The organism is Meiothermus cerbereus DSM 11376, from assembly GCF_000620065.1.
Taxonomy (GTDB): Bacteria; Deinococcota; Deinococci; order Deinococcales; family Thermaceae; genus Meiothermus; species Meiothermus cerbereus.
In genome coordinates, this window is record NZ_JHVI01000010.1 from 55,689 (window position 1) to 111,482 (window position 55,794).

Annotated in this window: 45 protein-coding genes (1 of these 45 cut by a window edge); 21 read left to right on the top strand and 24 right to left on the bottom strand. The window is 60.3% G+C overall.

Features of this window, described 5'->3' with window-relative positions; genetic code table 11:
• The 4 genes in view from coaBC to Q355_RS15365 are tightly spaced (at most 56 nt apart) and all read right to left on the bottom strand, a layout consistent with a single transcriptional unit that may run on beyond the window.
• Positions 1–178: the 5' end (the start) of a bifunctional phosphopantothenoylcysteine decarboxylase/phosphopantothenate--cysteine ligase CoaBC gene (gene coaBC, locus Q355_RS0104375; RefSeq protein ID WP_027876670.1), read on the bottom strand. 1,037 nt of this gene lie to the left of the window's left edge; 178 of the gene's 1,215 nt are visible here — the first part of the coding sequence; its start codon is at positions 176–178; the stop codon falls past the left edge of the window.
• A complete protein-coding gene (locus tag Q355_RS0104380) occupies positions 175–939 on the bottom strand; it encodes a type III pantothenate kinase (protein WP_027876671.1) in 765 nt (254 codons plus the stop codon). Before Q355_RS0104380 ends, coaBC begins: the two co-directional genes overlap by 4 nt.
• A 56-nt stretch (positions 940–995) precedes the next feature.
• A complete protein-coding gene (locus tag Q355_RS0104385; RefSeq protein ID WP_027876672.1) occupies positions 996–1,709 on the bottom strand; it encodes an aminotransferase class IV in 714 nt (237 codons plus the stop codon).
• Positions 1,696–3,606: a chorismate-binding protein gene (locus Q355_RS15365; protein ID WP_051529303.1), complete on the bottom strand. Its 1,911-nt coding sequence runs from the start codon at positions 3,604–3,606 to the stop codon at positions 1,696–1,698. Before Q355_RS15365 ends, Q355_RS0104385 begins: the two co-directional genes overlap by 14 nt.
• A gap of 41 nt (positions 3,607–3,647) precedes the next feature.
• On the opposite strand from Q355_RS15365, the gene folK reads away from it, so the two are divergent.
• A complete protein-coding gene (gene folK / locus Q355_RS0104395; RefSeq protein WP_027876673.1) occupies positions 3,648–4,139 on the top strand; it encodes a 2-amino-4-hydroxy-6-hydroxymethyldihydropteridine diphosphokinase in 492 nt (163 codons plus the stop codon).
• A gap of 3 nt (positions 4,140–4,142) precedes the next feature.
• Here the strand turns inward: folK and Q355_RS0104400 are convergent, their stop codons facing one another.
• From Q355_RS0104400 to Q355_RS0104430, 7 genes are all read right to left on the bottom strand, one after another.
• Positions 4,143–5,456, bottom strand: coding sequence for a bifunctional folylpolyglutamate synthase/dihydrofolate synthase (locus Q355_RS0104400; protein ID WP_027876674.1), 1,314 nt, complete (start codon positions 5,454–5,456; stop codon positions 4,143–4,145).
• Entirely contained in the window at positions 5,453–5,806 is a 354-nt protein-coding gene (gene folB, locus Q355_RS0104405) for a dihydroneopterin aldolase (protein ID WP_027876675.1), read from the bottom strand. Before folB ends, Q355_RS0104400 begins: the two co-directional genes overlap by 4 nt.
• A 1-nt stretch (position 5,807) precedes the next feature.
• A complete protein-coding gene (folP, locus tag Q355_RS0104410; protein WP_245597489.1) occupies positions 5,808–6,605 on the bottom strand; it encodes a dihydropteroate synthase in 798 nt (265 codons plus the stop codon).
• A gap of 68 nt (positions 6,606–6,673) precedes the next feature.
• Positions 6,674–7,459, bottom strand: a complete 786-nt coding sequence (locus Q355_RS0104415) for an HAD family hydrolase (protein WP_027876677.1) — start codon at positions 7,457–7,459, stop codon at positions 6,674–6,676.
• 90 nt (positions 7,460–7,549) lie between these two features.
• Positions 7,550–8,101 (bottom strand): protoglobin domain-containing protein, encoded by a 552-nt coding sequence (locus Q355_RS0104420; RefSeq protein WP_027876678.1) that lies wholly within the window; start codon positions 8,099–8,101, stop codon positions 7,550–7,552.
• A gap of 261 nt (positions 8,102–8,362) precedes the next feature.
• On the bottom strand, positions 8,363–8,920 hold the full coding sequence (locus Q355_RS0104425) for a protoglobin domain-containing protein (protein ID WP_027876679.1): 558 nt from the start codon (positions 8,918–8,920) through the stop codon (positions 8,363–8,365).
• Positions 8,921–9,110: 190 nt separating this feature from the next.
• Positions 9,111–13,607 carry a glutamate synthase-related protein gene (locus tag Q355_RS0104430; RefSeq protein WP_027876680.1) on the bottom strand — a complete coding sequence of 1,499 codons (4,497 nt, stop codon included), beginning with the start codon at positions 13,605–13,607 and terminating at the stop codon, positions 9,111–9,113.
• A 391-nt stretch (positions 13,608–13,998) separates the two neighbouring features.
• Between Q355_RS0104430 and Q355_RS0104440 the strand changes: the two genes are divergently transcribed.
• Both Q355_RS0104440 and Q355_RS0104445 read left to right on the top strand, forming a co-directional pair.
• Complete coding sequence (locus tag Q355_RS0104440) at positions 13,999–14,271, top strand: stage V sporulation protein S (RefSeq protein WP_027876681.1); 273 nt, start codon at positions 13,999–14,001, stop codon at positions 14,269–14,271.
• Positions 14,272–14,403: 132 nt separating this feature from the next.
• Positions 14,404–15,081, top strand: a complete 678-nt coding sequence (locus tag Q355_RS0104445) for a zinc metallopeptidase (protein WP_027876682.1) — start codon at positions 14,404–14,406, stop codon at positions 15,079–15,081.
• A gap of 51 nt (positions 15,082–15,132) precedes the next feature.
• Here the strand turns inward: Q355_RS0104445 and cysS are convergent, their stop codons facing one another.
• Together cysS and Q355_RS0104455 are read right to left on the bottom strand one after the other, a co-directional pair.
• Positions 15,133–16,578 (bottom strand): cysteine--tRNA ligase, encoded by a 1,446-nt coding sequence (gene cysS / locus Q355_RS0104450; RefSeq protein WP_027876683.1) that lies wholly within the window; start codon positions 16,576–16,578, stop codon positions 15,133–15,135.
• 251 nt (positions 16,579–16,829) lie between these two features.
• Positions 16,830–17,267 (bottom strand): type II toxin-antitoxin system RatA family toxin, encoded by a 438-nt coding sequence (locus Q355_RS0104455; RefSeq protein WP_027876684.1) that lies wholly within the window; start codon positions 17,265–17,267, stop codon positions 16,830–16,832.
• A gap of 72 nt (positions 17,268–17,339) precedes the next feature.
• Here Q355_RS0104455 and Q355_RS0104460 point away from each other — a divergent pair, with 72 nt between their 5' ends.
• Both Q355_RS0104460 and Q355_RS0104465 read left to right on the top strand, forming a co-directional pair.
• Complete coding sequence (locus tag Q355_RS0104460) at positions 17,340–18,572, top strand: aminopeptidase (protein WP_027876685.1); 1,233 nt, start codon at positions 17,340–17,342, stop codon at positions 18,570–18,572.
• 98 nt (positions 18,573–18,670) lie between these two features.
• Positions 18,671–22,492: an alpha-amylase family glycosyl hydrolase gene (locus tag Q355_RS0104465; protein ID WP_027876686.1), complete on the top strand. Its 3,822-nt coding sequence runs from the start codon at positions 18,671–18,673 to the stop codon at positions 22,490–22,492.
• A gap of 8 nt (positions 22,493–22,500) precedes the next feature.
• Here Q355_RS0104465 and Q355_RS0104470 read toward each other — a convergent pair whose 3' ends face one another.
• From Q355_RS0104470 to tkt, 3 genes are read right to left on the bottom strand one after another with little or no spacing between them, the layout of a single operon-like run.
• The gene (locus tag Q355_RS0104470; protein ID WP_027876687.1) at positions 22,501–23,415 is read right to left on the bottom strand and encodes a hypothetical protein; all 915 of its coding nucleotides are present in this window, start codon (positions 23,413–23,415) and stop codon (positions 22,501–22,503) included.
• 41 nt (positions 23,416–23,456) lie between these two features.
• Positions 23,457–23,648, bottom strand: a complete 192-nt coding sequence (locus tag Q355_RS0104475) for a hypothetical protein (protein WP_027876688.1) — start codon at positions 23,646–23,648, stop codon at positions 23,457–23,459.
• A complete protein-coding gene (gene tkt, locus Q355_RS0104480; protein ID WP_027876689.1) occupies positions 23,649–25,610 on the bottom strand; it encodes a transketolase in 1,962 nt (653 codons plus the stop codon).
• Positions 25,611–25,855: 245 nt separating this feature from the next.
• Here tkt and Q355_RS0104485 point away from each other — a divergent pair, with 245 nt between their 5' ends.
• From Q355_RS0104485 to Q355_RS0104515, 7 genes are all read left to right on the top strand, one after another.
• Positions 25,856–25,969 carry a cytochrome c oxidase subunit 2A gene (locus tag Q355_RS0104485; protein WP_027876690.1) on the top strand — a complete coding sequence of 38 codons (114 nt, stop codon included), beginning with the start codon at positions 25,856–25,858 and terminating at the stop codon, positions 25,967–25,969.
• Between the two features lie 3 nt (positions 25,970–25,972).
• Entirely contained in the window at positions 25,973–26,455 is a 483-nt protein-coding gene (locus Q355_RS0104490) for a cytochrome c oxidase subunit II (RefSeq protein WP_027876691.1), read from the top strand.
• 13 nt (positions 26,456–26,468) lie between these two features.
• Positions 26,469–28,151 carry a cbb3-type cytochrome c oxidase subunit I gene (locus tag Q355_RS0104495; RefSeq protein WP_027876692.1) on the top strand — a complete coding sequence of 561 codons (1,683 nt, stop codon included), beginning with the start codon at positions 26,469–26,471 and terminating at the stop codon, positions 28,149–28,151.
• 77 nt (positions 28,152–28,228) lie between these two features.
• Complete coding sequence (locus Q355_RS0104500) at positions 28,229–29,386, top strand: MFS transporter (protein ID WP_027876693.1); 1,158 nt, start codon at positions 28,229–28,231, stop codon at positions 29,384–29,386.
• A 70-nt stretch (positions 29,387–29,456) separates the two neighbouring features.
• Positions 29,457–29,726 carry a 30S ribosomal protein S15 gene (gene rpsO / locus Q355_RS0104505; RefSeq protein WP_027876694.1) on the top strand — a complete coding sequence of 90 codons (270 nt, stop codon included), beginning with the start codon at positions 29,457–29,459 and terminating at the stop codon, positions 29,724–29,726.
• 448 nt (positions 29,727–30,174) lie between these two features.
• Positions 30,175–32,319 (top strand): polyribonucleotide nucleotidyltransferase, encoded by a 2,145-nt coding sequence (pnp, locus tag Q355_RS0104510; protein WP_027876695.1) that lies wholly within the window; start codon positions 30,175–30,177, stop codon positions 32,317–32,319.
• Positions 32,320–32,429: 110 nt separating this feature from the next.
• Positions 32,430–34,160 (top strand): ribonuclease J, encoded by a 1,731-nt coding sequence (locus Q355_RS0104515; RefSeq protein ID WP_027876696.1) that lies wholly within the window; start codon positions 32,430–32,432, stop codon positions 34,158–34,160.
• Positions 34,161–34,326: 166 nt separating this feature from the next.
• On the opposite strand, the gene Q355_RS0104520 is transcribed toward Q355_RS0104515, so the two are convergent.
• Positions 34,327–34,917, bottom strand: a complete 591-nt coding sequence (locus Q355_RS0104520; RefSeq protein ID WP_027876697.1) for an IMPACT family protein — start codon at positions 34,915–34,917, stop codon at positions 34,327–34,329.
• Positions 34,918–34,922: 5 nt separating this feature from the next.
• On the bottom strand, positions 34,923–35,735 hold the full coding sequence (locus Q355_RS0104525) for a shikimate dehydrogenase (RefSeq protein ID WP_027876698.1): 813 nt from the start codon (positions 35,733–35,735) through the stop codon (positions 34,923–34,925).
• Positions 35,736–35,948: 213 nt separating this feature from the next.
• Here Q355_RS0104525 and Q355_RS0104530 point away from each other — a divergent pair, with 213 nt between their 5' ends.
• The 7 genes from Q355_RS0104530 (at position 35,949) to cdd (ending at position 42,957) form a co-directional block, all read left to right on the top strand.
• On the top strand, positions 35,949–37,223 hold the full coding sequence (locus Q355_RS0104530) for an NfeD family protein (RefSeq protein WP_027876699.1): 1,275 nt from the start codon (positions 35,949–35,951) through the stop codon (positions 37,221–37,223).
• A gap of 205 nt (positions 37,224–37,428) precedes the next feature.
• Complete coding sequence (floA, locus tag Q355_RS0104535; protein ID WP_027876700.1) at positions 37,429–38,427, top strand: flotillin-like protein FloA; 999 nt, start codon at positions 37,429–37,431, stop codon at positions 38,425–38,427.
• A 785-nt stretch (positions 38,428–39,212) separates the two neighbouring features.
• Positions 39,213–40,190 (top strand): PhoH family protein, encoded by a 978-nt coding sequence (locus Q355_RS0104540; protein WP_027876701.1) that lies wholly within the window; start codon positions 39,213–39,215, stop codon positions 40,188–40,190.
• Positions 40,191–40,199: 9 nt separating this feature from the next.
• On the top strand, positions 40,200–40,625 hold the full coding sequence (ybeY, locus tag Q355_RS0104545; RefSeq protein WP_027876702.1) for an rRNA maturation RNase YbeY: 426 nt from the start codon (positions 40,200–40,202) through the stop codon (positions 40,623–40,625).
• Between the two features lie 4 nt (positions 40,626–40,629).
• Positions 40,630–41,034, top strand: coding sequence for a diacylglycerol kinase (locus Q355_RS0104550; protein ID WP_027876703.1), 405 nt, complete (start codon positions 40,630–40,632; stop codon positions 41,032–41,034).
• 105 nt (positions 41,035–41,139) lie between these two features.
• On the top strand, positions 41,140–42,516 hold the full coding sequence (locus tag Q355_RS0104555; RefSeq protein ID WP_027876704.1) for a hemolysin family protein: 1,377 nt from the start codon (positions 41,140–41,142) through the stop codon (positions 42,514–42,516).
• 24 nt (positions 42,517–42,540) lie between these two features.
• On the top strand, positions 42,541–42,957 hold the full coding sequence (gene cdd, locus Q355_RS0104560) for a cytidine deaminase (RefSeq protein WP_027876705.1): 417 nt from the start codon (positions 42,541–42,543) through the stop codon (positions 42,955–42,957).
• Between the two features lie 41 nt (positions 42,958–42,998).
• On the opposite strand, the gene Q355_RS0104565 is transcribed toward cdd, so the two are convergent.
• The 5 genes from Q355_RS0104565 to Q355_RS0104585 form a co-directional block, all read right to left on the bottom strand.
• Positions 42,999–43,703, bottom strand: a complete 705-nt coding sequence (locus tag Q355_RS0104565) for a hypothetical protein (protein WP_245597485.1) — start codon at positions 43,701–43,703, stop codon at positions 42,999–43,001.
• A gap of 1 nt (position 43,704) precedes the next feature.
• The gene (locus tag Q355_RS0104570; RefSeq protein ID WP_027876707.1) at positions 43,705–45,135 is read right to left on the bottom strand and encodes a hypothetical protein; all 1,431 of its coding nucleotides are present in this window, start codon (positions 45,133–45,135) and stop codon (positions 43,705–43,707) included.
• 215 nt (positions 45,136–45,350) lie between these two features.
• Positions 45,351–46,841 (bottom strand): GT4 family glycosyltransferase PelF, encoded by a 1,491-nt coding sequence (gene pelF / locus Q355_RS15370; protein ID WP_051529307.1) that lies wholly within the window; start codon positions 46,839–46,841, stop codon positions 45,351–45,353.
• A 32-nt stretch (positions 46,842–46,873) separates the two neighbouring features.
• Positions 46,874–49,162: an Agd3-related carbohydrate-binding protein gene (locus tag Q355_RS0104580; protein ID WP_245597486.1), complete on the bottom strand. Its 2,289-nt coding sequence runs from the start codon at positions 49,160–49,162 to the stop codon at positions 46,874–46,876.
• A 339-nt stretch (positions 49,163–49,501) separates the two neighbouring features.
• The gene (locus Q355_RS0104585) at positions 49,502–50,314 is read right to left on the bottom strand and encodes an endo alpha-1,4 polygalactosaminidase (RefSeq protein ID WP_245597487.1); all 813 of its coding nucleotides are present in this window, start codon (positions 50,312–50,314) and stop codon (positions 49,502–49,504) included.
• A 271-nt stretch (positions 50,315–50,585) separates the two neighbouring features.
• On the opposite strand from Q355_RS0104585, the gene Q355_RS0104590 reads away from it, so the two are divergent.
• Positions 50,586–52,880: a COG1470 family protein gene (locus Q355_RS0104590; RefSeq protein ID WP_169735534.1), complete on the top strand. Its 2,295-nt coding sequence runs from the start codon at positions 50,586–50,588 to the stop codon at positions 52,878–52,880.
• A 155-nt stretch (positions 52,881–53,035) separates the two neighbouring features.
• On the opposite strand, the gene Q355_RS15375 is transcribed toward Q355_RS0104590, so the two are convergent.
• Complete coding sequence (locus tag Q355_RS15375; protein WP_245597488.1) at positions 53,036–55,423, bottom strand: RCC1 domain-containing protein; 2,388 nt, start codon at positions 55,421–55,423, stop codon at positions 53,036–53,038.
• A 112-nt stretch (positions 55,424–55,535) separates the two neighbouring features.
• Between Q355_RS15375 and Q355_RS16370 the strand changes: the two genes are divergently transcribed.
• Positions 55,536–55,794, top strand: a 259-nt coding sequence (locus Q355_RS16370) for a transposase (RefSeq protein WP_156941867.1), incomplete at its 3' end; no start/stop codon positions are given.

Sequence of the window (55,794 nt, forward strand, 5' to 3'; positions counted from 1 at the left end):
TGCGGCCGGTAAGCGAGGCGAAGGTCAGGGGCGAAATAAAGCGCTCGGCCCCCTCACTCAAAACCACATCCACCTGGGCTTTGGCCTGGGTCAGCTTGCTGGCCAGCTCAGCCGCTTTGTAGGCCGCTACCGAGCCGCTAACCCCCAGCACGATGCGCTTGTCCTGCAGAGGGTTCACTGGTTCATCTCCCAGATAATGCGCAAACCATCCAGGGTTAGCCAGGGGGCAATAATCTCGATGACCGGTGTTTCCCGCGCGATGAGTTCGGCCAGACCACCGGTAGCAATGACCTTCATCTGGGGGCCCAGCTCTCTGCGAAAGCGGGCCACCATACCCTCCACCAGGCCCACATAGCCAAACAGCAGCCCCGACTGCATCGAATGCACGGTGTTGCGCCCAATGGCCGTCGGCGGGGCCTTTAGCTCCACCTTTGGCAGTTTTGCCGCCCTTTGAAACAAAGCCTCGGCAGCAATTCCAATTCCTGGGGCAATAGCGCCCCCAAGGTAATCCCCTTCAGCGGTAATGGCATCGAAAGTGGTCGCGGTGCCAAAATCCACCACACAAGCAGGGCCGCCATAGAGCCGGTGTACGGCTGCAGCGTCCACAATCCGATCCGCGCCTACCTGCGAAGGGTCGTCGTAGCGTACCCGCACCCCGGTCTGAACGCTGGCATCCACCACCAGCGGCTTGTGACCCAGGTAATCCTGCACAGCCTGCACCAGGGTGCTGGTCAGGGGTGGAACCACCGAGGCCATGACCACCGCCTTGACCTCGGCGGCTGAGTGGCCGCGGTAGGCCAGCAGGCTGAGAATTCCGACGCCGTACTCGTCGGGCATCCGTTGCAGGTCGGTGGAAATGCGCCAGCTCGAGCTCAAGGTCTCTCCCCGGTACAACCCCAGGGTGATGTTGGTGTTGCCAATGTCAATCGCTAGAAGCATGGTCACCCTTTAGTTTATCCTGACCCGATAACCCCACCACAGGCCTTCTGGCAGCACTACGGTCGAAAACGCGCGATAAGCTCTTGCAGTGCAGCATCGGTAGGCTGGCCCACCGGCAGCAGGCCGACGCCGGTTCCAGCCAGCAGCAGATGGCCTGTAAGCTCATCTGGCCTCAGGCGCACCTTTCCCACCCGAAAGCCCATGCCAGCCGCACATTCAAGCACTTTCTGGCGGGTGATCCCCTCGAGCCCACCTAAAAGCGCGCTCAACTCCCCCTCGCGGTACAGCAGCAAGCTGGTACGGCTGCCATCGGCCAGGTACCCGTCCTTATCGAGCAGCAGCCCTTCAAAGCAGCCATGGCGCTCGGCCTCGAGGCGGGCCAGGCGGTACGCAAGGTAGCTGCCAGTCTTATACATACCCAGATCGGGATGAATCTGTCGGGCCGTCAGCCAGACCCGAACCCCAGAGCTATAGGCCGCCGCCGGGGGTGGAACGAATGGGCGAGCGCTCGAGGCATACCCCTCGGGAAATACCACCAGCCGCAGCAGCAGGTCGGCTTTTGCCAGGCTATAGTGCATGACTTCCTGCTCGAGCGCAGCAAACCCAGGAAAAGCCAGGCCCAAAGCCGCTGCATGCCGGCGTAAGCGCTCCAGGTGCGCTGGCAGCCAGAGCGGCTGCCCCTGCAGCAGACGCAGGGTGGTATACACAAAAAAACCGTGCCAGAAAGCCTCGGGCAGTGGGTGGGTAGGCCTGCCGTTAATGCGCAACATGGTCGGTTTCCACGGCTTTCACCCGGGGTTCGCCCAAGGAAAGAAAGTTGCTGAGCAGGACCATGCCATACTCCGAGAGCATGCTTTCGGGATGAAACTGCACCCCCCAGGCCGGGCAGTCCCGGTGGGAGACCGCCATGCACAACTCCGAAGCAGTCCAGGCTTCCAGGCGAAGGGAAGAAGGCAGGTTATCGATGAGCAAGGAGTGGTAGCGGGTGAAACGGGCGGGGCTGGGCAGGCCCCTAAAAATCCCCTCCTGCAGGTGATTAACCGGACATGCCTCGCCGTGCACCGGTTCAGGGGCCCGCTTCAGGCGGGCGCCCAGGGCCATCCCAAGGGCCTGGTGACCCAGACAGATTCCCAGGAAGGGCAGCCCGACTGCCAGCGCTGCCCGCGTCCACTCGAGGCAGCGTCCTGCGCTGCTCGGATCACCCGGCCCCGGCCCCACCACCAGGTGCGTCGGCCAGGAGAGGTCGGGGGGTTCTTGGTGGTCCACCACCCGCACCTCCGCCCCCAGGGCACGGAGGTAATCAACAAGGTTGTAGCTAAAGGAGTCGTGGTTTTCCAGAAAAACCACCCGGGCCGCCTGGCGCTTGGCGGGTCTGGGGGGTCTCCAGGCGCTATCCAGGCGCGGTAAAGCTGGAGGCCTCCCCTGCTGGCCCTGCCCCAGGGCAAAAAGCAAGGCCTCTGCTTTGGCCTGGGTCTCGAGATACTCCCGCTCAGGATCGCTGGCAATCACCACACCAGCCCCCGCCGAAAAATAACCGGTGCCCTTGGCAAAGCCAAAACTTCGGATGAGGATGTTGAAATCACAGCCTTTACCCGACACATAGCCCATTGAACCGGTGTAAACCCCGCGAGGCACCGGCTCCAGTTCGGCAATGGTGCGCATCACGCTTTCCTTGGGGGCACCGGTGATGGTTCCGCCGGGAAAAATGCTGGCGAAAACCTCCTGCAAAGGGGCACGGCTTAGGCCGCGCACCTCCGAGACCAGGTGCATCACATGGGAGTAGCGCTCGAGGGTAAAAGCTTCGCTTACCTCCACGCTACCTGGCGCACAGACCCTTGCCAGGTCGTTGCGCAAAAGATCGACCAGCATGACGTGCTCGGCCCGCTCCTTGCTGCTATTGCGCAGCTCTTCCTCCCGGGCTAGATCCTCGGCTTCGCTCAGACCTCGAGGCCGGGTTCCGGCGATGGGCCGGGCTGTAATAATTCCTTCTCGGTAGCTAAAAAGCCGCTCAGGGCTGCCCGAGAGCACCGCGTAGGTCTCCCGCTCGAGCAAGCCCATAAAAGGGCTGGGGTTGTGGTCGCGCAAGGCCTGGTACAGTTGCAGGGGATCTACCCCTTGGGCGCTGAAGCGGAAGCGACGGGACAGGTTAACCTGATAAACCCAGCCCGCCCGAATACGTTCTTTTACCTCTGCCACGCTTTGCAAAAAAGCCTCTTGGGAATAGTCGCTTTCCAGCTTTAAGCCGGTTAGCGTCTTTCGCGGCAACCTCTCCAGCGGGCCCATCACCGGGCCCTCCAGCAAAACCCCCTCGAGCCAGGCATAGCCCCGGGGGTAAAAGAAAAAAGCTGCTTCTGGCAGGCCAGGCAGGGCGGCTCGCACAGGTAACCCCAGGTAGCGGGCATACTCGTAGGTAAAAAAACCTATCCAGGCTGGAAAGTAACCCTCCCCAAGCCCCTCCTCTAAGAAACTGAACACCTTTAGCGCATCACCTACCGGCCTTCCATCCAGGTAGGTACGACCCTCCCAGACCTCCAGCCGTCGCGTGGCCCCCATCCCCAACAGGGTCAGGCGTCCGAAAGGGGTAGTTTCCCCCGCCGACTCGAGCAAGGCCGGGTACAGCCCCTGGGCCCGGGCGCTGGCATAAAGGGCAGTAGCACCCTCAAACATCGCCCACCAATACTACCAGCCGCGGGTGGTACCTTGTTGGCGTGTATCGTTACGCAGTGGCTTTAGGCTCCAATCTGGGTGACCGCCTCCAACACCTGCGGCGGGGTGTAGCCCGCCTGAGGCATGGCGCTAATGTACAGGGGCTGGTTTTGAGCCGTATATACGAGACCGAACCGGTGGGTGGCCCCCTCGAGCAGGAAGCCTACCTCAACGCCGCAGCAGTGTTCTTTTGCTCGCTCGAGCCCGCCGCACTGCTGGCGCTTCTGCTACACATCGAACAGCAGGAAGGGCGGGTACGGCTCTACCCCAACAGCCCCCGCACCCTGGACCTCGATCTGCTTCTGTGCGATGGGCTAGAGCTAGAGCTGCCTGGCCTGACCCTTCCGCATCCCCGCATGCACCTGCGGGCTTTCGTGCTGGCCCCCCTGGCCGAAATCGCCCCCGACTGGGTAGTTCCAGGACGAGGGCCTGTGGCGGATTTGCTGGCTAGGGTTGGCCGCGCAGGGGTACGCCCAACAGATCTGCGTTGGTAATCCCTAACCAGCCATCGCCAGGCTGCGGTAAGGCTCGGGAAGCTCCCCCACCGTTAGCAGCGAGCCGGTCAGCACAACCGGCTGTTCTGGCTCAGCCTGGGCCAGGGCCCGGGCCAAGGCCTGAGGGATATCCGGCAGCGCCTCGACCTCGAGCCCCAGACCACGCGCTACTGCCAGCAGTTCCTCAACCGGACGGGGGCTGTGGCGCGGCTGACTTACCCATAGGCGGTCTATCCGGTCGCGCAAGGGCGGTAGGAACTCCACGGGGTCGTGGTTGGCTTTCATCCCCACCACAAAAAGACCCTTCCGCTCGGGAAAGGTGGCCTTTAGCGCCTCAGCCAGGGCCCGGGCTCCATCCTGGTTGTGGGCCACATCGAGCACCAGCACACGGGGGGGAGGCCCAAGGCGCAGCACCTGAAAACGGCCCGGCAGACGGGCCTGCTCCAGACCCCGGCGCAAGACCTCCTCAGGAATCGCCAACCCCTGCTCCGCCAGTATCCGCAGGGCTGTGGCGGCCACGGCCGCGTTGGCCTGCTGGAAAGGGCCCCGCAGGGCCAGGCGCAGCCCGCGTAGTGGCCGCCCCGGCCACCAGAGTGAAAGCCCGCTGGCATCGGTGGTGTATCGCGCATAGGCAGGGGCTGCCTTTGCGACGGTGTGCAGGGTACAGCCCAGGCCATGGGCGGTCTCCTCGATGGCCTGCAGGGCCTCCGGCTGGGTCACACCGGTCACCACCGGCACACCCGGCTTCAGGATGCCGGCTTTCTCCCGGGCAATCTGGCGCAGGCTGTGGCCCAGCACCTCCTGATGATCGAAGCCGATGCTGGTGATGACTGCGACCAAGGGCGGTGGAATGACGTTGGTCGCATCCAGCCGCCCCCCCAGACCCACCTCGAGCACCGCCACATCCACCTTTTGTTCGGCAAAGTAGCCAAAGGCGGCTGCGGTAATCAGCTCAAACTCGGTGGTCTGGCCATAGCGCGGGTCCTGGGCCAGCGCCTCTATCTCGGGCTTGAGCCTGGCAACCTGTCGGGCAAAAGCCTCAGGGGGAATGGGCACACCATCGATCTGGATGCGCTCACGAAAGTCGAAAAGGTGCGGAGAAAGGTAACAAGCGGTGCGGTAACCCGCCTCACGCAGCACCGCTGCGATAAGGGTGGTGGTAGAACCTTTGCCGTTGGTTCCCGCCACATGCACCGCACGGAAGGCAGTGTGGGGACTGCCCACCCGCCGCAAAAGCTCTTGGAAGCGCTCCAGACCAAGCTGGATGCCAAATTTGACCAGCGAGGTGGTATAGCCCAGCGCCTCGGTGTAGTTCATCGCTGCCTCGAGGTTTGCACAAACACATCCCGAACCACCCCCGGCAACGGTGCATGGGGCTTGTGTACCCGCAACAACAACTCACGCACCTCGGGGAAGTTTCTCATGATCTCCTCGGCCAGATGCTCGGCCAGGGCCTCTATCAAGTAAAAGCGTTGCTCGGTCGCCTCCTTATGGATGAGGCGAAAAACTGCGCTGTAGTCCACGGTAGAGCCAAGGGCATCGGGCTTTCCCTCGAAGGCCACCTCCATCTCCACATCTACCACAAACCGCGCACCCAGCTTTTCTTCTTCAGCATGTAGGCCGTGACGGGCGTACAGCTCGATACCAGCAAGCACAACCTTGCCCATTCTAAGCTTCTCCAGAAAGCCTGTTTTGGTGGGCCTCAATGGCGTTCCAGACCGCAAGCGCCTCCCGGTGGGCCCGCACATCGTGTACCCGCAGAATACAGGCCCCCTGGCTTACCCCAAAGAGGTGCGCCGCCAGCGTGCCCATGATTCGCCCTTCCGCCTGCTCCACCCCGCTTAGCATCCCGATAAAGCGCTTACGGCTAGCCCCCAGCAGCACCGGATGACCCAGGGCGACCAGCCTGTCCAGCCGGGCAATAAGCTGCAGGTTGTGCTCCAGGGTCTTACCAAAACCAATGCCGGGGTCGAGCACCACCTGAGGCACCCCGGCCATAAGGGCTTTGTGGGCTTGCGTCTGCAAAAAGGCCCGCACCTCCCCTACCACGTCCGCATAGCAGGCGTGTTGCTGCATGGTAGCGGGGTCGGGATGGGGCATGTGCATGATCACGGCAGGCACCCCGTAGCGGGCTGCCAGGGCTACCATTCGTTCATCGCGCAAACCGCTTACATCGTTCAGCAGGTGTACCCCCAAGGCCAGCGCCTCGGCAGCCACCTCCGGTTTACGGGTATCTATGCTGATGGGCACCTCGAGCGAGAGGAGCGCCTCCAGCACCGGCAGCACCCGGCGTTTTTCCTCCTCTACGCTTACGGGCGCTGCACCGGGACGGGTAGACTCACCCCCCACATCGATGAGGTCTGCCCCCTCAGCGACCATCTGGCGCGCACGCTTTAGGGCTGCTTCAGGTTGTTGATACCGCCCCCCATCGGAGAATGAGTCTGGGGTTAGGTTAAGCACCCCCATCAGGCGGGGGCGCGAGAGGTCTAAGGTGTACCCACGAAGCCACAACTTCACAGACCCCATGCTACCGCTTAGGAGCCCAAAGCCTCCAGCCAGGGTAGCATCTGCAAAAGGTTGGTGACCTCGAGGTCAGCGGGGTGTGCGGGGTTTTTGTCCTTGAAGCCCCGCGCCACCCAGACCGATTTCATACCTGCGTTTGCTGCACCCGCAATATCGCGCTCGGGGTTGTCCCCCACCATCACACAGACCTGGGGCTCTACGCCCAGCGTCTGGCAGATGTACTCGAAGATGCCACGCTCAGGCTTGCCCACGTCAAGTTCGCCCGACACCACCACAGCCTGAAAACGGTCTTGCAGTCCAAAGCCCTCGAGCTTCTCGCGCTGCAAATCGGGCACCCCGTTGGTCACGATGCCCAGCTTGTAGCCCGCAAGGGCCTGTAGCAGTGCGTCTATCTCGGGGTAGCGGGGGTATAGCCGCCGCTCAGCAAAGTAGCGGTGCGCCAGGGCCTCGCAGAGGGCGTCGTCGTGTATGCCCTGCTGGGCCAGGGCCTCGCCCCAGACGGCCACCCGAAAGGCAGGGGCCCAGTCGTAGAGCGTCTTCAGAGCAGGATGGGTCTGGGTTTCGTAGCGGGCCCACAGCCCCTCCCCTGCACTGTGGCCGATGCGCTGGGCATAGTCAAACACCGGCGAAGCCTTCCACAGCCGCACCGCGCTTTCCTCGGCATCCTGGATCAAACGGGGAATGTCCAGGCTGTACCAGGAAGCCGCATAAAACGCACAACTGCGCAGGGCGTGGAGCGATACTGGATGGTCTAGGATTAGGGTTTCGTCTAGGTCGAACAAAATCGCTTGAATCACCCCACAATCTTATTACCCCGTCAGCACATGAGGGGCACTGAAAACACCCCACGCTTGTTTGTTGTACAAGCGCTGCCCTTATTCATATGTTTAGCGGGCTTTTTCCAACAACACCCGCGCCCCCTCGACCAGGGCTTTTTGCTCGTCGCGGGTATATTTCAGCCCCTCCCACAGCGCGCTAAAGTAACTCTCTTGCATGAGGGCAATCTCGATGGCCATTATCTTTTCGAAAGCAGAAATGGCAGCCAGGATGTCGGGCCCGCGCAGGGCGTTGCGGAGGTGCTCGAGGGTCAACTCCTGCACAATCCCTGCCGCCGGAATGTAGTGAGCAGGACGCACCCCCACCCGGGCATGAACCAGCCCGATATACATCCGCCGCCTGGCGTATTGGGCATCGTACTGGCCGGAAAAAAGCTCACGGTACCAGGCCGCAAACGACTGGTACAGCCGCTCCACCCGGCCCGGCACGCTCCATAGAATTTCATGCATCTCGGGGTCGCGCCCCAGGTAGTCGTAAAAAGCCAGGGCCACCTCGGGTGCCAGCGGGCCTGCGATGGGCTCGAGGCTCCGCAAGGTGTGGGCATGCTGCTCGGTCAGGCCGGTGCGGTGCATAAGGGTTTGCAGCAGCTCTCCAGCCTTCATCCCTGCGATTGTACTGTACGCATCCGAGTGGCTCATACCAGGTTTGGGTGAGCAGTCTCCTACAGCGGTGGTTGTTCACCCTGACCAAGGGGACGATCCCCTTCGGTACGGAGTGTACTCCGCATACCAACGGGCGACGCGCTTTTCGCCGAACGGAGTGAGGGGTGCGTACTGAGCTTCACAAAGGCATGCCTCAGCGGTGAGTATCTCTGTAAAGCCGACATCATAACCAACCGCCCGTCACAAAGCCCCCTGCCAGGCTCAGTTAATTTTCCCCAGAATGGCCCTCGCCCCTGCTATCAGGGCTTTTTCCTGGTCGGCGGCCACGCCCAGGCGGTAGCCATACTCCATGGCCTGCATGTAGCTGTCCTGCATGAGAGCGGCCTCGATGGACATGATTTTTTCGAAGGCTTCCACCGCACTGAAAACTTCGGGCGAACGCAGGGTGTTACGCAGGTGCTCGAGCGACAGCTCTTGCACAATGCCAAAAGCGGGCATGATGAAGCTGGGCTTAACCCCTACCGCAGCGTGTACCAGCCCGATGCGGGCCCGCTTCTCCGCATATTCCGCGTTGTATTTTCCACAAAAAAGCTCCCGGTACCAGTCGGAAAAGCTTTGATACAGCCGCTCGACCCTCCCGGGAACCTCCCACAAAATGGCCCGCATCTCCTCGTCCCGTCCCAGGTAGTCGTAAAAGGCCAGGGCAATTTCCGAAGCCATGGGGGCCATCAGGGGCTCGAGCCTGCACAGTGTTTGGACGTGCTGCTCGAGCAGGCCCGTGCGGCTAATCAATTTATTCAACAACTGCCCTGCATCCATGCGGGACAATTGTACCTTGATACAAAAATCTTGAATAGGCACGAACCTCTCGCGCCAGAACAGATTGGCAAAACCATCAGAATGAGCCCGTACCTGACGCAATTCCCCAGCTATCTTTCCAAAAAGCATCGTGCATTTCAACTATGGAAACACTTATTGGGTAAGGGGCTCGGTGATTGTGCAGGGTGCTCTACTCGGTGCTGACTTCCTGCACCACCTGCTGGTTGATGGGCAGCACCATGCGGAAGTGGGACGCAGGGTCGGCCAGCAGCCGCAGGAGGCGCTCGGCCTTGTCTTCACGCTCGGCAGCCCGCAGGGCGTCAAGGTAGGCGCTCATCAGTTCGCGCACATCGGCAATGCCCCGCTCGTCCAGCTTTTGGATGGCCACTTTGGCCCCCTTGGCCAGCCGCCGGTGCATGGCTTCTTCGTTCAGGCCCATCTCGGGCCAGTAGCGCAGATAGACCCGCCCACCGGTCATGCCCGAGCAAATCCAGGGGCCGGGGTCGCCCAGTACCACCGCACGCCCACGGGTCATGTATTCGAAGGCAAAGCCCTTGGCCTGAGCGCGGGCCGCAATGTTGCCGAGTTCGTCTTGCACCGGGCGGTCAGGCTCACCGGCCAGCACCACATCGGCTCCCGAAAGACGGATGCAGAAACGGCTGTCGGCCTGCCCTTCCACAATCAACAAGCCCCCAATGGCCCCATAGGCGAACGACTTCCCCACCGAACCGTCCACATACTGGCCAAAGGGGTTGCGGCCTTTTAGAATGGCCACCTTGCCACCATAGGCGTTCTTGGCGATGCCATCCTGGGCGCCGCCCTCCACCACGATGTCCAGCCCCTCCACGTTGAAGGCAGCTACGCCGTTGCCAGCCACGCTCCCAGCATCGAAGCGGATTTCTACTTTGGCATCCCAGCCCTTGCCGTACAGGCGGCGGCGGGCAATTTCGCCGGCAAGGTGCGTTCCCAGGGCTCGGTCGGTGGAGCCCACCGGCCCATCCTGGAACAAGAGTTCACGTCCACCCTCAGCATAAGCCTGGGTCACCACCTCGGTGATTGAACGGGTAAGCTGGTTCAAGGGCTTGCGCAGCACATGCGCCGAGCGTTCACCCAGCCACTCCGGGGCCGAGACGGGTTCAAAGAAGTAGCCAAGATCGAGCTCATCGGTGTGGCCTTCTTGCACCAGCAGATCGCTGCGGCCCACCAGCTCGCGCAGGCTTCCAGCCCCCAAGGAGGCAACCAGGCGGCGCAACTCCTGGCCTTTGGCCCCAAAAAAGGTGGTCAGCTGCTCCACCGCCCGCTCGAGCTCTTGGGGTACAAAGCGCTTGAGTCCGTGGGCCTGGGCTTGCTCGGTGGTCTCGATCTGGGTAGCGATGCCCACATGACAGGTGTCCATCTGGCACTGGCGGCAGATGGTACAGCCGATCGCCACCATGGCCATGGTCGCCATGCCCACCCGGTCTGCGCCCAGGAGCACCATGCGCAGGGTATCGTAGGCGGTTTTGAGGCCCCCATCGGCCCATATTTCGACCTTGTCGCGCATGCCGGCCCGCACCAGGGCCCGGTGGGCCCGTCGCACGCCAATTTCCACCGGCAAACCGGCATATTTGAGGGCATGCCAGCGGGCCGCCCCCGTGCCCCCCTCAAAACCCGAGAGGGCAATCACGTCGGCACCGGCCTTGGCAATGCCCACCGCGATGGTGCCAATGCCGGGGATCACCGGCACCTTGACCGAGACCTTGGCCTTGGGGTTGACGGTTTTGAGTTCCTCGATGAGCTGGGCCAGGTCTTCGATGGAGTAGAGGTCGTGGTTGTTGGAGGGGCTGATCAGGTCTACCCCCGGAACGGCGTTGCGGGCCGCCGCCACTTTGGCGGTTACTTTTTTGCCCGGCAGGTGACCCCCTTCGCCCGGTTTAGCCCCCTGGCCGATTTTAATTTCGATGAAGCCCGCCGAGTTGAGCATATAGGCATGCGCCCCAAAGCGGCCCGAGGCCACCTGCTGGCCGCGCCAGTGGGTATATTTACCCAGCATATCGGGGATTTCGCCCCCCTCACCGTTAATGCAAACCATGTTGAGCTTCTTAGCCGCCTCGATGTAGGCCCGGAAGCTGGCCTCACCCTGGGAGCCAAAGCTCATGGCCGTAATCACAAAAGGCAGGGAGTGCCCCCCCACGCTCAGGTCCACTTCTTCGGGGTTGACCTCGGATTTCTCTGGGAACTTGACCCCCAGAAGCTGCCGGGCTGCCACGGGCGATTCGTGCTCGAGCCCCCTTACCTTCTCCTGGAAGTGTTCATAAGGGGACTGGCCCGAGGAAACATCCATGGCCGCCTTGAAAATACGGGAGTTAAAGCGGAAGTCCTTGGCTGGAGGAACTTTCTCGGCGTTGAGCAGGTTGAGCCGCTCCAGAAGGGTGCGCTCGAGCTCCAGCAAGCCGTAGCCTGCCTTTCCCGAGCCCAGGAAGTTGCGGATGCCAAAATGTTCAGCCAGCTCGGGTTTGAGGCCAATGGCACTGAAGATACGCCCGTAGCCGCGCAGCTCGTGGATGCCCATGGTAGATATAACCTTCTCCAGGCCCTTTTTGAGACCCTCGAGCAGGTTCTGCAGGCCCAGGGTACCCTTGCTGGCCTGGGCCTTGTGTTGCATCAGCCAGGGGGCTATTGCATCGGCTCCCAGCCCCAGGCAGACCGCCAGGTCGTGCAGGTTGCGCACCCCGCCGGAGTGCACCAGCATCGAGGTGCGGCGACGCAGGGAAATTCCTTCCTCGTCGCGGGCCTCTTCCAGGGCCTTGCCAATAGCTGCCAGGGCCAGGTAAACATCCAGCCAGACGCCCCCCTCGAATGCATGGCGATCCGAGAGCACCAGCAGTTCGGCGCCCCCCCGAGCCGCCGCTACAGCCGCCTCTTGCAGGCGCTGCAGCCCCGCAGCAATACCCTCCTCAACCGAAAACTGCAAGGGTAGCACCACATGTTTGAAGCGGCGCAGGGCCTCCTCATAGGTCAGGGTACCGTGCCCCTGGACAACAGCTAGGATAGCAGGCGAGGTTTCCTCGAGCAGAATCGGCACCACCAGCTCTTCCACGTGGCCTGCACCACGTCCGTCCGGCAGTGGCCGTCGGCCCAGGATGCTGCGGGTGGAGAAGTGTTCGATCTCGCGTTCGCGGTCGATGGCCGGGTTGGTTACCACCGCCACGGTTTCTTTGAAAAACTCCGAGAGGTTGGGTTTTTCTGGGTTCAGGGCCGCAATGGGGCCATCGTAGCCCAGCGAACCGATGGGCTCGTTACCGCTTTCTGCAAGGGCCTCGAGGTAGCCCGCATCCCAGCGATCCCAGCCATAGGCCCGCTCGAGGTTCAAGGAAGGCGGCGCAGGCTTGTCTTCCACCTGGGCCTCGCTGCCTCCAGCCACCGGGGGAAGCCCTTGGTAGCGGGGCCCGGCCAGGTAAGCCGCATAGCCCTCGAGGTTGTGGGTCTTGGTCAGGATGCGCTCGAGCACCTGTCGTTGGTGGCGGTCGAAGGGGAAAAGGCGTGTCCCTTCGGGGGTCAGGCGAAGATACATCTTTTCGCCGGGCGCAAAGGGGCGCGGTTCAGAAACGAACTCCTCCACCGTAAAGACCCCTCGCTCCGAGCTAAAAACGTATTCCGAGTCGGTCTCGACAAACCACAACGGGCGCAATCCCATCGCGTCGGTGGCAAAAACCGCCTCCTCACGGTGGCGCGTCACCAGGGCCGCCGGCCCCTGGGCCAGTGGGCCAAAGCGCTGGCGCAGGTTCATGTAGAGGTCTTGCAGGGCCGGGGAATAATTTTTAATCTCGCCCAGAATAGGCGGAAAAGCCAGGTCCATGGCCTCGGAGAGGGAAAGACCAAATCGGTACAGCAGTCCTTCCAAAATCCGGTTCAGGTCTTGCGAATCAGAGCCGCCCGTGAGCGGTATGCCCAAAAAGCGGCCCTCCCGCCGCAGGCGCTCGATGGTGTTGATTTCGCCGTTATGTCCCAGCAAGCCAAAGGGCTGCACCGCCTCGAAGGTGGACATGGTGTTGGTGGAGTAGCGGTTGTGGCCCAGGGTAAGGGTGGATTTGTACTCCGCCCGCGACAGCTCGGGAAAGTAGCGCTTGAGAATTTCGGCAGAACCCCGCACCTTATAGACCACAGTGGCGGTTGAAAGCGAAACCACGTGTACCGGGAAGCGTTGCTCGAGTAGCAAGCCCAGCTCCCACAGGGGCCCATCGCCATCGGTGGATAGACCGGCCACCTGGTAGAACAGCGGCTCGGTGCGCTTTCCCACCGGCCCCAGCACGCGGCTGTTGGTCTCTCCTTTTCGCTCCAACAGCAGCTTAATGCCCCGCCGGGAACCCTCTACCCTGAACAGGTCAAATAGCTCCTGGATGCGAGCACCTGCGCTTTTGGGTATAAATAGGTGCCCCACAAAGAAACGGGGGTTTTGTGCCAGGTTGCTGTCGAGGCCAGCTTCGTACAGGTAGCCCGCCCAAAGCTCGCGCGGGAGGTCGGTCTGAATGCCTGTGCCATCGCCTTCCCCCCGAATCAAACCCGCCCGGTGCGCCATTTTGTAGAGGCTTTCGATGGTACGCTGCACATTGGCATGACTTGGGCGCGCACTCTTTTCGGCAATGGCGATAATTCCGCAAGCGTCGCGTCCATTTGGTATACCAGGGTATGCCTCACTAAATCTCATTTGCTAGACCTCCGGGGTTGAACATGATGTAGGGGGGAACCTTCGCATAAGTTTGCGAAGATTTGAAGCAGTATACGAACCACCCTAGCCCCAGTCAATACGACCTGCCGGTGCAAAACTTGTGCAATTCGCAGTACAGGACAAAAATACCCACGAACTATCCTGTGGGCATTTAGCGGGTTGTAGCTGGTCTAGAATAATGCTTTAACAACGCATTTTATTGACATTACTTTACCTTTACTCCTACAATGCAGAAAGGAGCGTTGCACCTGGCGGTACGCCCAAACCCCATGAGGGCAATCGTGGGACTGAGCATGGAGCACATCAAGCAGCTTTCGTATATTTAAGTGTCCTTTTCGCTAACCCTGTGGACGGTGTACTAGGAGGTTTTGTGGAAACGCTGCGTGTATCCAGCAAGTCACGTCCCAACTCAGTAGCGGGCGCTATCGCTGCGCTGCTGCGCTCCCAGAGCGAGGTCGAGGTACAGGCCATTGGCCCCGAAGCAGTCAACCAGGCCGTGAAGGCTATTGCGATTGCCAGGGGTTACATCGCCCCAGATAACCTGGACTTGGTGGTAAAACCTGCCTTTGTGAAGCTCGAGCTCGAGAGCGAAGAGCGCACCGCGCTTCGCTTCACCGTGCGCAGCCAACCCCTGCAACCATAGCCCTAAGCGGTTTACCCTGGCCTTCAAGCCAAAGATTGGGCAGCGGGGGAGCTGTTGATGCTTCGCAGGCCCTGGTGACCCAAGACTCAGAGCGCTCATATACAGTTTGCTACCTTATACGTGTAGGAGGAGATGATGACCATAACGTTCATTCTGATGATTGCAGTTTTTGTGGCCACGCTGTTTATACAGTTCTGGCTGCAGCAGACCTATGCCCGCTACAGCCGGGTAGCCAACAGCCGGGGTGTCACGGGTGAGCAGGTGGCCCGGGCGATTCTGGATGCCTACGGCTTGCACAACGTGCGGGTAGAGATGACACCGGGCGCCCTGACCGACCACTACGACCCCATTGCCAAGGCTGTGCGCCTATCCGAGCCCAACTTCCACTCTCCCTCGGCAGCCGCCCTGGCGGTAGCGGCCCACGAGGTGGGTCATGCCCTTCAGGACGCCAAAGGCTATGCCTGGCTGCGGGTGCGGCACAGCATCCTGCCGGTAGCCAACCTCGGCAGCATGTGGGGACCCTGGATTTTCCTTATCGGGATGTTCATGGGCGCCGCTGGCCTGATGAACATCGGCATCTGGCTCTTCGCCGCCGCCGCACTGTTCCAGCTGGTAACCTTGCCGGTGGAGTTCGACGCTTCGAACCGTGCGCTGAGCATCCTACGGAAGATGAACTTTCTGGATGACCGTGAAATTGGCGGGGCTCGAGCGGTTCTGACTGCCGCCGCCATGACCTACGTGGCCGCACTGGCCAACTCCCTGGCTACCATCCTGCACTACGTAGCCATCATGAACTCGCAGCGCGAGTAAGCGCAGCGAAACCAGCCAAAGGCCCCGCTAAGCGGGGCCTTGTGTTTGGCCCTATACGCTCACCTTCCACTTGGGGCCTTCACGGGTGTCCTCGACCACCACCCCCAGCTCGGTCAGGCGGTCGCGAATCCGATCCGACAGGGCAAAATTGCGGTTTTTGCGCGCCTCCTCACGAATCTCCAGCAGCAGCGAGACCAGGCCCTCGAGCAAGGCCCCACCAAGCTGGTTTTCCAGCACCCGCGTCGGGAAAAGCCCCAGCACACCTTCTCCCAGCTCAGCAAAAACCCGTTCGGCCTCGAGCAAGCTCTCCCGACCAGGCCGCTCAGTCAGGGCTTTGTTGAGGTCGGTGACAAAGTTGAAGAAGGCAGCAATGGCCTGGGCCGTGTTCAAGTCGTCGTCCAGGGCTTCGGCAAAAGTCTGCCGCAGCGTTGTGACAGCCCGGTCTAGCCCAGTGTGCCGACCAGGGGGCGCATGGTGAAGCATGCGACGTATTTCACGGTAGGCGTTTAGCAGGCGAAGGTAGCCGTTTTTAGCCGCCTCGAGGCCCTCGTCGGTAAAGTCCAGCACGCTACGGTAGTGGCTACCAAGCAAGTAAAAGCGGATGTACAGGGGCTCATATCGGGCCCGTAGCTCGGCCAGGGTAATGAGGTTGCCGGTGCTTTTGGCCATCTTCTGACCATTGAGCAGCACATGGTAGTGGTGCATCCAGTAGCGGGCAAAGGTGTGTCCGGCGGCCTCGGCCTGGGCAATTTCGGCCTCGTGGTGGGGAAACTGCAGATCCACGCCGCCCGCATGGATGTCGAAGCCATCGCCCAGGTATTTGAGGCTCATGGCCGAGCACTCAATGTGCCAGCCGGGGAATCCCACCCCCCAGGGCGAGTTCCAGCGCATGATGTGTTCTGGCTCGGCCCGCTTCCACAGGGCAAAGTCGCGGGGGTCTTCTTTCTCTTCGCGCACCTCGACCCTTGCCCCCGCTTCCTGGTCTTCAATATCGCGGTTGGAGAGCTTGCCGAACTCGGGCCAGCTTCTGACCCGAAAGTAAACCGAGCCATTCGCCACATAGGCGTGCCCCCGCTTTAGCAATGCTTCTGTCAGCTCGATTTGCTCGGGTATGTGCCCGGCAGCCCGGGGGGTAATGTCGGGGCGCAGAACGTTCAGGGCCTGCAGCTCGTCGAAGTAGCTCCACATGTATTTTTCAGCTATTTCCATGGGCTCTAAGCGCTCGAGCCTGGCCCGCCGCAGTATCTTGTCTTCGCCCGCGTCGGCATCGTCGGTAAGGTGGCCCACATCGGTAATGTTGGACACAAAACGCACCCGGTAACCCTGGTGCCGCAACCAGCGCCGCAGTACGTCGTAGACAATGGGGCCGCGGGCATGCCCCAGGTGGGGGTCGGAGTAAACCGTAGGGCCGCAGACGTAGATTCCAACGTATCCGGGTGTGGCCGGAACAAAAGGCTGTTTGGCCCTGGCCATGGTGTTATAGATGTGCAGTGGCATACAAAGGCTCCGCTAAAGATGGGTCGGTAGGCTGGCGCGCTGTCGGCGTGGGGGAAATCAACAGACCGGCTGGGTACTTTTTTCTGGAGCCGCGTTTGGCTTTGGCACGGCGCCACAGTCTAGGCATCCGGTCTTTTGTCCAATCCGTGCTATGAAAAAAGCCGGGATGGAGGCTCGAAGCACACCATAACCCCGGCGACAAGACACCCTTAACATCGTGGGGCCAGCATCATAGTCCGAAGTATAGCACCTCAAGCCGCAGCGCAGCGTTCCTTTAGGCCGCGCAACAGGTCGTCGATGTTTTCTTGCATGAGCTTCTTGACCAGTTTTTGCAGCAAGCCGCCAAAGATGGGGATGTTGAGCTCGTACTCGAGCTTCAGCACGGCCCGGGTGCCTTCACCCTCGGGCAGGAAGATCCAGGAACCCCGGTAGACATCGAAATCGCCCTCTTTGCTGTCGAACTCGTTGCGCAGCTCGTCATCGAACCAGCGCTCGTCCTCGATCCAGTGCACTTTTTTTCCCATCGCAACCGCCACAAAGCGGGTACGCGAGGTGGTTCCGTGGTCTTCCAGAACCTCGAGGGTTTCCACATCCTTGAGGTAGGGTTTGAGGCCGGCCAGGTCTCGCGCAGCGGCATAGACCTCTTTGGGGGGCTTGGGAATGTACAGTTCGGAGATCACTTCTGGCATAGCGCTAGTTTACAGCCTCAATAGGCCAGATCACCCTGCTGCAATACCGCCCTGGTAGGGTAGGCTTTGGGCATGTCGACTTTTGAAGAAAAGCTCCGGCGTTTCGCCGAGGTAGCCATCAAGGTGGGGGTGGGTTTACAACCAGGCCAGAAGCTTTTTGTGAGCGCCAGCGTGGAGGCCCTGCCGCTCACCCGTCTGGTGGTGGAGGAAGCCTATAAGGCGGGCTCGAGGCTGGTGGTCACCCAGTTGTATGACGAACAGCTCAACCTGGCCCGCTACCGCCATGCCCCACGGGATTCCTTTGAGGAGTACGCCGCCTTTATGGTGGAGGCCCGGCTCAAGGCCCTGGACGAAGGCTACGCCTGGCTCAGCATTCTGGCCGACGATCCAGAGCTTTTACAGGGGCAAGACCCCGAACTAATCCGTCAAGCCAGCCAAACAGCCGCGCGCCACAGCAAGCCGTTCTCACAGCGCATTAGCGCGTTTGCTACCAACTGGTGCATCATCGGAGCGGCCTCACCGCGCTGGGCCCAGATGGTCTTTCCCCATCTTCCCCCGGAGCAGCAGATGGCGCATTTGTGGGAGGCCATTTTCCGGGTCAGCCGGGTAGACCAAAAGGACCCTGTGGCAGCCTGGACAAACCATATCGAAAACCTCGAGCGTCGGGTACAGCACCTCAACGCCAGGCGCTACGCCGCCCTGCACTTCCGGGGTCCCGGTACAGACCTTCGGGTGGGGCTGGCCGACGGGCACCTCTGGGCAGGTGGAGCGGGCCGGGCACAAAACGGGGCCCGCTGTGTGCCCAACCTACCCACCGAAGAGGTGTTTACCACCCCTCACCGTGAACGGGTAGAAGGCTGGGTGCAAAGCAGCAAACCCCTGAGCCTGCATGGCAACCTGCTCGAGGGCATCCGGGTTCGCTTCGAGCAGGGCCAGGTAGTGGAGGTCTACGCCCGCAAAGGCCAGGAGATACTGGAGCACCTTCTCCAGACCGACGAAGGGGCAAGGCGTTTGGGGGAGGTGGCCCTGGTGCCCCATAGCTCGCCTATCGCGCAGTCGGGGCTGCTCTTTTACGAAACCCTCTACGACGAAAACGCCGCCAGCCACATCGCTTTTGGCGCCAGTTACGATGAGTGCCTGGAAGGAGGCCATACCCTCTCGCAGGAGCAAAAGCAGGCCGCTGGCGCCAACAATAGCCTGATCCACATCGACTGGATGATTGGCTCGGGTCAGATCGAGGTAGATGGAATCACCCAAAACGGCCAGGTTGAAGCATTGATGCGAGGTGGAGAGTGGGTGGATTGAGCTCTGCTTTATTGATTAGTCCATGGTCAGCCAAAGGCGTAGCACTCCATCCCCCTAAGCGAACGGTTGATAAACTTGGGGCAGAGCGGAGGGATTTTGTGAGCTGCCATCAGACCAGCCCGGGTACGTTTGAGTTTCACGTATCTAAAAGCGCGCGTGATTTCTACCAGTTCGACCTCTCGCTGTTCTCGCTCAGTGGGAATGTGATCTTTGCCGACTTTGAAGCAGCCCGGCGCTTTGCTGAGGCCATAAACGCCAGGCGCGACCTGCTTAGCCACCCCGAGCAGGCCGTAAGTCCCAGCCAAATTAACGCCCTGGGTCTGATCGACGAGATGCTTCACCTGATCGTGCGGCAGTATGTTGAGCAGCATCCGGCTGTTATGCAGCAAGCGCTGGCCACGCTGGAGGAACGCCTGGGTTCGGTGGAACTCGAGAAAACCCTGCACACCTTTGCCGAGGAGTTTCCGCCCATACGGGTTTACCGGGGCGAGATTGCGCTCGAGGCCTACCTGGCCGAGACCACCGAAGGCCGCTCCAACCGCGAAATTATGCTGGAAGAAATGCTCATGCTCTGGATGGCCAATGCCAACCCAGCCTTCGGCCCCTTTGCCGAGCTGTTCGATGACGGCCGCCTCGAGCGCTCCACCGCCTACCTATCCATCATCCAGAACCTCGAGGCCTTCTTTGAGGGCCAACCGGCCTTTACCGAAACGGGCCTATCCCTGTTTAAAACCCTGCGGCTGCCCGCATTGCAGCACCCCGACTCACTCGAGGCCCAGCTCGAGTTCTTGCTCAGGCGCTTTGGCGGCAGCCTGGGGCGCTTTTACTTCAAATTGCTGGTGGCGCTGGACGTAATTCGCGAATCGGCCCGCTCTTTTGCGACCCCCGTCCAGTTTGACCAACCGGGCGGCGGGGGCGGCGAAAGCGAGATGCTCAACCTCAAGCGGCTGTCCCAGGAGCCCGAACCCGAGGCCTTCAGCCCCGACCTGGACTGGATGCCCCGCCTGGTGCTTATCGCCAAAAACACCTACGTATGGCTCGATCAGCTCTCCAAAAAATATCGCCGCGAGATCAAAACCCTCGACCAGATTCCTGAGGAAGAGCTTGAAATCCTGCAAAGCTGGGGCGTAACCGGCCTGTGGCTGATTGGTCTGTGGGAACGTAGCAAGGCCTCCCGGCGCATCAAGCAAATGATGGGCAACCCCGACGCCATCGCCTCAGCCTACTCGCTTTACGACTACGTAATTGCTCAGGATCTGGGCGGCCAGGCCGCCGTAGAGGTGCTGCGGCAAAAGGCTGCCCAACACGGTATCCGCCTGGCCTCAGACATGGTTCCCAACCACGTCGGGATTGATGGGCGCTGGGTGATGGAGCACCCCGACTGGTTTATCAGCCTGCCCTATCCGCCCTACCCCAACTACACCTTCAATGGGCCCGACCTATCGGAGGACGAGCGGGTGGGCATCTTTCTGGAAGACCACTACTACGACAAGTCCGATGCGGCTGTGGTGTTCAAGCGGGTGGATCGCTGGACAGGCGATACCCGTTATATCTACCACGGCAACGACGGCACCGCCATGCCCTGGAACGACACCGCCCAGCTCAACTACCTCAACCCCGAGGTGCGTGAGGCGGTCATCCAGACCATCCTGCACGTGGCCCGACAGTTTCCCATCATCCGCTTTGACGCCGCCATGACCCTGGCCAAACGGCACATCCAGCGGCTGTGGTGGCCCGAGCCAGGGGGCTCGCCCTGGGGGGCCTCGGTTCCCAGCCGGGCCGCCTTCGGCATGAGCAAAGAGGAGTTCGACCGGGCCATGCCCAAGGAGTTCTGGCGCGAGGTGGTGGATCGGGTAGCAGTAGAGGCCCCGGATACGCTGCTGCTGGCCGAGGCCTTCTGGATGATGGAGGGCTACTTTGTGCGTACCCTGGGCATGCACCGGGTCTACAACTCAGCCTTTATGAACATGCTGCGCGACGAGAAAAACGCCGAGTACCGGCAGATCATGAAGAACACCCTCGAGTTCGAGCCGGAGATTCTCAAGCGCTTCGTCAACTTCCTCAACAACCCCGATGAAAAAACCGCTGTGGAGCAGTTTGGCAAGAGCGACAAATACTTCGGGGTGATGACCTTATGTGCGACCCTGCCGGGCCTGCCCATGCTGGGCCACGGGCAGGTGGAGGGCTTTGCCGAACGCTACGGCATGGAATACCGCCGGGCTTACTACGACGAAACCCCGGACGAGGGTCTGGTGGAGTACCACCGCCAGCAAATCTTCCCCCTGCTCAAGATGCGCCATCTGTTCGCCGAGGTTGAGAACTTCGTGCTGTATGACGCCCATGTTGGCGACCCCCAAAACAGCCCCGGTATCGCCAGTGCTACAGAGGAAACCGCACATTCGGTCAACGAAGATGTTTTTGCCTTTTCCAACCGCTTCGGGAACGAACGGGCTTTGGTGGTCTACCATAACAAAAGCGCCGTGGCTCGGGTCTGGGTGAGGCAGTCGGTTCCACAGCCTTTCAAAGCCGCTCAGGGGCGCGAAACCCAGCAACTGGGGCTGGGCCAAGGTTTGCAACTTGCCCACGACCCCCGCACCTTTAGCATTTTCCGCGACCTGGTAACGGGCCTCGAGTACCTGCACAACAATCAGGCCCTGCACGAGCACGGGCTCTACCTCGAGCTCGGCCCCTACCAGCGCAAGGTGCTCCTGGACTGGCGCGAGGTCTACGACCACGACGGCACCTATGCCCGCCTGGCCCAGGTGCTGGGCGGGCGCGGGGTACCCAGTATGGACGAAGCCCTGCAGGAGCTCTGGCTGGAACCCATCCTACAACCCTTCCGCACGCTCTGTAGCCCCGGCCTGTTCCAGCAGCTCTTAGCCAGCCAGGGCAAACTGGATACAGCCCTGCGTGAAGAGGTACAGGAGAAGCTACTGGCCCTCTACCAGGGAATAGATGCCCATGCCACCCGCAGGCTGGCCCTGTTGCCGGTGCAGCAGGTGCTGAAGCGTCTGGAGGGCGCACTCAGGGTGGCCGCACAGGACGAACTGGTAACCAGCGGCGCGCTTCTGGGCTGGGTGTTCACCCACGGCCTGGGCATGCCCGATAGCAACCGCGCCCACCTGGAGGAGTGGCGTTTGGGGCGGGTACTCGAGCAGACCCTGACCGAGCTAGGGCTGGATGGTAAAGCAGCCCGGCGCGCAGTGGACCTGACCCGGCTGCTCATCCGCCAGAGCGAGCTGGCCCAGAAGCCCACCCGCCTGGCCCAGCAACTGCCCAAGCTACTGCAAGACCCCGATCTGCAAGGTTTTTTGCAGGTCAACCGCTTCGAGGGCCAGGTCTACTTCAACAAAGAAGCCCACCAGGCCTGGCTCGAGGGCCTGCGCCTGCTGGCCCAGGCTCTGGCCTTTGCCCAGCAGCAGACCCCCACCCAGGTCGAGAAGGTACGCAAGGCCTGGTCGGCCCTGAGCGAAAAGCTCAACCAGGCTGCCGAGGAATCGGGCTTTACAGTAGAACAATACCTGCAAAGCCTCGCCCAAAAACCCACCCGTGCCAAGTCCCAAGCAGCAAAAGGCAAGACCTCGAGGGCCAAAGCAAAGCCCCAAAAGCACAAAACAACAGCCGCAAAGAAGCCCAAAAGCAGGGCAAAGACCCAAAGCCCTGGCCCCGACGACCTAAAGCGCATCTGGGGCATTGGCCCCAAGGTATCGGCGGCCCTGCAAGCGGCTGGCCTCACCACCTTCGCCCAGCTCGCCGAGGCCCGAGAAGAAACCCTGCGGGCAGCCTTGAGCGCCGCCGGGCTGCGCCTGGCCCCCAGCCTTGGCAGCTGGGCCAGACAGGCCGCCTACCTGGCCAGAGGCGATGAGCGGGGCTTTGTGGCCTACAAGAAAAGACTCACCACCAGGCGCAGGCTGTCCTGAGCGTTTTTTTATCCTGCGGCGGGCTGTAGTTCGGTTACCTCAGGCTGCAGCTTGAGCCGGGCGATGTACTCGAGGTAATCCGCCTCGCTCAGGGGGTATTTTCCTGCCGCAGCCACAATAAAAGCCTCCATCACGTTGGTGCCAAAGCTGCGGCCCTCCAGGCGGGGGGTGGTGGTAATCAGTCTGGCAACCCCCCGCGCCCGCATAAACTCGAGGTCCTCCGGGGTGGTGGTGTTGGTCAGAATAACTTTGTCCCGCATATCCTGCGGCATAAACCGGCGTATAAAGTGCCAGTCCCCTGCCACTACATCGGCCCACTCAAAATAGCGCTGTCGCCAGTCCTGCACCTGCTTTTCCTGTTTTTCACCGGTGGGGTAGAGCCACTGGAAGGGCAGCTGGGTAATGATGGGCAGCAGGATATAGGCAATTTTTTGCAGCAGCGACAGGCGGTAAAGCGGAATTGGGAGCCCAAGCCCGAAAATTAGGTCACCATACAGCACCTGGGCCCCCGCCTCATCAAGCGCCTCGGCCAGCCCGAAGCGGTCCACCGCGCTGGGAATGAGCACCTTTTTGTCTTTCCAGCCGATGTGGGCCTCGAGCAGCCGGATAGCGTTGCGCTCGAGGGTGTGCTTCAGCCCCGAGCCGTCCAACATGGGGGTTTTTTGGGCAGCCCTGGCCATCCGTTCCGCATCACGAAAGGTGTAGCGGCGGTTGCCCGCATACACATACAGGTCGGCGCCCCCCAGCCCAAAAGCGTCCACTTTGCCATCCAGTTCCTTGACCAGCTCAATGGCCTTCTCCCAGCTCCCATCGGTGCCGATGCGCTCGAGCACAAAGGTCTCCCCAAGACTTTCCACGTAAACTTCGGCCTTGGAGTTGCGCTTAGATGAACCTATCGAAACACTCACCACGTGTTTGGGCATGGTTCACACTCTACTTTCGCAGCTCAAAACGCATCCACTGTTCACGGTGCAGCCATTAGCCGAAACAGGCCTACCAACCCCAAGCCCACCGCCAGAGCCCACAAAAACTGCGCCGTTCGCTTACTTGCAGCACCCTGGGCGGCCAAGACCCAGACCAGCAAGCCCAGCAGCGCAGCCCCCAGGGCCAGTGTAAAAAGCAACGCAGACAAATTTGAAAGGACCGTCTGAACCATTCAAACCCCCAACAGTAACTTTACTTCGGCGGCCACCCGCTCCTTGGTGAAGCCCAGCTTGCTGTACACATCGGCATAGGGGGCGCTGGCACCAAAGCGCTCGAGGCCCACCGTGCGGTGGGCGTAGCGCTCCCAGCCCAGGGGCGTACCGGCCTCGAGGGCCAGGGTAGGCAGGCTTTTGGGCAGAATCCCCTGCCGATAGTCCTCGGGCTGGGCCTCAAAGGCTTCCCAACACGGCAGCGAGACCACCCGCACCGGTATCCCTTCTTCCGCCAGCAGCTTCTGGGCCTCTAAAGCCAGCGAAACCTCCGAGCCAGTGGCTACAATAGCGGCCCTGGCCTGCGGCACGTTGGAGAGAATATAGCCCCCACGTTCTACCCCTTTTGGCCGCACATCCGCCAGTACGGGCAGGGCCTGGCGGGTCAGGATCAGGGCAGTGGGGCCGTTGGTACGCTCCAGGGCCATCTTCCAGGCCACCGCGGTCTCGTTGGCGTCGGCAGGCCGTATCACCCATAGGTTGGGGATGGCCCGCAGGCTCATCACGTGCTCGATGGGCTGGTGGGTGGGGCCGTCCTCCCCTACTGCAATGGAGTCGTGGGTAAAGACAAAGATGGTGGGGGTTCCCATCAAGGCCGCCATCCGAATCGCCGGGCGCATGTAGTCCGAAAAGACCAGGAAGGTGCCCCCATAAGGGCGCAAAGCTCTGCTCAGGGCGATGCCGTTCATGGCGGCCCCCATGGCGTGCTCACGCACCCCATAGCGGATGTAGCGTCCGCCAGGGTTACTGGCGCTGAAATCGGTCATATCGGGGGTGCGGGTGTTGTTGGAGGGGGTCAGGTCGGCAGAACCGCCCATCAACTCGGGCAGCACGGGAACCAGCTTCTCCAGCACCTTGCCGGAGGCCGCCCGTGTAGCCAGTTTCTCGCCAGCGGCAAAGCTGGGCAGGTGGGTTTCCCAACCCTGGGGCAGCCGACGCTCCAGCCGACGCCGAAACTCGGCGGCTTTTTCCGGGTGGGTCTGGGCGTAGGCCTCGAGCTTGGCCTGCCATTCGGCCTGGGCCTTTTCGCCCCGCTCAATCGCCCGCCGGTAGTGGGCGTACACCTCGTCGGGAATTACAAAGGGCTCGTAGGGCCAGCCCAAAGCTTGCCGGGTGGCTGCCACTTTTTCAGGCCCCATGGCATCGGAGTGAGCTTTGTGATGCCCGGCCAGGGGCGAGCCAAACCCAATGATCGAACGCACCGAGATCAGGCTGGGCCGGGGGTCGGCTTGGGCTTCGCGTAAGGCAGCCCGGATGCCCTCGAGGTCTTCCCCATGCACACCAGGCACCACATGCCAGCCATAGGCCTCGTAGCGCTTCAGGCGGTCTTCGGTAAAAGCCAGCTCGGTGCTGCCGTCAATGGAAATTTCATTGTCGTCGTAAAGCACAATCAGCTTGCCCAGCCGCAAATGCCCGGCCAGCGAGGAGGCCTCCCCACTCACCCCCTCCATCAAGTCGCCATCGGAAGCAATCACATAGGTGTAATGCTCGGCAATTTCGCCAAACTCGGCCACCAGCTTGCGCTCGGCAATGGCTATACCCACCGCGGTCGCAATGCCCTGCCCCAAGGGGCCGGTGGTCACCTCCACCCCAGGGGTGTGGCCGTACTCGGGATGACCGGGGGTCTTGGAATCCCACTGGCGGAAGCGCTTGAGTTCTTCCAGGGGCAGGTCGTAGCCGCTCAGGTGCAGCAGCGCATACAGCAACATCGAGCCATGGCCCGCCGAAAGCACGAAGCGGTCACGCGCGGGCCAGCCAGGGTCTTTGGGGTTGTGCTTTAGAAACTCCGTCCAGAGCACATAAGCCGCTGGGGCCATGCCCATCGGCATCCCCGGGTGGCCCGATTTGGCCTGCTCGACGGCATCCAGGGCCAGCATTCGAATGGCATCAATCGAGAGTTTTGCAATGGGGGGTATCTGGGTCATACCCCGCAATCATACCGCCTCGTTATGTGCTGGCCACCTAGCCAAAAATTGGCTTGATGATGCTCCAAATGCTTGCAGACACCGTCGCACGCCTAGTGGTTCGAGAAAGCCTACCGGGGCTGCTATCTATCACTGAAAAACGATGTGGATGTATTCGCGTGTTCAACCCCGAACCGGGACATTCCTCCCTAGGACACATGTCCTCTAACCGGATTCTTAGACTTCCTCAAAGGGGGAAGCAACCTATGGAAGAAAAAGAACAAAAACCCATTGGCGCCTTGTTTGTAGTTGGTGTGGTCACGGTTTTTATCCTGGCCTTTTGGTTTTTCCACTTCTACATGTACCTTGCGAGGGGATAGCACATGGAACACCAGGAACACATCATCGAGCGCTACGAGCGGGCCTGGATCTTCTTCGGCCTGGCCATGATTACGGTTTTCATCATTCTGGTGGGCTATTTGATGCTCACCATGGGCAACACCAACCCGGTGCGGGCCGACCGAATCGATGCCACCAAGGTACGCACCGAGGGCAACTTTGCCAACCCCCGCGTCGAACAGGTCGGCAACGAGTACGTTGCGTATGTACAGGCCTTTGCCTTTGGCTACCTGCCGGCTGAAATGCGCTTTAAAGTGGGTAAGAAAGTTACCTTCTACGTCACTTCGCCCGACGTGCAGCACAGCTTCCACGTACACAACACCAACATCAACGTACAGGTGATCCCTGGGGAAGTCGCTAAGGTGAGCTATACCTTCACCAAGCCCGGTGAGTACCCCATCATCTGCAACGAATACTGCGGCATCGGCCACGCCAACATGATCAGCAAACTCATTGTGGAACCGTAAAAAGGAGTGCTCAATGGCGGTCAAAACCCTGTCCAACTACGATGCCTACGCATCTGCACCCGAAAAGAAGTATGCCCTTTACATGATGATGCTGGGCTTTGCAGCCCTAGCCCTGGGCACGTTTTTTGGTCCCCTCCAGGCCTTCAACTACGGCGGTCTGGATCTGTACCCCCTGCTTAAACCTGTCTTCCAAAGCTACTATCAAGGCCTCACTCTGCATGGGGTGTTGAACGCGATCATCTTTACCCAGCTTTTCGCTCAGACCATCATGGTCTACTTGCCTGCACGCGAGTTAGGCTTGCAGCCAAATATGAAGCTGGCCTGGGTCTCCTTCTGGATGGCCTTGGGTGGGCTGCTCATCGCTGCTATACCCCTTTTGCTCAACGAGGCCTCGGTGCTTTACACCTTCTACGCGCCACTCAAGGCTAACTGGGCCTTCTATGTCGGCGCTGCCATTTTTGTGCTCTCGAGCTACGTCAGCATCTACCTAGTCATTGATATGTGGATGCGCTGGCGCAGGGCCAATCCAGGAAAAATCACGCCTCTTGCCACCTTCATGGCCGTAACCTTTTGGCTCATGTGGTTCTTGGCCAGCTTAGGTCTGGTGGTGGAGGCTTTGTTCCTAATCGCCTGGTCTTTGGGGCTGGTAGCTGGTGTAGACCCGCTTCTGATGCGCACTTTGTTCTGGTATACAGGCCACCCCATCGTGTACTTCTGGTTGTTGCCGGCCTATACCCTGGCCTACGTGACCCTGCCCAAACTGGCCGGCGGCAAGCTGGTCTCCGACCCCTTGTCCAGGCTGGTTTTTATCCTGTTCTTGCTGTTCTCGGTACCGGTGGGCTTCCACCACCAGTTCGCCGACCCCGGCATCGCCCCCTACTGGAAAATGATCCACACCGTCCTGACCATGTTCGTAGCGGTTCCCAGCCTCATCACCGCTTTTACCATTGCAGCTTCACTAGAGGTCGCGGGTCGGGCCAACGGTGGCAAGGGTCTGTTGGGTTGGATTCGCGCACTGCCATGGAACAACCCCACAGTTCTGGCCTTCCTGCTCGGCTTTCTGGCCTTCATTCCCGGCGGGGCCGGCGGTATGGTCAACGCCAGCTTTAACCTGAACCAAAATGTGCACAACACCGTCTGGATTCCTGGCCACTTCCACCTGCAAGTGGGCACCCTGGTCACCATGGCGGCCATGGGCACGGCCTTCTGGTTGATTCCCCACCTGACCGGCAAACCTTTGGTAGCCAGAGGAATGGCCCTGGCCTCACAGTGGCTGTGGTTCCTGGGCATGTTCATCATGACCTTTGCTCTGCACTGGATGGGCTTCCTCTATGCCATCCCCCGCCGTGCCCACATCTCCGGCAGCCCCATCGCCATGGAGGCCTACAAAGAAAGCTCGGCCTGGATGGTGCTCAACATCGTATCGGGGGTCATTTTGCTTGTGGCGGCCATCCTGTTCTTCTACGTGATTTTTGCCACGGCCCTGCAAAACCGCCGCGAGCCCGGCCAGGTTCTCGCCGAGGTACCCTTCACCGCGGTGATGTCTAAACCTGAGGGCAGCGGGCTCGCGCAGCTCACCGAGCGGGTCTGGTTCTGGTTTGGCATTGCGGTGGTGCTGGTGGTGCTGGCCTATGGCCCAGTGCTCTTCCAGATGTTCACCAACATGAACCCCGTGCCAGGCCAACGGCTCTGGTAGCTTCCCCCCCAAGGAATACCCCCTGGACTAAGCCAGGGGGTATTCCTTGCTATGGGTCAAAGGGTAGATTGTAGGCGATGAAGAAGCTGCCCCCTGAAGTTTATGTTTTAGGAACGGTAAGCCTTTTTACGGATATAGCCTCAGAGATGGTCTATCCACTTCTCCCGCTTTTTCTCACCGGGGTATTGGGCGCTTCCACCACGGTCGTGGGTTTGGTCGAAGGCATTGCCGAAGCCACCGCCAGCCTGTTCAAGGTGGCAGGGGGGCGCATTTCCGACCGAATAGCGGCGCGAAAGCCACTCATTTTGCTGGGCTATGGCTTCCCGGCCCTGCTGCGGCCTGTGCTGGCCCTGGCAATGGCCCCCTGGCAGGTGCTGGCCTATCGCTTTTTAGACCGTGTGGGCAAGGGTCTTCGCACGGCTCCCAGGGACGCCTTGATAGCAGAGGTGGCCAGCCAGGATAGCTACGGGCGCGCCTATGGGTTCCACCGCGCCATGGACAGCCTGGGCGCTACCATCGGGCCCCTGCTGGCTTTTTTGCTGCTGCCGTTGTTGGACTTTCGCGGGGTGTTCTGGGTTTCGGCCATTCCGGCCCTTTTGGCCACCCTGGTCATTGTTTTCTTTTTGCGCGAAAAGCGCGGCCTGGCCAAACCGTTACCTCCCCTTCGACTTTCGACCTTTTCGCTCCGATACCGTTGGTTTTTGCTGGTAACGGGGGTGGCTACGCTGGGGCTTTCCTCCAATGCTTTCCTAATTTTGCGTTTGAATGATTTAGGGCTAAGTGCGGCCCAAGCCACCCTGGTTTACACCGCCTATAACCTGCTGTATGCCCTTATGGCCTATCCGCTGGGAACACTGGCCGACCGGGTGGGGGCTAAAGCTCTGGTAATGCTAGGTTTCTTGACCTACGCCCTGGTCTACCTGGGGTTCGGGCTAAGTAGCACTGGCTGGCAGGGAATTCTTCTATTTTTGCTGTATGCCCTGTACAGCGCGGCCTTCGAAGGTAGCAGCCGGGCTTATCTGGCCCAGGTTATTCCAGCAACCGAGAAGGCCAGCGCCATTGGGCTATACCATACCTTAGTGGGCGTACTGTTGTTTCCTGCCAGCGCTATTTTTGGCTTCCTGTGGCAACATTTTGGTTCCAGCGTAGCTTTTTTTACCGGAGCCGCCCTAGCCCTCTCGGCACTGGTGTTGTTCTGGCTTGACCCTACCTCCAAGCGCAGCTATACTCCATAGCTGGCCCCTCTTATGGGCCAGGAGGAAGCCCCGGTTCACAGACTGCGGCTCACCCGACAAGGAGATACCGATGCCATTCACAAGAGAAGAAAAAGCCAGCGTTATCGAAAAGCACGCCCACAAGCCCGGCGATACCGGTTCCACCGAGGTTCAGGTAGCCCTGCTCACCGAGCGGATCAACCGTCTTTCGGCCCACCTCACGGCCAACAAGAATGACGTTGCAGCCAAGCGGGGGCTTTTGACTATGGTGGGCCAGCGCAAGCGGCTTCTGGGCTACCTGGAGAGCAAGGACAAGGCCCGCTACAAGGCGCTAATCGAAAAGCTTGGGCTGCGTAAATAACATAGAATCTCCGGGGGCAGCCCCGGATGTTCTCTTTCGTGTACAATATGTTGGACTCGGTAAGCGGGGCCGGGGGTTTGGCTCCGCTCAAACCTTAAAACATGCTTTCTTTGTTTTGGGCTCAATTACAAACTATCGTCTGGAATATGTCCCACCCCGCATCTAGCCTGTTTCGCCCCCCAAACGAGTGGTGTGCGCAACTCTTCGCTCTAGAGCAGTTTTCTCGCTGGGTTGGTAGCGCATCTGGTGCTCTGCCAGCAGCAACACCGCATGCAGCGCACGCCGTCCTGGTGAAAAAGGGTGAGCTTAACACCCGCAAGGCATGGCAGGCAGGTGCAGGAATAGCCATGGCGTCGGCTCCTGGTGTTTTTAAACCGACCCATGCGTAGAACGCCAAAACGGTCTTCACAGCGTACCCAGCGCTATAACTGGGCATTTAGGAGCAGCTATGAACGAGGAAAATCCAATACCCCAAGCACGCCGCTACAGCGTAGACGTCGGGGGCCGCACGCTAACCATCGAGACCGGCAAATATGCCAAGCACGTGTCTGGCTCGGTTTGGGTTACTTACGGCGAGACCGTGGTGATGGCCACCGCCCAGGCTTCCGATGCACCCATTCAGGCCGATTTCTTGCCCCTAACGGTGGAGTTTGAGGAGCGGCATTATGCCGTAGGGCGCATTCCGGGCAGCTTCATGCGCCGCGAAGGACGACCGGGGGAAAAGGCCATTTTATCGGCCCGCCTGACCGACCGCCCTATTCGTCCGTTGTTTCCCAAAGGCTTTCGCCATGAGGTACAGGTTCTCCTTACCGTGCTCTCGGCAGACCAGGAAAACACCCCGGACATCCTGGGACCCATTGCGGCCAGTGCAGCCCTGATGCTCTCTGATATCCCCTGGGATGGCCCTATAGCCGCGGTGCGGGTAGGTTTACAGGACGGGCGTCTGGTTTTGAACCCAGTGGCCCAGGAGAATAGCCAGCTCGACCTGGTGGTGGCCGGTTCTAAGGAGGCCATCATCATGGTGGAAGCAGGGGCACAGGAGGTCTCGGAAGACCGCTTGGTAGAGGCCCTCGAGTTCGCCCACCGGGCCATGCAGCCCATCCTCGAGCTGCAAGAGCAGATGCGCCTCGAGCTGGGCAAGCCCAAGTTTGCTTTTGAACCCCCGGCCAGACTGGATCCCGATACCCAGGCCGCCCTTTATCAGCGGGCGATGGAAAAAGGGCTCTCGAGCGTCCTGCAAACCGCTTCCAAAGGTGAGCGCTCGGCCGCCCTGGAAGCCTTCGCCCAGGCCCTGCTGGAAGAGTTCGCCCCCCCTGCGGAGGATGGCTCGGTTGACCTGGAGCGGCGCAGGCTGCTAGCAGACGGCTTTGATGAGGTGGTTAAGCAAGAACTGCGACGGCTCATCTTGCAGGAAAACAAGCGGGCCGACGGTCGCAGCCCAGAACAGGTACGGCCCATCTGGATCGAGCACAACGTGCTGCCCAAACCCCACGGCTCGGCCATTTTTAGCCGGGGCGAAACCCAGGTGCTGGGTGTGGTCACACTGGGCACCGGACGCGATGCCCAGCTGGTAGACGACCTCGGCATCGAGACCGAAGACCCCTTCTTGGTGCACTACAACTTCCCCCCCTATTCCACCGGCGAGGTCAAGCGCCTACGCGGGGTGAGCCGCCGCGAGGTAGGCCACGGCAACCTGGCCAAGCGGGGTCTGCGGGCGGTTCTGCCTTCGCGGGAGGAGTTCCCTTACACCATCCGGGTGGTGGGCGACGTGCTGGAGTCGAACGGTTCTTCCAGTATGGCCACGGTATGCGCGGGCTGCCTGGCCCTACTCGATGCCGGGGTTCCACTCAAAAAGCATGTCGCTGGTGTGGCCATGGGCCTGGTTAAAGAAGGCGAGCAGGCAGTGGTGCTGACCGACATTCTGGGCCTGGAAGACGCCTTGGGCGACATGGACTTCAAGGTCACGGGTACCCGCGACGGCGTTACTGCGTTGCAGATGGACATCAAGATTAAGGGCCTGACACCCGAAATCATGCGGGCAGCGCTGTACCAGGCCCGCGAGGCCCGCCTGCACATCCTGAGCCTGATGGAAAAGGCCGTGCCCACCCACCGTACCGAGATGAAACCCCAGGTGCCCCGCATCCTGACCCTCAAGGTTAACCCCGAAAAAATCGGGGGCATTATTGGGCCTGGGGGCAAGAACATCCGCCAGCTGGAGGAGCTGGGTGTAGAGATCGACATCGAGCAGGACGGCACCATCCGGCTCTACAGCGCTAACGCAGCTGCCGCCGAGGAGGCCAAAGCCCGCATCCTGGGCCAGACCGCCGAGGCCAAAGTGGGTGAAATCTACGAGGGTACAGTTACCCGAATTACCAACTTTGGCGCTTTTATTGAGATTTTGCCTGGCAAAGATGGCCTGCTGCACATCAGTCAGCTTGCCCAGGGGCGGGTAGAAAAAGTTGAAGACGTACTTTCGCTGGGGCAGAAGATTAAAGTCAAGGTCAACAAGGTTGACGAGCAGGGTCGGGTTGACCTGATTCGCCCGGAGCTCGAGGGCCTGATCGCCCCGCGCAAGCCACCCGCTCGACGATAACACCCCACTGGGTTGGCATTGAGTTTGGTTGGGGTGTGAAAGCCACCCGTAACCCGCACCTGAGCCAGTAAAGAGCCAACCCATGCTTCTCGTACCGCTTTGGAGTAAACATGACCAACAATCCACCTTTTAGTCGTCCCCGGGGCCCCCGGCGGCGGCAAGAAAGACCCAAACCCAAGGGGCCCATCATCTTAGGCAAGCCCGATGGCGCCGTGGAAATTGTTTTCCTGGGGGGAACCGGCGAAATTGGCAAAAACATCACCGCCATCCGCTACGAAGACGAGATGTTCATCATCGATGGCGGCCTGGCCTTCCCGGACGCGCAGATGCTCGGTGTAGACATCGTAATTCCGCGCATAGACTATCTAGTTCAAAACAAAGACCTGATCCGGGGCTGGGTGCTGACCCACGGCCACGAGGATCACATCGGGGCCTTGCCCTACCTGTTTCCGCAACTGCCGCGGGTTCCGGTGTATGGCGCCAAGCTTACCCTGGGCCTGGTGAAGGGCAAGCTCGAGGAGTTCGGACTCGCAGTGGGCGACTACAACTTTAAAGAGGTCTCCCCCGATGACCGCATCTCCATTGGGCGCTACTTCCAGCTCGACCTATTCCGCATGACCCACTCCATTCCGGATAACTTCGGCATGATCATTCATACCCCCATTGGCAAAATCGTGCACACCGGCGACTTTAAGCTCGATGAGCGCCCTATCGATGGACAGACCTCCCACCTGGAGAAAATCGCCGAGGCCGGAGCCGAGGGGGTCTTGTGCCTGATTGCCGATTCCACCAACGGTGAGCGCCCCGGGGTTACCCCCAGCGAAACCGAGGTGGCAGAAGAGCTCGATAAGGTGATCGGCGCTGCCAAAGGGCGCATTTTTGTGACCACCTTTGCCTCGCACATTCACCGCATCCAGTCGGTGGTCACGGCGGGCGAAAAGTATGGGCGCAAAATTGCAGTGGAAGGGCGCTCGATGCTCAAGTACGCCCGCATTGCCCTCGAGCTTGGCTATTTCCGGCAAAAAGACCGCTTCTATACCCTCGATGAAATCAAAGACCTGCCCGACGAACAGGTACTGGTTATTACCACTGGCTCGCAGGGGCAGCCCGAGGCCGTTCTGGCCCGCTTGGCGGCTGGAGCACATAGCAAGATGGCCATCAAGGAGGGCGACACCGTCATCCTGAGCAGCAGCCCGATTCCCGGCAACGAGGAGGCGGTCAACACCGTCATCAATCGGCTTTATGCCCTGGGGGCCTACGTGTTCTACCCACCACGCTACCGCGTGCATGCCTCCGGCCACGCCAGCCACGAAGAGATCAAGACCGTGCTCAACCTGACCCGCCCGAGGTTCCTGCTGCCCTGGCACGGCGAGATTCGCCAGCAGATCAACTTCAAGTGGCTGGCCCAGAGCATTCCCCATCCGCCCGAAAAAATTCTGATTCCCGAAAACGGGCGCCTTATTAAGCTCACCGCCGACAACATCGAATTCAACGGAACCGTACCCCACGGCCAGCTCTACGTGGATGGGCTGGGGGTGGGCGACATTACCGACGAAATCCTGGAAGACCGCAAACACATGGCCGCCGAGGGGGTGGTCATCATCACCGCCCTGGTCAGCCGCGATCCGCTGGTGGAGGTCATTTCCAAGGGCTTTGTCAAGGCTGGGGAACGCCTGCTGGGCGAGGTGCGCAAGATGGCCTCGGAGGCACTTTACAAAGGGGTGCGTGAAAAGAAACGCCTCGAGGAAATCCGCGACGATATCTACTACCCGGTCAAGAAATTTATCGCAAAAAACACAGGCCGTAATCCGGTCATCCTGCCTATTGTGATCGAGGGCTGATAAGAGATGTCTTTGATTTGCTCTTTTTTCTGGGGCCCCTGCCTGAAGCGCGGGTAGCATTAGCTCGAAAAGCCAGGATGCTCTGACAATCCCTAACGGAACGATTCAGGCGGGGTTCATATCACACGTACTTTCTCGGCTGGACCATAGAGCCAAACCAGGGGAGCTATTCGAACCTTTCTAGCACCTGAAGCGTCGCGCGGCCTCGAGTGACATCACGCAAGAGGGCCTGCAAACGGGGCAGTTGCTGTTCTTCAATTTGTACTTCTACCCACACACCCTCTTCGTCGTAATTCTCGGTCAGCCGTTTCAGCCCCTCTGTTATCTGGTAAAGGGCGTTCGTGTACTCGAACGGAGCTCTGAGTTGGCATCGCATCATGGGCCGGATAGCCTGCTTGGGGGCCTGTCGAAGACATTCGGCCGCCACCCCCCCATAAGCCCGCACCAACCCCCCTGCACCCAGCTTTATCCCGCCAAAATAGCGGGTTACTACCACCATTACCCTGTCTAACCCCTGGGCATCAATTGCGCCCAAAATTGGGCGGCCAGCGGTACCGGCTGGCTCACCATCGTCGAAAAAGCGATACTGGGAACCCACCTTATAGGCCCAGCAGTTATGAGTTGCATGCACATCCCGTACCGCTTGCAAAAATGCAGGGGCCTCCGCAGAGCTAGCCAGCGGAGCTGCATGCGCCACGAAGCGTGAGCGTTTAACCTCATGCTCGTAGCTATAGATGCCCTGCAGTGTAAAACGCATCTGGTTCATGAGATTGAAGCACTTTGCAGCCCGGCCCTTGCTGCTTCATACATGGCCTGGACGTCTGGCTTAATGCCAGTCCACAATTCAAAAGCAAGTGCTCCCTGCCAGACCAGCATGGGCAACCCACCCAAAATGATGAGACCCGCTTGCTGGGCCTCGAGCAACAGCCGGGTGGTTGGTGGGTTGTAGACAATATCCACCACCACCCCACGGGGCAACAAACCGGGCGGCAAGGGGGAGCTGGAGGGGTCTTTGAGCCCGACGCTGGTGGTATTAATCAGCAAATCGCAGCCTTGCACCGCCGCTGCCAGTAATGGCTCGGTGACCAGGCGCAGCCCCATGGCGTTGCACAAGGCCTCTGCCCGGCTTTGGGTGCGGTTGTACACCGCTACCTGTGCACCCCCTTTCTTCAGGGCATAGGCAACCGCCCGCGCAGCCCCTCCTGCCCCCAGCACCAGGGCTTTTTTGTTGCGGTAGGAGATGCCGGCTTCGTCCAAACCAGAGATAAACCCGGGGGCATCGGTATTGTGGCCGATTAGGCGACCTTGCGCGCAGACAATGGTGTTAACTGCCCCAATGGCCCTGGCCTCGGGGCTTATTTCGTCCAGGTAGTCCAGCACCCTTTCTTTGTGCGGAACCGTGACGTTGACCCCGGCAAACTCCCGCCGAACCTCCTGCAAACGGGCTCGCAGAAATGCAGGGGGGGTCTCGAGGGCCAGGTAAGTACCTTCCAATCCCGCCGCCCTTAAGGCAGCCTCGTGCATGGCTGGAGAAAGCGAGTGCTCAACCGGAAATCCAATCAAACCAAGTTTCACACCTGGATTTTAAGCCCCCTAAAGCAGTTTTCCCAGCTCCTTCTTTGAGTGCAGGCTTCTGTGCTACCCCCGTCCAGGACTCGTCCCAGCCCCAATTAAGCCCTAGAGCGCGTGGGCCGCAGAAGGGAGAAGTAGCGATGACCTCGAGCCCTGCTGTACGGTAAGCCCCCGCACATTACACTCCCCCAAGCCTGACTTGCTAAGATAACCTTGGTGAGAAACCTACTTTTCGTTTTCCTGTTGGTTGCCTCGATAGCGCAGGCCAAGACCTACATCATCCCCATCGAGGGGACGATTGACGGGCCGCTGGCTGTTTTCGTAGAGCGTTCCCTCGATCAGGCCGAGCGCGAGGGTGCAAGCGGGGTGGTCTTTCGGGTCAACACGCCCGGCGGGCGGGTAGATGCCGCAATCCGCATCACCGACCGCATCCTGGCCTCTACTGTGCCCACCCTGGCCATAGTCGAGAACGCCTTCTCGGCAGGGGCGCTCATCTCGCTGGCTGCCCAGCAGATCATGATGCTGCCCGGCTCCAACATCGGGGCTGCCCTGCCCATCACCATTACGCCGGTGGTGGGCAACGCCACCGCCGCCGACCGCAAGGTCATATCGGCCCTTAAGGGCAAATTCCGGGCAGTGGCCGAGGCCCGCAACCGCCCCGCCAACATCGCCGAAGCCATGGTAGACCCCGAAGCCGAGGTTCGGGGCATCACCACCAAGGGCGAGCCCCTGACCCTCTCGGCCAAAAAGGCGGTGGAGCTCAAGATCGCCGATGCCGAGGTGCCCAGCCTGCGGGCGGCCCTCGAGAAAGCCGGCTTCAACACCGATACCCAGGAGCTCCAGCCGGGCCCCCAGGTACGCGTAGCCCGCTTTTTGACCGACCCCACCATCGCGGCCATCCTGCTGGCAGTGGGGGTTCTGGGGCTCATTCTGGAATTTTTCACGCCCGGCACCTTTATTCCCGCCATTATCGGACTGACCTCGCTGGGTCTGTTCTTTCTTGGGGGCTATCTGGCGGGCCTTTCCAGTGCGCTGACCATCATCCTGCTGTTTGCCGGTCTGCTTTTGGTTGTGTTCGAGCTGTTTGTTACCCCCGGCTTCGGCATACCTGGCCTGTTGGGGCTGGGGCTAATCGGCGCTTCAATCTACTTTACCTTCGGCGATGAGGCTTTGCAGGTTGGTTCTTTTGCCATCATCGGGCTGGCTCTGGGCCTGTTCCTGATCCTGCGCTACCTGCCCAGAGGACGGGTAGCCCGGCCCTTTGTGCTGAGCAGCGCAGTGGAAGAGGTGGCTCCTCCCAAAAACGAACTCGAGTCGCTCTTAGGGGCCATCGGCAGCGCCATCACGGACCTGCGCCCGGCCGGAACAGCCCAGTTTGGCGACCGCCGCGTGGATGTGGTCACTATGGGGGAGTTCATCGAGCGGGGCCAGGCCATTCGGGTTATCCAGGTAGAAGGCCCCCGGGTGGTGGTTCGGAAAGTAGAGGGCTAGGTTGCTTATAAAGAGGCCACCACCAGCGACTTGAAGGGTCTCTATTGCATGGCTACGCCTTATTCGTTTTCCTGTCCATGATGTACGCTTATAGCGCTGCTGTGTCTGACATCGGCTCGAGCAGCCCCCATGAATATCCGACACAGCCAGAAGAGATGGCAGATTTTTGGGGAAGCTGCGTTAGCATAACTACGAGGAGGATCTCATGGAGTTTGGAGCTTTAATCATCGCTGGCATCGCTTTACTAGCCGTTTTCCTGTTTTTTTACCTGGTACCCGTTCCACTGTGGATCACGGCGCTGTTTTCAGGCGTCAATGTAGCGCTTACCTCGCTGATTGGTATGCGCTTCCGGCGCATCCCTCCGGCCAAGATAGTCAATCCCATGATTAAAGCCTTCAAGGCCGGCATTCCGGTCGAAACCGCCAAGCTCGAGGCCCAGTACCTTGCAGGGGGCAATGTAGACCGGGTGGTTGATGCCCTGATTGCAGCCGATAAGGCCGGTATCAAGCTCAACTTCGACCGCGCCGCCGCCATTGACCTGGCTGGGCGCGACGTGCTCGAGGCCGTGCGGCTTTCCGTCAACCCCAAGGTAATTACCAGCCCGATGGTCGCCGGTATGGCCAAAGACGGTATCCAGCTGCTGGCTACCGCACGCATTACCGTCCGCGCCAACATTGACCGCCTGGTAGGTGGGGCCGGCGAAGAAACCATCGTGGCCCGGGTTGGCGAGGGCATCGTGGCTTCCATCGGTCAGTCGGAAGACCACAAGCAGGTGCTCGAGCAGCCCGACCGCATCTCCAAAACCGTGCTGGCCAAAGGCCTGGACGCTGGCACAGCCTTTGAAATCCTCTCGGTGGACATCGCCGAAGTGGACGTAGGGAAAAACATCGGGGCCCAGCTCCGCACCGACCAGGCCGAGGCCGATAAGAAAATTGCCCAGGCCAAAGCCGAAGAACGCCGGGCCATGGCTGTGGCTGTGGAGCAGGAAAACGCCGCCCTGGTCGAGGCCATGCGGGCCAAGCTGGTCGAGGCCCAGGCGGCCGTACCGATGGCCCTGGCCGAGGCGCTCCGCAGCGGTCGCATGGGAGTAATGGACTACTACCAGCTCAAAAACATCGAAGCCGACACCGATATGCGCGAGTCTATCAGTAAAGCCAGCGGTGGTGGAACCACCGACGGCGGCGCTGGTGGCTCGCAACGGTAAGGCACGCAAAGGGGTTTTAGCCTTGAGGGGAGCGCCCAGCACCACACCGGGCCAGCGCGAGCCCAGCGGCGGGAGAGGTCTGAACAAAAAAACCTCGCCTGTACTCCTGCCATCTCTGCTTGTGGATGAGGCCAAACGCACCCTTCTGGCAGTTGCCACGGTTGCGCTCGCCACTTTGACCCGTACAACAACTGGATGGGGTATTGGCGGACAGAAGGCTCGCCGCACGCCCCAGCGGGCGCAACCAGGGGCTTTCTACGGCTCATCTGGGGCTTCAGCCACTACCCGGAGGGTTTCATGGGTCTAGACGATCTTTTAGGTCTGCTGTTTCTATTTTTCTTTATTGTGCTGCCTGCCTTGCAGGGCCTGCTTAGGCGGGGCCAGCAAATGCCCCCCGATTTTGAGCCCGACGAGATTCCCTTACCGGGTGAGGAGCGCCGTCGGCCCCCGCGGCCCTCGAGCACCCAGCCCGCTCCGTCGGCTGCCTCCCCATCACCACCGGCCAGTACCCCACCCGCCCGCCCGCTGGTTAGTCAGCCTGTTCAACCCTCAAAACCCCGGACGCCCCCTGCAAAGCGACCGAGAACCCTCGAGGAAGTCGAGCGCGAACGCCTGGCCCGTTCCAGCGCGCGCCTACCCAAAGAATCTCCTCAACCGACCCCGGGCAAAACCCAGCCGGAAAGCAGAGCCAGAACCACCGAGCGCTGGACCTTTTCCACTTCAACACGTGATATTCTTAACGGTGTGGTTTGGCATCAAGTGCTGGCCGAACCCAGGAGCCAATATTGGAGAAGAGCACGCAAATCAAGGCGGTAGTTCCCCTTCGCTCAGCCCAAGAAGCCCTGTCCTTGCTGGGCCATGGCGATAAGCACCTGAAAACCCTGCGCAAGCTGCTGCCCACACAACTTGTGGTGCGCGGGCAGGAAGTGCAAATTTCGGGCGACCCAGACGAGGTGCGCCTGGCCGAACGGGTTATACGCGACCTGGTTACCCTGGTGCGCCAGGGCGCCGAAATTGATGCGGGTACCCTCGAGCAGGTCATCCTGGTTGCAGAAAACGGACAGTCGCTCCCGGTCGAAACCGCCGTGCCGACCCTGGGTGACGAGATAACCCTGCCGGGCCGGCTCAAGCCCAAAACCCCCGGCCAGCGGCAGTACGTGGAGGCCATCAGCAGCCACGATATTACTTTCGGCGTGGGGCCTGCTGGCACCGGGAAAACCTACCTGGCCGTGGCCATGGCCGTGGCCTTCCTCAAGGCCAAAAAAATTAAGCGCATCATCCTGACCCGCCCTGCCGTAGAAGCGGGCGAGCGCCTGGGTTTTCTGCCGGGCGACCTCCAGGCCAAAATTGACCCCTATCTGCGCCCGCTCTACGATGCCCTTTTCGACATGATTGACGCCGAGCGCTTTGACCAGTACATCCAGTCGGGTGTGATCGAGGTGGCGCCCCTGGCCTTTATGCGGGGTCGTACCCTGAACGATGCCTTCATCATTCTTGATGAAGCCCAGAACACCACCCCCGAGCAGATGAAAATGTTCCTGACCCGTATGGGTTTCAACAGCCGGGTGGTGATTACCGGCGACATTACCCAGATTGACCTTCCCAAAGCGCAAAAAAGCGGCCTGGTGGAGGCCATGCGCATCCTGAAGGGCATCCAGGGTATTGCCCAGCAGCGCTTTTTGGAGTCCGACGTGGTGCGCCACCCGCTGGTAGCCCGTATCATCAAAGCCTACGAGTCCCATGAGCACGAAAGCGAGCGCTAAACCAGGGCAATGGGACAGGTAGATCTGGTTTCACACACCAAACTTCCCCCAGGCCTGGGCTCCGCAGTGCGCAAAGCCCTCGAGCTGCTGCTGGAGGAGCTGGGCCACGGCGACAAATCCCTCACGCTCATTTTGACCGATGACGCCGAGATCAGGGCCCTTAAGCAGGAGCACTGGGGCGAGGATGCCCCTACCGATGTCCTGTCGTTTCCTACCTACGAACCGGGCGACCCCTTCATTCCGCCACATTTGGGCGATATTGTGATCAGCCTCGAGACCGCCCGCCGCCAGGCCAACCAGCTTGGACACAGCCTGCAAAACGAAGTTAAGGTGCTGGCGGCCCACTCGCTATGGCATTTGCTGGGGCACGACCACCAGCGTGAGGATGAGTGGGCGGGGTTCCGTCAGGTGCAGGCCCGCATTCTCGAGCTCTAGTTCTATGCCCTCCCGAACCCCACCCCCCAGGCCCGGCAGCGACCCCCTACCCTTACGGGGCCTGCGGGCTTCCTTTGCGTATGCCTGGGCCGGTGTTCGCTTCGCCTGGAAAAGCCAGCGCAACTTTCGCCTCGAGGTGTATATCGGCGCTCTGGCCCTGGCCCTGGCCCTGTGGCTGCAGATCAACCCGGTTCCAGTACTGCTATTGGTGGCCTTGGTGCTGGGGCTTGAACTCATCAACACCGCCCTCGAGGCTCTGGTAGATCTGGTCTCACCCAACTATCACCCCCTGGCCAAAGCAGCCAAGGATGTTGCCGCAGCGGGCGTGCTGGTAGCTAGTACAATTGCCGCCCTAATCGGTGTTTTGCTATTCTTACCGCCGCTTGTGGGCCGCCTGGGGCTGTGGTAAACTTCCGGCTAGTAGCGTATGGAATCCCCTTCCAAACATAGCCCTGGCGTTGCCCTGGAAAGCTCCGGGGCGAGTTAGTTTCTGGTTGGGCCTGACGCGAACCCTATGGAAAGCATCCCTGGCAGTCTTGGAATCATCGTTCTTCTCATCCTGATTAATGCTTTTTTTGTCGCCGCAGAATTTGCTCTGGTCGCGATTCGGCGCAGTCGGGTCGAGCAGATGGCCGATACTGGCTCCTGGCAGGGCAGGCTGCTTAAAGAGGCTATGGCCAAGCTCGACACCTACATCGCCACCACGCAGCTTGGCATCACCGCCACCAACCTGATCCTCGGCGCCTTCGGGGAACCCTATGTGACCCGGCTGATTGTGGCTGGCATTACAGCACTATTCGGTCAAACCCAGGCTGCCGCTGCAGCAGAAAGCAGCCTGCTTTTATCCATCAGCTTTGTTTTCTCGGTTATTTTCATAACCTTTGTAACGGTGCTTTTCGGCGAGCTGATCCCCAAAGGTATTGCCCTTCAGCGCACCGAGCAGGTCGCAGCCATTACCATCCTGCCGCTCAATCTTTTCCAGCGGCTCACCGCCCCCTTGGTCTGGCTTTTCAGCCGGAGCGGTAATTTCTTTCTGAGGTTGCTGGGCCTCAGGGAAGCCCCCTCGCACTCCATGGTGGGTAGCGCAGAAGAACTCAAGCTGATCGTGGAGGCCTCCTCAAAAGAAGGGGTCTTGGACGAGAGCGAGGGCGAGATTATCAGCCAGATTCTCGATCTGGAAGAAACCCCAGTGCGCTCGATTATGGTGCCTAGGGTAGACATGGTCGCCATATCAGCCGAAGCCACCCTGCGCGACTTCTGGAAAATGGCCCGCGAGCATCGCTATTCTAGAGTCCCGGTCTACCAGGAAACCATCGACAACATTGTTGGAGTAGCCTACATCAAAGACTTACTCGAGTACGAAGGTCCGGAGTTAGACAGTATAAAGATCGGCAGCATAAGCCACCCCGCCTATTTTGTGCCCGAAACCATGGGGGCCAGGGAGCTTCTGCGCGAGATGCGTCGCCGCAAGACCCACATGGCCATTGTGGTGGATGAATTCAAGGGTACGGCAGGGCTGGTTACCCTCGAGGACATCATCGAAGAGATCATTGGGGAAATCTACGATGAATCCGACGAGGAAGAGGTGGCCCCGGTGCAGCAGATAGCTCAGGGGGTCTATCTGCTAGATGCCTCAATCCCGCTGGAAGATGCTTCAGAAAAGCTGGGCATTGAGTTGCCCGAGGGTGAGTATGACACCCTCTCCGGCTTTCTGATGAACGAGTTTGGGCGCATACCCGAGGTGGGGGAACAGCTCGAGTACGCTGGCTATATTTTTACCGTCGAAACCGCCGATCCACGGGGCATCGAGCGGGTGCGGGCTCAGAAAAAAACCCCAGAACCCCGCGACGACGAAACCCTTAGCGAGTCGGTAACTTCAGAAGAAGCATAGCCGCCGGTGCAGTATGCTAAAGCCGTGCCCAAGACGCCTAAAAAGATAGTAGAAAAACTCCAGCAGCTCCTGGCCCACTCCTACTCGCCTTACTCCGGTTTTGCCGTTGCGGCTGTGGTCAAATCCCGGTCGGGTCGGCTGTATGGCGGGGTTAACGTGGAGAACGCCGCCTATCCCCTCTCGCGCTGCGCCGAGCAGTCGGCCACCTTGCAGATGGTTTCAGCGGGAGAGCGTGAGATTGTCGAGGTCTGGGTCATGAGCCGGGGAAAGCAACCGGCAACCCCCTGTGGTGGCTGCCGACAGGTACTGAGCGAGTTTGCCCAGCCCAACGTATCGGTACACTGCCTGAGTGCAGAGGGCCTCGAGCTACACACCACGCTAGGCGAGCTTCTGCCCCATGCCTTTACCAGTCAATACCTGGACGGGCCGGGCAAAAAGTAAGCCTCTGGCACCCTATTCCTGATTTTCTACTGAAGACCGCTTTATATACGGGTTAGGTCGCGGTTGCTGACAAAGGTTGGCAGGCCATAGTACATCGCCCGCAGCCTTGCATAGCCCTCGAGCCAGAACTGGTCGGCATAGTCCAGCGCGTAAATCTCGAGGGCGTACCCTTGAAGCCTGAACAGGTGGCTGAGGTTGTACTCGAGTTCATGTGCAGGCAACACCCGATAACCCCAGGGTGTCCAGGTAGTAGAAAACGACTCCAGCACCACACCGTTTACCAGGCCAGATAGCTCGGGCAGCAGATGAAACCCACGGTTGGCATACAGAAGCCTCGAACCCAAAAGCTGCCGCAGCTGGGTGATAAGTTCCAGCAAAGCCCCCCGATCCTGGGGATACAGGGTCACGGTGTCCAGCGTATCCAAAAATAAACCCTCAAACCCCATCTCTACCGCCCTTCGAGCCTCATCCAGGCGACTTCTAACCCAGTCGGGGTGGGACGGATCCACATAAACCGTATTCCAATCCAGGTTTCGTGCATTGCGATGCCAGGGTGAAGGAACAAGCTGATCTTCCCCCAGGCTCAGATAGGCCAGGGGCAGGGTTTGCCGACTACGCAAAATCTGGAGTTCTTGAGGGGTATAGGCCCAGGTTTGCAGTACCACCTTCGCATACCTGTAAAGCCGCAACAGTCGCCCTCTGCCGTAGTAGAAGGCCAGGGCTTTGGATTTGCAGATGCCGAACATATTACTGGTAGTTGCGCAATTCGCGCAGAACTGGCAATGCCGCCAACAGCAAATAAATGGTAAAAAACCCACATCCAATCAGGTAGCTCAGCGATCCATCTAAAGGCAACACCCCCTGCAACGAAAGGGCAAAGACGGCAGCATACACCATGAGCGCCAGCAGCATCCCCAGCAGTACCCTTACGGTGCGGTTCATTGTGGTGAGCGTAAAAGCCACAAAAAACCCGAGCCCAAGCAAGAAATTTGCAATCAGGAAGATCTGGGTCTCCATGCTGTTAAGGTTGAAAAATGCCCTCACCAGAAGGCTCAGTGCCAACAGCAGCATCGCGTAGGAGGCCAGCACAGACAAAAAAATACGGTTGACATTTCGGGCAAACACCCTCATGTCGCTGGTGCTGGCCAGCAGCAAGCTCATACGATGCAGGAAAACTCGAAGCTGCCACTCAAGCCCCCCCATGCTCAGCACCAGCGGAACCACCGCCAGACCTGCTGCAATGGACGTACCGGTAATCCAGTGCCAGAATGGGTTAAGGAATACGAATACCGCACTTAGAAAGCCGTATAGCATGAGCGGAATGGCGTCCAGCCAGTCGGTTTTCTGCAATATCTTCCATGGTGAGTGGTTGGCTTTGGTTCTGAGGGTGATGAGCGCAGCCGTAAAGCTTAGCAGTACCGCCACCATCATCACCAGAACCGTGGGGGCTGCGCCGAGCAGCTCTGGAAACAGCAAGAACCCTGCCCCAGAAATCACCCCTGGCAAGGCAGTTAGCAGCAGCCACATCTCTTGCTTGTACAAAAGTAAAATGCTCGAGGCCATGTGGTAGGCCATTTGCAAAACCAAAAGGGCAGCTAAAGCCGGGCTTGCCTGTAGAAGTACGGCAATCAGGGTTGCCAACCCCAGACCCATAAACAGCATGCTGCGAAGCAACACCCGTGCTTCCGGAGCAAAACCCCGGCCCATCAGGACATAGGCCAGCCGAATCATGCCCTGGCTCCAGGACCAGCCCAGAACTGCCGATAAAATCAGGCCGAGGGTGGCTTCCTGGGAGCCGGCCCAGGCAAAAACCGCCGGAAAAAATAGCCCCGGCATACCATAAAAAAGCCCGTGCGAAAGCTCTCGCAAGGTTTCGGAAAGGGGATTGATTTTGCGCTTGGTGGCTGCGGGCTTGCGCGGCACCGCCCGATAAAGGGCTTCGGCCAGCTCAAACACATTGGGGTAACCATAGCGTTCCAACACCATCCGGTCGTTATAACCATGTGCCTCGAGCACGGCCGCTATTTGCTGTGCGTCCACAGCGGTCTCGATCACCGGCCCCAGATGCTGAATCAGTGGCGCCAGACGATTAGAAAGGCCTGGCTGGCGCCCAGTTCGAGTATAGCTGGGCAGCACCGCCACCCCACGGTCGTCATAAAACTCCGTTCGCTGGCTCATGCCAACAATCCACCCTTTGTGCTCTGGCAACCAGGTAAATAAGGGCCGCTCGAGGCTTCAGCGGCAGCTTGCGTGTTTCGCGGTAATCTGGTCAGGTTCAAGCCATCCAGGTGTGCGCACAACCCCCCCAGCTGCATGTCCCCAACACCCCAGACGGCTCGAGGGCCAGCAATCGGGCTTAATGGCACAAAAAATTGTTTTCCGGCAGGTCTCACTCAGCTCCCCGTAGTCGGTAAAGGTTGGGTCGGGTATGGTATCTCCGACAACGTAGAAGACCTGGCCGCCCGAAAAAGAATGACCACATCATGGTACATTTTGCGGTAGTCGTTTAGAAAACGCTCGAGGGTAAAGTGCTTGAGTACCCGCGCCCGCGCTGCCTTGCCCATAGTAATCCGGCGCTCATCGTCCAGCAACAACTCGGCGCAGGCCCTGCCCATCGCCGCAGGATCACGAGCAGGCACCAGAATACCTGCATCGCCTACTGCCTCCGCCACCCCCCCCACATCGGTTGAAACCGTGGCCCGTTCACACGACATGGCCTCAATCACGGCATACGGAAAACTTTCCGAGATGCTGCTCAGCACGGCCACATGCCCAGCCTGATAACCCCGTGCAGCCGGTGAGATTCGACCTTCAAAGGTCGCTGCTCCCTCCAGGCCCAGCTTTGCGATTAGATCTTCGCAGCTTTCCCGATAACGCTCATTGCCTGCAGGCGTCGGACCAAACATTCGAAGGCGGGCATTGGGCACATGTTCCCTGGTATAGGCAAACGACTCAATCAGGGTATGGAGGTCTTTGAGGGGATCAATGCGTCCCACAAAGGCGAGCGTGGGAACCTCGGGCTCCACCTCCGGAGGCGGAAACAGGGCCGGATCAATGCCGTTGTGGATGGGGCGAATGGAGGTAGGAAAGGCCCCGTTGCGCTCCTCCCAGCGGCGGTTGTACTCCGAAACCGGCACGATTAGGTCGGCCATGCGGTAAGCGGCGCTCGAGAGCAGGCGAAAAAAGTTTAAGATCAGGGTTTGCACCGAAAGGCTAAAAGGAGCCTGGAGATAGCTCAGGTAGCGCTCTCGAAGATAAACACCATGTTCGGTTAGAACAAATGGGACATGGTGGTACCACTTGCCCATCATTCCCACCAAAGCCGCAGGCCCGTTAGAAACGGCATGATAAACCTCGGCTTTAGCAGGAATAAGCTGCAGGGGACGCAGCAAATGCTCAATCAATTCCGAGGCCAGTAGAGCGTCCTGGAGGGTCAGATTGGGCAGTGGAGCAATCGAAGGGTCTTGCGGCTGATGCTCCTTCCAAACTTTGAGTAAGCGGCCAAGGGAAGCTTCGCTCAACAAGGCCTCTCCCAGATCGGCTTGCTGTGCATAGCCAGCCATAGCCCGTAAGGCCCACAAAAAATAGGTTGTGCCCCAATTAGGCCTGACCAGGGCACTTACAAAGCTGTGGTGCACCTGGTCGAACCAGCGGGAAGCACGCTGCCTCGAGCGACCCCGGCGAACACTATTCCACAAGGGAAAATTGACCACGCCTTTAAGGTTTGCAGGTGGAGGATAGGCTGCTTTTTCCAGGCCATTGCTGGTAAGGGCAATTACCTCAAACTCAAAGTCGTGCAGACCACGAATGAGCTGATCGCACCACACGCTCACCCCGCCCAGCACGAATGGGTAGGTTCCTTCAGTGATAAGTGCGATTCTCATGGTCATGCCCTATAGAAAATGATCCGTGTGCCCTACTCCGCAAGGTAGGTAAAACGCAAGACCTGCCCTGCAGAAAGGTTCACCTTGGAAACAAGATCGCCCCCATATACCCAGCTAACCCCCTGCGCCGCCCCCGTAAAAAACAGTACACCAGAACTTTGCGCCGTAGCGATATCAACCCGATTTGTACTGCGGTCCCAGGTGGCAGTAACACCGGCTTTGAGAAGCGCGCTGTGTCGGGTGCGTTCGGCCACGTACTCCCCGATCTCGTCCCAGGAGGGGTTAAGCACTGGGATTTTGTAATACGAGGTGTATTTCTGCATCAGGCGGTTCAGGTAATCGAAAACCAAGCTGCGTCCCGGCGCGAACTCGCGCAAGTTGGCCTGGTGGAAGTAGTGCGAGCTGGCACTGGTCTGGAGGTGGTAGAGGGCCAGGTTGGTTTCCTGCTCGAGGATCTCCTCATAGGTAAGCGGCCTGGGCCAGTAGGGGTGCTGCCCACCCGGGGCGTAGATGTAGTTGTAGAACGAGGTGGCCTCCTCCGGGGTAGTCACGGTGTAGGCAATGTTGGTGGGCCACACGGGGATCATCAGCAAGTTCGGGCGCAGGGAAATCCCGCAGATGGGGCAGGGTGGTTTGTGGCTACCTACCGAGTAGTTGCCGTGGATATAGCGGATGCCTAGCTCCACCGCGCGGTCGAGCAAAGCCTGGTTGGCACACACCAGGCCGAAATCTTTGCGCGGCTCATCTGCACCAGGGCCCGTGGACCCTGAGATGGCTGGGCACTCCGACGACAGGGCTGGGGGAATCAGCGGAGCCGGGGCGGGACTGCGGTACCAACCCAAGCCCGATAGCTCACCGGTCTTGAGGGTCTTGTCGCTATACCACAGGCCAATTTGGTTGGCCAGGCGGGTGTTCTCGGCAATCTGGAAGCGCAGTGCGGCGGGGTCGGTGATGTTGTCCATCGAAGGGTGGTCGCGGGTGTGGTTGACCCAGCGCATCCGACTGGCCAGACACTTGGTCAGGCTGGACAGGGGGTCGCCGCTGGAGACCCCTGGGTTACAGCTTGCCGCCACGCCGGTGTTCACCCCCCGCCCGTTGAAGGCCAGGTTGAGCATGAAGCCATTGCTAAGGGGATAGGTGGCGTTGAGCTGGCGCTGCTGCAGGTACAGCGACCAGGCATCCTGGGCCGAAAGCTTAAAGGGTTGGAGCCGGTAGCGCAGGGGATCGCCGGGCTGAAGGGTGTCGTCCCACCAGTCGGACTCGAGGCCCCAGTCATCCACATCAACGGCCAGAATGTGCCGCCGTTCGCCGATAAAAAGCCCTCGAGTAGCCCAGCGAATCAGGCCGTAGCCCAAGAGCTGGGTGTGAAGCAGATAGGGGTTGCTGGCAATGGTCAGGGCAATGCGCTCGCGTCCATCGGCGCTGCGGCTAAACACCCCCAGCACATTGCCGCTCGAGTCCTGCAACAGCGGCTGCACCACACAACCGGGCGACTCCTGGGCCGTAGCCAGACGGGCGGGGTAGACAAAAGCATTTTGAATGGGAATCTCTGCGTTGGGGTTGAGATAGCTAAACAGGCCGCGGCCCTCGGGCGTGAGGGTCATTCGAACGGGGGGATAAGGCGGCGGGCTGTCCGGCGGATTGGTGGCGGGGTTATCGGTGCGCACCCCTTCATCTCCGGCCGGCCGCACCGAGCGGATGCAGTAGTCTTCAGGTTCGCCAAAACGCTCGTTGGGAGTTCCCGGCCCAGGAAAGGTGTACAGCGAGACTGAGCGCACTGCGTAGCGGCGCTGGTAGTCCCACAAGCGGCTCCACTCTGCACCGCTCAATGCGCTGGCAAAATCCCCCGGCGAGACTTCGTAGGCCAGGTTGTTGCTGGCCAGCAAGATGGCCTGGAAGCGCCCACCCGTGCTGTCCTCCAGCATGCTGCTGGTCAGCTCCTCGGTAGCGGCCAGCAATACCTGGTAGTTGGCCCCCAACTGGTCGAGCAAGGCCCGCCAGGCCTGCAGGCCCGGGTCTTCGTCGGTTAGGCCAATCACCAAAATGCGCAGCGCTACCCGGTTTTGCGGCAGGGCCTGGAACTGCACCCCCCCGCGCTGGGGACGCAGCAAACCAGGAATCTGCACATCGGGCAAGGGGCGGTTGGCATCGGCCTTGTGCAGCGGCAAGGCAACCGGGGCGCCCTCGAAACGGGGCATAGAGGGGGCCTGGGATGGCCCTTCCGGCGCCTGACCAGCCTCGCTGCCCCTTTGCAGATTGCACCCCGCCAGCAAAAAAAAGGCGGCCAGGATAAGGGTGGTGGTTTTTGTGTTGAATTTCATTTCTCTTGGCCCCCTTCTGAATATGGCTAAAACGCAGATGTTCTCTAGACCCCAGAGTAGAAGAAGAACCCTAAACACGACAGGGCAGCCAGCCTGTTACCTTTCGTTACATTAAATTGTGCATCTGGCGCAGACGGGTCTAGAGTGAGGGTATTGGCGGTGATAGAACCCGCTAATCTATAGCTTCACAAAAAACCGTCAAGCTGTCCAGGGAGGCATTACGGTCATTACACCAGGCTGCCTATTCACCTGCGGGAAGATGTGCAAATCCCGCTCGAGCCCTTTTAGCCCGGTGGGATTTTTGCGTCTGTTATGCTGTAGTTGGACTTAACGGGGGTGTTACCTGCACTCCTCTACCCAACCATCGAGTTCCCGCCGTTTGAGGATGGAGAAAATACCCAGGCTGGTGGTGCTGCTGCAAAACTGCGAGGCGCTTTTGATGCGGGTGTCGGTGTATTCGATGTTGAGCACCGGCTTGCCCGCTTGCACCATGGGACGGGTCTGGTTGCACCAGCCCTGAGCAAAGCACTCTTCGGTCACGAGGAAATCGAAGTCGTTGATGAGTTGCGGGAGCAGTTCGGTGGTGTTCTTGAGGCCAATGGCCAGCCCGCGCTGATGGGCTTCTGCCGCCAGCCAACGGTTAAAACGAATCTGGTCCTGGGCCGTTAGGGGGAAGCCGGTATCGTTCTGGTAACCGTTCACGTTGTCCGGGTCTACACCAACAAAGCCTTTTTGCTTGCACAGGTCGAGGCGGGCCCGCAGCACAGGGGCCAGCTTGTCAATCTGACGGATGTCCAGCCAGCGCTCCCCTGCCCAGCCCTCGTAGTTGCGGCCCAGCACCTCGGGGGGAAACTGGTTTTTGTCGGGCCGCCAGTTCTCCCAGGAGCCTGCACTCAGGTAGCAGACCGCCTTAACACCGCGCGCCGCCAGCTCCTGCACCACACTGGCCGGGGTATCGAACAGGTCGACATTATAAACCGTTACCCGTCGGGTTTTGTCGAGGGTTCCGGTGTACTGGACATGCCAGGTGGTATCAAGCCCAGGTTTCCACCAACTGCCAGCGGTAGGGGGAGGCGGGGTTGGGTTGCTCACATCGAGGGTACTTCCACAGGCTGTGATGGCGATGGCCAGAATCCATAGGTGGCGCAGCATAGACAGCCCTATTAGAATACCGCCCAATCGGGGTCTTATGGGCGTGGCATGTAGACCCCTTGAGCAAATTCTCATAATATTGTGCCCCCTCGAGCCTTTCGCACGTAACGCCTGCCAACTTGACAGCATCTGGACGGCTGCTATCGTCAAAACGTGAGGATGGGTCATGAGGAAAATACAGGGTTTAATTACAGGCCTCAAATTTTGGTTTTATTTAGCAGCAGCCTGGGTCTTGCTAAGCGGGTGCAGCAAACCCGCACCGGAGCCCCAATTGCACATTGACCTTTTCCCCAGCAGCCTCACCCTCCAGCAGGGCCAGAGCAAAAGCGTCAATATAAGGCTTGTACGCAGCAACCTGCCGGGCCTGGTGGTGCTGGACCTGGCAAGCCCTCCACCCACTGGGGTTGGTGTCACCTTTGAACCCAGCAGCACCCTGGAAGATACCTCGACCCTGCAGGTTCAGGCCTTGGGCAATGCCGAGGTGGGCCGCTTTACCTTGCGTGTGCGGGCCTCGAAGGGGTCTTTTTCCCGAACTGCCGACCTGCACTTGGGGATAGAAGCGGCCAACCAGCCCGATTTGCAGCTTAGTCTGAGCAACCCCAGCCCCTCCATCCGCCAGGGGCAGTACGAAGACCTCCTGGTAGACGTGGTTCGCGTCAACATTGGGGGTACGGTGGTGCTGGCCCTCGAGCAGCAAGACGGCAGCCCCCTGCCCGCTGGCCTGAGCGCCACCTTCAGCCCCAGTCAGCCGGGCAGCAGCATCTCGATTCTGCGGCTTTCGGTGGCCCCTACGGCCACCATCACCACCTATCCCCTGCGCATCAAGGCCACCCTAGGAAGCCTCGAGCGCACCCTGCCCTTCACCCTCACGGTCTTGCCCGCGTCATCCGACTCCGATTTCCAACTGAGCCTTACGCAAAACCTGAGCCTCCGGCGGGGCAGTAGCCTGAACGAAACCATCACCATCGTGCGTAATAACCTGGTCGGCCCCATTACCCTGAGCCTCGAGCGCTCCGATGGCTCCCCTCTACCAACCGGCATCAGCGCCATCTTTGCGCCCCAGGAGGTGGATGGCTCTACTTCTACCCTCACCATCACTGCCGCCCCCGACCTGCCGCTGGGAGACTATGTACTGCGGGTCAGGGGGGCCCAGGGCAGCCTGGTTCGTACCGCTCTGGTGCTCCTGAATGTGTTCGACCAGGCCGAGCTAACCGCCACCGGGGCGGCCTGGGTTGCCGGCCAGGACAACAGCGGCGCCTGGCAGGTGGCTATACCCAGCGCCGGTAAGTACCTGCTGCGCGTGGGCAACACCGCCGGAAGCTATGGCTGGGCGGTGGTATGCAGCAAAACCGAGGCCGGGCTTACCACCCATCAGGTGGGTGTTTACCAGCTCACCCTGGACGAAGTGCGCGACCTGAGCCTGCCCTGCCCTTCGCCAACGAGCGGCGGTTCGTTCTCGAACGTAAGTGGGCAGCTGAAGGGCTTGAACGGCAGTTACGGCCAGGTGGCCTATGGAACCGCCAGCGACCTGGTAGACCCCGCCCGCACCGGTGAATTCCCTCCCACCCCGGCCTACCCTGGCTACCTGCTGCAGGGGGTGCACCACGGCACTGCCGACCTGATGGCCGTGCGGTATCTGCCGCCCAGCGCACCCGGCACCCTCTTCGAGGCAGATCGGGCCGTATTCCAGCGCAGCTATGCCGTAGGAGGCAACCAAACCTTTAATCTGGACACCAACGGGCCCAATTCGTTTGCCCTCGAGGGCTCCTACAGCGCCACCCTGACCAACCCCAACCCCGCCGCCCAGGGCCTGAGCTACCTGGCCTACCTGACCCCCACCACCTCAACCCTCTACCTGGCCGACAGCCAGCAACAGGCAGCCAACCTAACCTACCGGGCCATCCCCGCGGCCCGGCAGCAGCCCAACGAGTTCTATCTCTTCAACGCCCGCGAGACCACCTTCAGCAACCTGAACCTGCGTTCTCGGCAGGTAGTGCTCGGCCAGGCCAACCCCCAGAACCTGAGCGCCAGCTTCCTGAACCCGCCAGGGGCCACCCTGGCCCTACTGGGCAACCAGTTCCAAGCCTCCTGGAGCACGGCCTACACCTGGCTCGGCAACGGCACCCGGCTCTTTAGCCTGCAACTGGCCCAGCTTGCGGTGGCCCCCAGCACCAACCTGGAATGGCACCTGCACCTCTCGCAAGCCTGGCTGGGCAGCACCGACACCTACACTGTCCCCGACCTGGCCCAGTCCTGTGCGGCCACCCAGACCCCCTGCGCTCCCTCCCCTTCCAACGCCCCCGCCAACGGCTGGCAGGCCGCCTGGGGTTTACAGAGCAACCTCGAGCTCGACTGGTCGCTTAGCGCCGTGCAGGTTAGCCTACCCCTGCGCGACTGGCTGCCCCTGGCCCAAAGCAGTGTGCCACCCACCGGCATCAACCTGGATGGCTTTAGCTTCGCCGCCGCCAGCGACGGAGGCATATACAACCCCAACGCCCTCTCGGCCCAGCGCCTGCAACCGCCGAGAGCACCCCAACTGCTGCCCAGGTGGCTCTCACCGCGTTAGGCCGTGTTGGGCGGGCCTGGCGCATTTCACCCCCAAGGCTGCCGCGCTGGCTCAAGCTCCGAAAAAACCTAACCAAATCCCTGTAGCCCCGGCCTACCTATAGGCCCACAAAAAACCTGCCTGGAACGCCCAGGCAGGTCTGTTTGCTACAGGAGCTATGGCAAGGGTGTGGGAGGCGGCACCTGCACGCCGGTAATGGAGGCCGGCTTGGCTTCTTCGGAGGAGTTGTTGGTGCCATCGCCCAACTGACCCTCTACGTTCCTGCCCCAGGCCACCACCGAGCCATCGTCCAGCAGGGCCAGGGCATGGAAGATACCCGCCGCCAGACCCCGCACACTCCGGCCTGAGGGTATGCCCTGTACATCCACCGGGATCGTCTGGTCGCCCGTAGTAGTCCCATTGCCGAGTTGGAAGCTGTCGTCGTGGCCCCAGGCTTTCACCGTGCCGTTGCTCAGAACGGCCAGGGTGAACTCGTAGCCCGCCGCAATGCCCACCACGCCCGTCAGATCCGTGACCTGCACGGGTACGTTGCTGTCTGTAGTGTTAGCGTTGCCCAGTTGACCGTGGTTGTTGTAACCCCAGGTACGCACCGTTCCGTCGGCCAGCAAGGCAACCGAGTGGTTGCCCCCGGCGGCGATGGCTATCGCGGTGATGCCAGCCAGCGGGGTAGGGTTGGTGTACCGGACGTTGTTGCCCGTACCCAGTTCGCCATTGGGGTTGTCGCCCCAGGCCCAGATACTGCCATCGGCTTTGAGGGCCAGGGTGTGGTCGTCGCCGGCAGCCAGGGCAATCACGCCATTAAAGCCGGAAATAAGCGCGGGCGAGTCCTGTTGGGCAGTTGTGCCAAGGCCAAGCTGGCCCACATCGTTGCGCCCCCAGGCATATACGGTGCCTTCGGAGGTCAAAGCCAGCGAGTAGTAGCGACCGGCCTCTACCGCCACCGCCTTGACCCCTGCGGGCAGGATGTTGTCGCGCAAGTTGGGCACCGAGCTGGTGCCGCTCGAGTCTCCTGGCCCATCACCCAGTTGCCCGAAGTCGTCCCGCCCCACCGTAACCACCCGGCCATCGTTGGTGAGGGCAATGGCATGGTACTCGCCCAGAGATAGCGAGACCACATCGTCGCTTGGTGAGACCCAGGCTGGGGTGCTATCGCTGGTCCCAGTGGTCGCTCGGCCCAACTGTCCGTAGGTGTTGTCGCCCCACGACCAGACCTCGCCGTTGGGCTTGATGGCCGCGCTAAAATAGCCCCCTGCTGCCAGTGTTGTGGCCCGCAATACCCGCAGGGTGAGGGTGGCCTTGCGGGTCAGGTCGCCGCTACTGGCCTGCACGATCAGGTTGTAGACCCCCTCCGGCACGTTGCGGGCCACCGTTAGCGTCACCGGGCCGGAAGCGCTCAGGCTGGCCGGGCCGATGCTGATGCCGCTGGGGGGCGATTCCAGGCTCAGGTTCACAGGGCCGCTAAACCCTGCCACCGGCGTGAGGGTAAGGTCGAAGTCCGAGAAGTTCTGGCCCTGGGCCCGCATAGTGCTGGAGCGGGTCAGGGCAATGTCGAACGAGGTAACAGTTAGATCAAAACTGGCGGTTTTGCTGAGGCTGCCCTGGGTGGCGACCAGCGTCAGGGTACTGGGGCCGGTGGGGGTGGCGGTGGTGGTATTGAAGGTGATGGGGAAGTCCTGTGCGGCCGTACCGCTTACTGTGATGCTGGCAGGTGAGACCGAAACCCCCTCGGGCGGGCTTTGCAGGCTCAGGTTCACCGTGCCGCTAAAGCCGTTCTGGGGGGTGAGGGTAAGGGTGGCGCTAATAGCGTTGTTCTGTACCACCGTCCCGGAAGTGGGGTTTAGGGCAATCTCGAAGTTGGGCTGGGGTGCAGCCGTAACGTTGAGTTCAAAAGTAGCCGTAACACTAAAGTTGCCCTGGCTGGCCCGCAGCGTGAGGTTGTGGGTTTGCAGCGGTGTGGCGCTGGTGGTCTGGATTTCCAGGGTGAAGGGTTGGGCGTCGCTGCCCGTGACATTCACGCTGCTTGTAGTGAGCGAAACCCCCTCGGGCGGGCTTTGCAGGCTCAGGTTTACCGTGCCGCTAAAGCCGTTCTGGGGGGTGAGGGTAAGGGTGGTGGAGGCCGACTGGCCGGGGTTGATGGTGGCGCTGGTGGGGTTGAGCGAGATTGTGAACCCTGTTACCTTGAGGATCAGGTTAGCGGTTTTTCGCAGGCTGCCCTGGCTGGCCTCGAGGGTCAGGGGGTGATCCTGGATGGGGGTGGCACTGGTGGTGGCAAGGGTAAGGGTTACGGTTCGCGGGGCCGTGCCGCTCAAGTCAACCGAGGTCGGCGAGAGCGTAACCCCAGCCGGCGGGCTCTGCAAAGCCAGGTTGACCGTGCCGCTAAAGTTATTCTGGGGTGTAAGGGTCAGGTCAACCTCCACCGAGTTGCCCTGAGCTACGTTTAGAGTGGTCTGGCTCAAGGACAGGCTCAGGCCCGGCTGGGGCTGCGTGCCGCAGCCTGCCAGCATAAGACCGACCACTGCGAGGGGTAAGAGAAACTTTTTCACGATACCTCCTTACTAAATCAGCCTCATTATAAGGCCTTGGTGATGCGGGGCCAGTGACAAATGCATCCAGTTAGAGACTGTCTTAAAACTTTCCCAGACGATATAATCGAGCATGAATAGTCGAGCAAGCTGCTACCCAAGCGATCTTTCGGACAATGAGTGGGCGATACTCGAACCGCTAATGCCCGAGCCCTCCTGCTTCACCCATAGACCAAGGGAACATAGCTGGCGAGAAATCCTCAACGGTATCTTCTACATCACTCGCTCTGGATGCTCCTGGCGCATGATGCCTAGCGATTTGCCACACTGGAAGACGGTCTATCACTACTTCAGGCTGTGGAAAAAGAGCGGATTCATCGAGCGACTCCATA

What these genes read in the sequence shown, in the direction of transcription:
- folB (WP_027876675.1), bottom strand. Translation starts at nt 5,806, where the DNA reads ATGGGCAAGGTTGTGCTTGCTGGTATCGAGCTGTACGCCCGTCACGGC.
- Q355_RS0104380 (WP_027876671.1), bottom strand. Translation starts at nt 939, where the DNA reads ATGCTTCTAGCGATTGACATTGGCAACACCAACATCACCCTGGGGTTG.
- Q355_RS0104580 (WP_245597486.1), bottom strand. Translation starts at nt 49,162, where the DNA reads ATGAAATTCAACACAAAAACCACCACCCTTATCCTGGCCGCCTTTTTT.
- pnp (WP_027876695.1), top strand. Translation starts at nt 30,175, where the DNA reads ATGAACGAGGAAAATCCAATACCCCAAGCACGCCGCTACAGCGTAGAC.
- Q355_RS0104470 (WP_027876687.1), bottom strand. Translation starts at nt 23,415, where the DNA reads ATGCCCAAACACGTGGTGAGTGTTTCGATAGGTTCATCTAAGCGCAAC.
- Q355_RS0104570 (WP_027876707.1), bottom strand. Translation starts at nt 45,135, where the DNA reads ATGAGCCAGCGAACGGAGTTTTATGACGACCGTGGGGTGGCGGTGCTG.
- Q355_RS0104425 (WP_027876679.1), bottom strand. Translation starts at nt 8,920, where the DNA reads ATGGATGCAGGGCAGTTGTTGAATAAATTGATTAGCCGCACGGGCCTG.
- rpsO (WP_027876694.1), top strand. Translation starts at nt 29,457, where the DNA reads ATGCCATTCACAAGAGAAGAAAAAGCCAGCGTTATCGAAAAGCACGCC.
- Q355_RS0104490 (WP_027876691.1), top strand. Translation starts at nt 25,973, where the DNA reads ATGGAACACCAGGAACACATCATCGAGCGCTACGAGCGGGCCTGGATC.
- Q355_RS0104385 (WP_027876672.1), bottom strand. Translation starts at nt 1,709, where the DNA reads ATGTTGCGCATTAACGGCAGGCCTACCCACCCACTGCCCGAGGCTTTC.
- Q355_RS0104485 (WP_027876690.1), top strand. Translation starts at nt 25,856, where the DNA reads ATGGAAGAAAAAGAACAAAAACCCATTGGCGCCTTGTTTGTAGTTGGT.
- Q355_RS0104495 (WP_027876692.1), top strand. Translation starts at nt 26,469, where the DNA reads ATGGCGGTCAAAACCCTGTCCAACTACGATGCCTACGCATCTGCACCC.
- tkt (WP_027876689.1), bottom strand. Translation starts at nt 25,610, where the DNA reads ATGACCCAGATACCCCCCATTGCAAAACTCTCGATTGATGCCATTCGA.
- Q355_RS0104585 (WP_245597487.1), bottom strand. Translation starts at nt 50,314, where the DNA reads ATGCTGCGCCACCTATGGATTCTGGCCATCGCCATCACAGCCTGTGGA.
- Q355_RS0104550 (WP_027876703.1), top strand. Translation starts at nt 40,630, where the DNA reads ATGCCCTCCCGAACCCCACCCCCCAGGCCCGGCAGCGACCCCCTACCC.
- Q355_RS0104565 (WP_245597485.1), bottom strand. Translation starts at nt 43,703, where the DNA reads ATGTTCGGCATCTGCAAATCCAAAGCCCTGGCCTTCTACTACGGCAGA.
- ybeY (WP_027876702.1), top strand. Translation starts at nt 40,200, where the DNA reads ATGGGACAGGTAGATCTGGTTTCACACACCAAACTTCCCCCAGGCCTG.
- Q355_RS0104520 (WP_027876697.1), bottom strand. Translation starts at nt 34,917, where the DNA reads ATGCGTTTTACACTGCAGGGCATCTATAGCTACGAGCATGAGGTTAAA.
- Q355_RS0104420 (WP_027876678.1), bottom strand. Translation starts at nt 8,101, where the DNA reads ATGAAGGCTGGAGAGCTGCTGCAAACCCTTATGCACCGCACCGGCCTG.
- Q355_RS0104455 (WP_027876684.1), bottom strand. Translation starts at nt 17,267, where the DNA reads ATGCCAGAAGTGATCTCCGAACTGTACATTCCCAAGCCCCCCAAAGAG.
- Q355_RS0104430 (WP_027876680.1), bottom strand. Translation starts at nt 13,607, where the DNA reads ATGAGATTTAGTGAGGCATACCCTGGTATACCAAATGGACGCGACGCT.
- Q355_RS0104400 (WP_027876674.1), bottom strand. Translation starts at nt 5,456, where the DNA reads ATGAACTACACCGAGGCGCTGGGCTATACCACCTCGCTGGTCAAATTT.
- Q355_RS0104460 (WP_027876685.1), top strand. Translation starts at nt 17,340, where the DNA reads ATGTCGACTTTTGAAGAAAAGCTCCGGCGTTTCGCCGAGGTAGCCATC.
- Q355_RS0104555 (WP_027876704.1), top strand. Translation starts at nt 41,140, where the DNA reads ATGGAAAGCATCCCTGGCAGTCTTGGAATCATCGTTCTTCTCATCCTG.
- Q355_RS15365 (WP_051529303.1), bottom strand. Translation starts at nt 3,606, where the DNA reads ATGTTTGAGGGTGCTACTGCCCTTTATGCCAGCGCCCGGGCCCAGGGG.
- folP (WP_245597489.1), bottom strand. Translation starts at nt 6,605, where the DNA reads ATGGGGGTGCTTAACCTAACCCCAGACTCATTCTCCGATGGGGGGCGG.
- cysS (WP_027876683.1), bottom strand. Translation starts at nt 16,578, where the DNA reads ATGCCACTGCACATCTATAACACCATGGCCAGGGCCAAACAGCCTTTT.
- Q355_RS0104445 (WP_027876682.1), top strand. Translation starts at nt 14,404, where the DNA reads ATGATGACCATAACGTTCATTCTGATGATTGCAGTTTTTGTGGCCACG.
- pelF (WP_051529307.1), bottom strand. Translation starts at nt 46,841, where the DNA reads ATGAGAATCGCACTTATCACTGAAGGAACCTACCCATTCGTGCTGGGC.
- Q355_RS0104475 (WP_027876688.1), bottom strand. Translation starts at nt 23,648, where the DNA reads ATGGTTCAGACGGTCCTTTCAAATTTGTCTGCGTTGCTTTTTACACTG.
- Q355_RS0104515 (WP_027876696.1), top strand. Translation starts at nt 32,430, where the DNA reads ATGACCAACAATCCACCTTTTAGTCGTCCCCGGGGCCCCCGGCGGCGG.
- floA (WP_027876700.1), top strand. Translation starts at nt 37,429, where the DNA reads ATGGAGTTTGGAGCTTTAATCATCGCTGGCATCGCTTTACTAGCCGTT.
- Q355_RS0104500 (WP_027876693.1), top strand. Translation starts at nt 28,229, where the DNA reads ATGAAGAAGCTGCCCCCTGAAGTTTATGTTTTAGGAACGGTAAGCCTT.